The organism is Streptomyces tibetensis (assembly GCF_040647715.1).
Classification (GTDB): Bacteria; Actinomycetota; Actinomycetes; order Streptomycetales; family Streptomycetaceae; genus Streptomyces; species Streptomyces tibetensis_A.
The window spans coordinates 279,504-322,125 of sequence record NZ_JBEZCR010000011.1; the positions used below are offsets into that span (position 1 = coordinate 279,504).

At 71.4% G+C, this 42,622-nt stretch carries 41 protein-coding genes and 2 pseudogenes (1 of these 43 running past the window's edge); 28 read left to right on the forward strand and 15 right to left on the reverse strand.

The window, feature by feature from the left end; genetic code table 11:
• The 7 genes from nadC to AB0B29_RS28560 form a co-directional block, all read left to right on the forward strand.
• Positions 1-239: the 3' end of a carboxylating nicotinate-nucleotide diphosphorylase gene (gene nadC, locus AB0B29_RS28530; protein ID WP_362244320.1), read on the forward strand. Its footprint begins 736 nt before the window's first position; 239 of the gene's 975 nt are visible here — the last part of the coding sequence; its start codon lies off the left edge, out of view; its stop codon occupies positions 237-239.
• 14 nt (positions 240-253) lie between these two features.
• On the forward strand, positions 254-1,051 hold the full coding sequence (locus AB0B29_RS28535) for a type III pantothenate kinase (protein ID WP_362244321.1): 798 nt from the start codon (positions 254-256) through the stop codon (positions 1,049-1,051).
• A gap of 318 nt (positions 1,052-1,369) precedes the next feature.
• On the forward strand, positions 1,370-2,080 hold the full coding sequence (locus AB0B29_RS28540) for a hypothetical protein (RefSeq protein WP_362244322.1): 711 nt from the start codon (positions 1,370-1,372) through the stop codon (positions 2,078-2,080).
• Positions 2,081-2,098: 18 nt separating this feature from the next.
• Positions 2,099-2,287: a hypothetical protein gene (locus tag AB0B29_RS28545; RefSeq protein WP_362244323.1), complete on the forward strand. Its 189-nt coding sequence runs from the start codon at positions 2,099-2,101 to the stop codon at positions 2,285-2,287.
• A gap of 146 nt (positions 2,288-2,433) precedes the next feature.
• Positions 2,434-2,916 (forward strand): BlaI/MecI/CopY family transcriptional regulator, encoded by a 483-nt coding sequence (locus AB0B29_RS28550; RefSeq protein WP_362244324.1) that lies wholly within the window; start codon positions 2,434-2,436, stop codon positions 2,914-2,916.
• A 9-nt stretch (positions 2,917-2,925) separates the two neighbouring features.
• Positions 2,926-3,459 carry an amino-acid N-acetyltransferase gene (locus AB0B29_RS28555; protein ID WP_031111859.1) on the forward strand — a complete coding sequence of 178 codons (534 nt, stop codon included), beginning with the start codon at positions 2,926-2,928 and terminating at the stop codon, positions 3,457-3,459.
• 262 nt (positions 3,460-3,721) lie between these two features.
• Positions 3,722-4,057 (forward strand): histone-like nucleoid-structuring protein Lsr2, encoded by a 336-nt coding sequence (locus AB0B29_RS28560; RefSeq protein WP_352098736.1) that lies wholly within the window; start codon positions 3,722-3,724, stop codon positions 4,055-4,057.
• Positions 4,058-4,066: 9 nt separating this feature from the next.
• Here AB0B29_RS28560 and AB0B29_RS28565 read toward each other — a convergent pair whose 3' ends face one another.
• Complete coding sequence (locus tag AB0B29_RS28565) at positions 4,067-4,762, reverse strand: SCO3374 family protein (RefSeq protein ID WP_362244325.1); 696 nt, start codon at positions 4,760-4,762, stop codon at positions 4,067-4,069.
• A 430-nt stretch (positions 4,763-5,192) separates the two neighbouring features.
• On the opposite strand from AB0B29_RS28565, the gene AB0B29_RS28570 reads away from it, so the two are divergent.
• Positions 5,193-7,718, forward strand: coding sequence for an ATP-dependent Clp protease ATP-binding subunit (locus AB0B29_RS28570; RefSeq protein WP_362244326.1), 2,526 nt, complete (start codon positions 5,193-5,195; stop codon positions 7,716-7,718).
• Between the two features lie 63 nt (positions 7,719-7,781).
• On the opposite strand, the gene AB0B29_RS28575 is transcribed toward AB0B29_RS28570, so the two are convergent.
• Positions 7,782-8,408, reverse strand: coding sequence for an HAD family acid phosphatase (locus AB0B29_RS28575; protein ID WP_362244327.1), 627 nt, complete (start codon positions 8,406-8,408; stop codon positions 7,782-7,784).
• A 440-nt stretch (positions 8,409-8,848) separates the two neighbouring features.
• Between AB0B29_RS28575 and AB0B29_RS28580 the strand changes: the two genes are divergently transcribed.
• A complete protein-coding gene (locus AB0B29_RS28580) occupies positions 8,849-9,562 on the forward strand; it encodes a M23 family metallopeptidase (RefSeq protein ID WP_362244328.1) in 714 nt (237 codons plus the stop codon).
• A 22-nt stretch (positions 9,563-9,584) separates the two neighbouring features.
• Here AB0B29_RS28580 and AB0B29_RS28585 read toward each other — a convergent pair whose 3' ends face one another.
• Positions 9,585-10,169, reverse strand: a complete 585-nt coding sequence (locus AB0B29_RS28585) for a TetR/AcrR family transcriptional regulator (RefSeq protein ID WP_362244329.1) — start codon at positions 10,167-10,169, stop codon at positions 9,585-9,587.
• 135 nt (positions 10,170-10,304) lie between these two features.
• Between AB0B29_RS28585 and AB0B29_RS28590 the strand changes: the two genes are divergently transcribed.
• Both AB0B29_RS28590 and AB0B29_RS28595 read left to right on the forward strand, forming a co-directional pair.
• Positions 10,305-11,888, forward strand: a complete 1,584-nt coding sequence (locus AB0B29_RS28590) for an MDR family MFS transporter (protein WP_362244330.1) — start codon at positions 10,305-10,307, stop codon at positions 11,886-11,888.
• 352 nt (positions 11,889-12,240) lie between these two features.
• Positions 12,241-12,456: pseudogene (locus AB0B29_RS28595) on the forward strand (VOC family protein); the annotation flags it as partial.
• 37 nt (positions 12,457-12,493) lie between these two features.
• Here the strand turns inward: AB0B29_RS28595 and cseC are convergent.
• From cseC to AB0B29_RS28620, 5 genes are all read right to left on the reverse strand, one after another.
• Entirely contained in the window at positions 12,494-13,843 is a 1,350-nt protein-coding gene (gene cseC, locus AB0B29_RS28600) for a two-component system sensor histidine kinase CseC (RefSeq protein ID WP_362244331.1), read from the reverse strand.
• 14 nt (positions 13,844-13,857) lie between these two features.
• On the reverse strand, positions 13,858-14,559 hold the full coding sequence (gene cseB, locus AB0B29_RS28605) for a two-component system response regulator CseB (RefSeq protein WP_362244332.1): 702 nt from the start codon (positions 14,557-14,559) through the stop codon (positions 13,858-13,860).
• A 166-nt stretch (positions 14,560-14,725) separates the two neighbouring features.
• Complete coding sequence (locus AB0B29_RS28610; protein WP_362244333.1) at positions 14,726-15,382, reverse strand: hypothetical protein; 657 nt, start codon at positions 15,380-15,382, stop codon at positions 14,726-14,728.
• Positions 15,370-15,909 (reverse strand): SigE family RNA polymerase sigma factor, encoded by a 540-nt coding sequence (locus AB0B29_RS28615; protein ID WP_030251439.1) that lies wholly within the window; start codon positions 15,907-15,909, stop codon positions 15,370-15,372. The genes AB0B29_RS28610 and AB0B29_RS28615 overlap by 13 nt, the downstream gene beginning before the upstream one ends.
• Positions 15,910-16,194: 285 nt before the next feature.
• Complete coding sequence (locus AB0B29_RS28620; RefSeq protein WP_362244334.1) at positions 16,195-17,163, reverse strand: A/G-specific adenine glycosylase; 969 nt, start codon at positions 17,161-17,163, stop codon at positions 16,195-16,197.
• A 119-nt stretch (positions 17,164-17,282) separates the two neighbouring features.
• On the opposite strand from AB0B29_RS28620, the gene AB0B29_RS28625 reads away from it, so the two are divergent.
• Positions 17,283-18,854 carry a sensor histidine kinase gene (locus tag AB0B29_RS28625; protein ID WP_362244335.1) on the forward strand — a complete coding sequence of 524 codons (1,572 nt, stop codon included), beginning with the start codon at positions 17,283-17,285 and terminating at the stop codon, positions 18,852-18,854.
• Positions 18,855-18,910: 56 nt separating this feature from the next.
• Entirely contained in the window at positions 18,911-19,534 is a 624-nt protein-coding gene (locus tag AB0B29_RS28630; RefSeq protein WP_362244365.1) for a response regulator transcription factor, read from the forward strand.
• A gap of 72 nt (positions 19,535-19,606) precedes the next feature.
• On the opposite strand, the gene AB0B29_RS28635 is transcribed toward AB0B29_RS28630, so the two are convergent.
• Positions 19,607-20,248: a phosphatase PAP2 family protein gene (locus AB0B29_RS28635; protein ID WP_362244336.1), complete on the reverse strand. Its 642-nt coding sequence runs from the start codon at positions 20,246-20,248 to the stop codon at positions 19,607-19,609.
• A gap of 175 nt (positions 20,249-20,423) precedes the next feature.
• Between AB0B29_RS28635 and AB0B29_RS28640 the strand changes: the two genes are divergently transcribed.
• The 3 genes and pseudogenes from AB0B29_RS28640 to AB0B29_RS28645 all read left to right on the forward strand — a co-directional run.
• On the forward strand, positions 20,424-21,296 hold the full coding sequence (locus AB0B29_RS28640) for a hypothetical protein (protein ID WP_362244337.1): 873 nt from the start codon (positions 20,424-20,426) through the stop codon (positions 21,294-21,296).
• A gap of 359 nt (positions 21,297-21,655) precedes the next feature.
• Positions 21,656-21,853, forward strand: a complete 198-nt coding sequence (locus AB0B29_RS37810) for a helix-turn-helix domain-containing protein (RefSeq protein WP_436845899.1) — start codon at positions 21,656-21,658, stop codon at positions 21,851-21,853.
• Positions 21,829-22,404 (forward strand): annotated as a pseudogene (locus AB0B29_RS28645) (RNA-guided endonuclease TnpB family protein); the annotation flags it as partial. The gene AB0B29_RS37810 and the pseudogene AB0B29_RS28645, both read left to right, overlap by 25 nt.
• 59 nt (positions 22,405-22,463) lie before the next feature.
• Here the strand turns inward: AB0B29_RS28645 and disA are convergent.
• The gene (gene disA, locus AB0B29_RS28650) at positions 22,464-23,588 is read right to left on the reverse strand and encodes a DNA integrity scanning diadenylate cyclase DisA (protein ID WP_104783374.1); all 1,125 of its coding nucleotides are present in this window, start codon (positions 23,586-23,588) and stop codon (positions 22,464-22,466) included.
• A gap of 80 nt (positions 23,589-23,668) precedes the next feature.
• A complete protein-coding gene (gene radA, locus AB0B29_RS28655; protein ID WP_234850027.1) occupies positions 23,669-25,078 on the reverse strand; it encodes a DNA repair protein RadA in 1,410 nt (469 codons plus the stop codon).
• Positions 25,079-25,275: 197 nt separating this feature from the next.
• Between radA and AB0B29_RS28660 the strand changes: the two genes are divergently transcribed.
• Positions 25,276-27,000, forward strand: a complete 1,725-nt coding sequence (locus AB0B29_RS28660; protein WP_362244338.1) for a BACON domain-containing protein — start codon at positions 25,276-25,278, stop codon at positions 26,998-27,000.
• A gap of 125 nt (positions 27,001-27,125) precedes the next feature.
• On the opposite strand, the gene AB0B29_RS28665 is transcribed toward AB0B29_RS28660, so the two are convergent.
• Positions 27,126-27,944 carry a hypothetical protein gene (locus tag AB0B29_RS28665; RefSeq protein ID WP_362244339.1) on the reverse strand — a complete coding sequence of 273 codons (819 nt, stop codon included), beginning with the start codon at positions 27,942-27,944 and terminating at the stop codon, positions 27,126-27,128.
• Between the two features lie 83 nt (positions 27,945-28,027).
• Here AB0B29_RS28665 and AB0B29_RS28670 point away from each other — a divergent pair, with 83 nt between their 5' ends.
• The 4 genes from AB0B29_RS28670 to ilvD all read left to right on the forward strand — a co-directional run bounded on the left by AB0B29_RS28670 (position 28,028) and on the right by ilvD (position 32,512).
• Positions 28,028-28,960, forward strand: coding sequence for a Ppx/GppA phosphatase family protein (locus AB0B29_RS28670; protein ID WP_362244340.1), 933 nt, complete (start codon positions 28,028-28,030; stop codon positions 28,958-28,960).
• A 93-nt stretch (positions 28,961-29,053) separates the two neighbouring features.
• Positions 29,054-29,878, forward strand: a complete 825-nt coding sequence (locus AB0B29_RS28675; RefSeq protein WP_351627451.1) for a sugar phosphate isomerase/epimerase family protein — start codon at positions 29,054-29,056, stop codon at positions 29,876-29,878.
• On the forward strand, positions 29,875-30,507 hold the full coding sequence (locus tag AB0B29_RS28680) for a TetR/AcrR family transcriptional regulator (RefSeq protein ID WP_362244341.1): 633 nt from the start codon (positions 29,875-29,877) through the stop codon (positions 30,505-30,507). Before AB0B29_RS28675 ends, AB0B29_RS28680 begins: the two co-directional genes overlap by 4 nt.
• 151 nt (positions 30,508-30,658) lie before the next feature.
• Entirely contained in the window at positions 30,659-32,512 is a 1,854-nt protein-coding gene (ilvD, locus tag AB0B29_RS28685) for a dihydroxy-acid dehydratase (RefSeq protein WP_362244342.1), read from the forward strand.
• Between the two features lie 113 nt (positions 32,513-32,625).
• Here ilvD and AB0B29_RS28690 read toward each other — a convergent pair whose 3' ends face one another.
• Positions 32,626-34,824 (reverse strand): serine/threonine-protein kinase, encoded by a 2,199-nt coding sequence (locus tag AB0B29_RS28690; protein WP_362244343.1) that lies wholly within the window; start codon positions 34,822-34,824, stop codon positions 32,626-32,628.
• 183 nt (positions 34,825-35,007) lie between these two features.
• Between AB0B29_RS28690 and AB0B29_RS28695 the strand changes: the two genes are divergently transcribed.
• Both AB0B29_RS28695 and AB0B29_RS28700 read left to right on the forward strand, forming a co-directional pair.
• Positions 35,008-35,328 carry an SH3 domain-containing protein gene (locus AB0B29_RS28695; protein WP_362244344.1) on the forward strand — a complete coding sequence of 107 codons (321 nt, stop codon included), beginning with the start codon at positions 35,008-35,010 and terminating at the stop codon, positions 35,326-35,328.
• Between the two features lie 41 nt (positions 35,329-35,369).
• Complete coding sequence (locus AB0B29_RS28700) at positions 35,370-35,882, forward strand: EamA/RhaT family transporter (RefSeq protein WP_362244345.1); 513 nt, start codon at positions 35,370-35,372, stop codon at positions 35,880-35,882.
• A 24-nt stretch (positions 35,883-35,906) separates the two neighbouring features.
• On the opposite strand, the gene AB0B29_RS28705 is transcribed toward AB0B29_RS28700, so the two are convergent.
• The gene (locus AB0B29_RS28705) at positions 35,907-36,485 is read right to left on the reverse strand and encodes a TetR/AcrR family transcriptional regulator (protein WP_362244346.1); all 579 of its coding nucleotides are present in this window, start codon (positions 36,483-36,485) and stop codon (positions 35,907-35,909) included.
• Between the two features lie 71 nt (positions 36,486-36,556).
• On the opposite strand from AB0B29_RS28705, the gene AB0B29_RS28710 reads away from it, so the two are divergent.
• The 5 genes from AB0B29_RS28710 (at position 36,557) to proC (ending at position 40,949) form a co-directional block, all read left to right on the forward strand.
• Positions 36,557-37,150, forward strand: coding sequence for a dihydrofolate reductase family protein (locus AB0B29_RS28710; RefSeq protein WP_362244347.1), 594 nt, complete (start codon positions 36,557-36,559; stop codon positions 37,148-37,150).
• 260 nt (positions 37,151-37,410) lie between these two features.
• Entirely contained in the window at positions 37,411-38,331 is a 921-nt protein-coding gene (locus AB0B29_RS28715) for a class I SAM-dependent methyltransferase (protein WP_362244348.1), read from the forward strand.
• Between the two features lie 32 nt (positions 38,332-38,363).
• Entirely contained in the window at positions 38,364-39,230 is an 867-nt protein-coding gene (locus tag AB0B29_RS28720) for an ABC transporter ATP-binding protein (RefSeq protein ID WP_362244349.1), read from the forward strand.
• Entirely contained in the window at positions 39,227-40,033 is an 807-nt protein-coding gene (locus tag AB0B29_RS28725) for an ABC transporter permease (RefSeq protein ID WP_362244350.1), read from the forward strand. Before AB0B29_RS28720 ends, AB0B29_RS28725 begins: the two co-directional genes overlap by 4 nt.
• A 103-nt stretch (positions 40,034-40,136) precedes the next feature.
• A complete protein-coding gene (gene proC, locus AB0B29_RS28730) occupies positions 40,137-40,949 on the forward strand; it encodes a pyrroline-5-carboxylate reductase (protein WP_362244351.1) in 813 nt (270 codons plus the stop codon).
• A 44-nt stretch (positions 40,950-40,993) separates the two neighbouring features.
• Here the strand turns inward: proC and trpS are convergent, their stop codons facing one another.
• Positions 40,994-42,022: a tryptophan--tRNA ligase gene (trpS, locus tag AB0B29_RS28735; RefSeq protein WP_362244352.1), complete on the reverse strand. Its 1,029-nt coding sequence runs from the start codon at positions 42,020-42,022 to the stop codon at positions 40,994-40,996.
• Positions 42,023-42,622: the final 600 nt, after the last annotated feature.

The window sequence follows — 42,622 nt, forward strand, 5'->3', positions numbered from 1 at the left end:
TCCGCGAGGTCCTGGACGCCGGCGCCGACCTGATCCTGCTGGACAACTTCACGCCGGCCGAGTGCGCCGAGGCCGTCGGGATCGTCCAGGGCCGGGCCGCCCTGGAGGCCTCCGGCCGCCTCACGCTCGACAACGCCAAGGCGTACGCGGACACCGGCGTCGACTACCTCGCCGTCGGAGCCCTCACCCACTCCTCGCCGATCCTGGACATCGGCCTGGACCTGCGGCCGGCGGAGTAGGGGCGGTACGGGCCATGCTGCTGACGATCGACGTAGGAAACACCCACACCGTCCTCGGCCTGTTCGACGGCGACGAGATCGTCGAACACTGGCGCATCTCCACGGACGCGCGCCGCACCGCCGACGAACTGGCGGTCCTGCTCCAGGGCCTGATGGGCATGCACCCGCTGCTCGGCGACGAACTGGGCGACGGCATCGACGGCATCGCCATCTGCGCGACCGTACCCTCGGTGCTGCACGAGCTCCGCGAGGTGACCCGCCGCTACTACGGTGACGTGCCCGCGATCCTCGTCGAACCGGGCGTCAAGACGGGCGTCCCGATCCTCACGGACAACCCCAAGGAGGTCGGCGCGGACCGCATCATCAACGCGGTCGCCGCCGTCGAGCTCTACGGCGGCCCGGCCATCGTCGTCGACTTCGGCACGGCGACGACGTTCGACGCGGTGAGCGCGCGCGGCGAGTACGTCGGCGGGGTCATCGCCCCCGGCATCGAGATCTCCGTCGAGGCCCTCGGCGTCCGCGGCGCCCAGCTCCGCAAGATCGAGGTGGCCCGGCCGCGCAGCATCATCGGCAAGAACACGGTCGAGGCGATGCAGTCGGGCATCATCTACGGCTTCGCCGGCCAGGTCGACGGCGTCGTCAACCGCATGGCCCGCGAGCTGTCGGAGGACCCCGACGACGTCACGGTCATCGCGACGGGCGGGCTGGCGCCGATGGTGCTGGGCGAGTCGTCGGTCATCGACGAGCACGAACCGTGGCTGACGCTGATGGGCCTGCGCCTGGTGTACGAGCGCAACGTGTCCCGCATGTGAGCCGCGCCCGGCGTTGCCGCAGGGGTCCGCAACCCGGCGGAACGGGATGCCGCTGCGCCCACCCTCCCCCCTGCTCGGCTTCGCTCGAGCAGGGGGACCCCCCTCGCCCGGCGCGGCCCCGCCCCACCCCCGGCGCCAGGAGAGAACGCCCACCCCCCCCACCCGGCGCCAGGCGAGGACGCGCACCCGCACCCGGCCCTGGCCCCGGCCCACCACCCAACCCGCAGCCGCTGTGCTCACCCCGCCCACCCGAGTGGTCCCCCGCGCCACACCCACCCCCTATGCGCAATTTGTCTGATTAGCGCGTATCGTCGCCGCATGCCCACGCCATACGGATCCCGCGGCGGCATGGCGTTCGGCGTGGAGGAGCTGCGTGTGCTCCGCCGCGCTCTCGCCCTCGCCCTCCACCCCACCCCCGCCTCGGCCGACGACGTCCAGGACTGTCTCCGTCTCGCAGAGTCGCTCGACGAGGCGCTGCGGGAAGGGGCCAGGCTGCGTGCCTTCCTCGTGGCCGACCTGGGCCGGTACCGCGCCGCCCTCCCCGGCACCGCCGCCGGCTACCTCGCGCTCCTGGACGAGGCCCTGGGGACCGGTTACCGCCCCCTCCCCGACGACCTGGCCGCCCTGCACGCCCTGCGCGGCCACCCCGCAGCCGCGGCCCTCCTGGACCGCTGCACGCCCGCCCCCAGGGCAGACGCGCCCGCCCCCATGCCGGCCGCGCCCGCCCCGGCCGCGGCTGTCGTCCCCGGCTCCCGCTCACGCACCCCCTCCCGCTCCCGTCTCCTGGCCATCCCGGGCGGCCGCCGCGCCCCCGAAGACGTTTCCGAAGACGCCGCCGCGGACGGCCCGGAGAAGCAGCCCGAGAAGAAGCCCACGCGCAAGCCGGCACCCCCCAAGCCCGCCCCGGCCCCGACCCCCGGCAGCACCCCGAAGCCCTCCCGCCCGATCCCCACCCCGGGCGAGGTCTTCCCACGCCGCAAGCCGGCCCCGCCGCCACCCGCGAACCCCCAGCAGCTCGCCGCGGGCTGACGTGGCTACCCTGGGTCCATGGACTACGTCTCCGCGCTGCTGCCCCCGGCCGTCATGGCCGTCTTCTTCATCGGCGTGATCCGGGTGATCGTGAAGACCCAGGGCGGCGCCAACAAGGCCAAGGAGGACGCGGCCGTGGACGCCGCCCTCGCGCGCGTGGAGGGCGCCCGCCAGCCCGGCGCGGCCCCTTCGAAGACCGACGCCTGACCCACACCCCCGAGGGCGTACGACTCGGCGGACCCGCACCCCGCGGCGCCCGCACCTTCGAGCCGTACGCCCTTTTTGTTCACGTTCGCCGGTGAAACGCACGTCCGCCACGCCATTACCGGGATCTCCCACTATTGTTCTGAGCTGTGCCTCGCCCATTGGGAGAACTCGAAGACGCGGTCATGTCGCGGGTGTGGAAGTGGAACCGCCCGGTGACCGTTCGAGAAGTCCTGGAAGATCTTCAGAAGGAGCGGTCCATCGCGTACACCACCGTGATGACCGTTTTGGACAATCTCCATCAGAAGGGCTGGGTGCGCCGCGAGGCGGAAGGCCGTGCCTATCGATATGAGGCGGTCTCCACCCGCGCCGCCTACGCAGCCGCCCTGATGAACGACGCCTGGTCGCAGAGCGACAACCCCGCCGCCGCTCTCGTCGCCTTCTTCGGCATGATGAGCGAGGAACAACGGCAGTCTCTCAGTGATGCCGTACGGATCGTGCAGGGACCGGAAACCCAGGAACCGACCGAACCGTCGGAATCCGCGGAACGGGCCGAACGGGCCGAACGGCCGGAACGTGGGGAAGGCCCCGAGGAGAACCCCGCCTCCGCTCAGGGCCCCGGCGGGCGATAGCGTCCCGCCATGTCCGCGAAGAGCCCCGAAGCCACCGCAAAAGCCATCACCGTCCGGCGGGCCCGCACCAGCGATGTCCCGGCCGTGCGCGGCCTCCTCGACGCCTACGTGCGCGGCCGCATCCTGCTCGACAAAGCGACGGTGACGCTTTACGAGGACATCCAGGAGTTCTGGGTCGCGGAACGGGACGACAACGCCGAGGTCGTCGGCTGCGGCGCGCTGCACGTGATGTGGGAAGACCTCGCGGAAGTCCGCACTCTCGCGGTGAAGCCCGGCCTGAAGGGCGCGGGCGTCGGGCACCGGGTGCTGGAGAAGTTGCTGCAGACCGCCCGCTGGCTCGGTGTTCGCCGGGTTTTCTGTCTGACCTTCGAAGTCGACTTCTTCACCAAGCACGGCTTCGTGGAGATCGGTGAGACACCCGTCGACACGGATGTCTACGCGGAGCTGCTGCGTTCCTATGACGAGGGTGTCGCGGAGTTCCTGGGACTCGAACGAGTGAAACCGAACACCTTGGGCAACAGCCGGATGCTTCTGCATCTGTGATCGTCCGGCGCTAGTCGTCGCAAGGGCCGGGCGGGTTCGTCAAGGCATATTCCGCGGGCCGCCCCTGCCCCGGTGCCCTATGTCCGAAACGCGCACGTTTCCGGACCGAGGCCGGGCTGCCGGTCTCCCCCGGGGGTTTGTGTTTTTCCGGCAAAAGCGGTTTGCTTTCCGAGGTACTGCAGTACTGCATATAACAGGGGGACGGCGATACGGCGGACGCCGGCACACCCCGGCCCTGAAGATATCGATGAAAGGAAATCCGGTGGCACAGAAGGTTCAGGTCCTTCTTGTCGACGACCTCGACGGTGGCGAGGCGGACGAGACCGTGACGTTCGCGCTGGACGGCAAGACGTACGAGATCGATCTCACCACCTCCAATGCGGACAAGCTCCGTGGCCTTCTCGAGCCTTACGTGAAGGGCGGTCGTCGTACCGGAGGCCGTGCTTCGGGCGGGCGCGGAAAGACGCGCGCGGCTTCGAGCGGCAGCCAGGACACCGCGGCGATCCGCGCCTGGGCGAAGGAGAACGGCTACGAGGTCAACGACCGCGGCCGTGTTCCCGCGACCATCCGCGAGGCTTACGAGAAGGCCAACGGCTGAACAGCGGCACTACGGACCCTGCACACGCACGGCCGGCGGCTGGGCGCACACGCGCCGCAGCCGGACCCGGTGGCACTGTGTGGCCACCGCGTTCACCAGCCGCACGAGATCGGGGGCGTCCCCAGCGCCCCCCAGCGCCGACAGCGTCGGCAGCGAGGCCTCGACCTCGCATCCCGGCTCGGGGGGCCGCAGCCACACGGCGGCCCCCTGGGAACCGACCCGGCCCCGCGGAGCGGGCGCGACACCGGCCCCGCAGGGCGCCGCGGCGTGCGACGCGCACGCCGACGGCACCGCCCTCTCCCCGTGAGGCTCCGGGAGCGACGGCGCCTCCATGAGGCCGCCCGCGCCGATCGCGACCAGATCCAGCGCCAGGTCCCCCCAGTCCAGCCACTCCAGCAGCCCCGGAAGCTCCTCCGCGCTGCCCGCGGCCACCCAGAGCAGCATCCGGTCACCGCGCAGGGCGACGGGAGAGCCCGGCGCCGCGTGCCGCAGCGCCGCGTGCCCCGCCTCGGCCGGCACGTCCAGGACGTCGTAGCGCACCCCCACCACCAGGCGCAGTGGAACGCCGGGCACCGTGGGCCACCCCAGTTCGTTCTCGTACCACCGCCGGACCTGACCGCTCGCGTCGGCCGGGGCGAGCGGCCGACGGGGGAGCGGAACGAGCGGGGACGAGGATGCGGTCACGGGCTGAGAGGCGCCGAACATGCCACGTGCAACAGCCGGAAGGCCGCGCTGGTTACGCTGGGTCGCAACCCGGATGCCCACGGTCGCGAAACGGGGGCGCGCGGGTGGTGCGGGGAGGCGCAAGGTTGTTCGCCCGTAGCGGAGGGAACGGGGGCGCTCGGCATGGACTTCCGCTCCTCGCGGGTAAGACATCCCTAGTGGGAGGGGGCGACACGCAGAAAAGGACGTCTCACGTTCGCCATCGGCGTACTGGCGAGTGGGGTATCTGCCTGGCCTGCGGGAACATCGTCTCGCACCATCGGGTTGGAGCAGATGTCGGCGTTCGGGGTCAGGAGGCCAAGGACGGTGTCGGCAGTTGGAATGAGCGGTCCCCGCTTGCGGGACTAAGCTGCGGAAGGACAGGGAGGGGAAGTTCCCCCCACTGCCTGACCGCTCTGAGGAGCGATTAACGATGTTCGAGAGGTTCACCGACCGCGCGCGGCGGGTTGTCGTCCTGGCTCAGGAAGAAGCCCGGATGCTCAACCACAACTACATCGGCACTGAGCACATCCTCCTGGGCCTGATCCACGAGGGTGAAGGTGTCGCCGCCAAGGCCCTTGAGAGCCTCGGGATTTCGCTCGAGGCGGTCCGCCAGCAGGTGGAGGAGATCATCGGTCAGGGCCAGCAGGCCCCGTCCGGCCACATCCCCTTCACCCCCCGTGCCAAGAAGGTCCTGGAGCTGTCGCTCCGCGAGGCCCTTCAGCTGGGCCACAACTACATCGGCACGGAGCACATCCTGCTCGGCCTGATCCGCGAGGGGGAGGGCGTCGCCGCCCAGGTCCTCGTGAAGCTGGGCGCAGATCTCAACCGCGTGCGGCAGCAGGTCATCCAGCTGCTCTCCGGTTACCAGGGCAAGGAGACCGCCACCGCCGGCGGTCCTGCCGAGGGCACCCCCTCCACGTCCCTGGTCCTCGACCAGTTCGGCCGGAACCTCACCCAGGCCGCTCGTGAGTCCAAGCTCGACCCGGTCATCGGGCGCGAGAAGGAGATCGAGCGGGTCATGCAGGTGCTGTCCCGCCGTACCAAGAACAACCCGGTGCTGATCGGTGAGCCCGGCGTCGGCAAGACCGCCGTCGTCGAGGGCCTCGCCCAGGCCATCGTCAAGGGCGAGGTGCCCGAGACCCTCAAGGACAAGCACCTCTACACCCTGGACCTCGGCGCCCTGGTCGCCGGCTCCCGCTACCGCGGTGACTTCGAGGAGCGCCTGAAGAAGGTTCTCAAGGAGATCCGCACCCGCGGCGACATCATCCTGTTCATCGACGAGCTGCACACGCTGGTCGGTGCGGGTGCAGCCGAGGGCGCCATCGACGCCGCTTCCATCCTGAAGCCGATGCTGGCCCGCGGTGAGCTCCAGACCATCGGTGCCACCACGCTGGACGAGTACCGCAAGCACCTGGAGAAGGACGCGGCCCTCGAGCGCCGCTTCCAGCCCATCCAGGTCGCCGAGCCGTCCCTGCCGCACACGATCGAGATCCTCAAGGGTCTGCGTGACCGGTACGAGGCCCACCACCGCGTCTCCATCACCGACGAGGCGCTGGTGCAGGCCGCCACCCTGGCCGACCGGTACATCTCGGACCGCTTCCTGCCGGACAAGGCGATCGACCTGATCGACGAGGCCGGTTCCCGGATGCGCATCCGCCGGATGACCGCGCCGCCGGACCTGCGCGAGTTCGACGAGAAGATCGCCGGTGTCCGCCGGGACAAGGAGTCCGCGATCGACTCGCAGGACTTCGAGAAGGCCGCCTCGCTGCGCGACAAGGAGAAGCAGCTCCTCGCCGCCAAGGCCAAGCGGGAGAAGGAGTGGAAGGCCGGCGACATGGACGTCGTCGCCGAGGTCGACGGCGAGCTGATCGCCGAGGTCCTCGCGACCGCCACCGGCATCCCCGTCTTCAAGCTGACCGAGGAGGAGTCCTCGCGCCTGCTGCGCATGGAGGAGGAGCTCCACAAGCGGGTCATCGGCCAGAACGACGCCGTCAAGGCGCTGTCGAAGGCGATCCGCCGTACGCGCGCCGGTCTGAAGGACCCGAAGCGCCCCGGTGGCTCGTTCATCTTCGCCGGCCCATCCGGTGTCGGTAAGACCGAGCTGTCCAAGGCGCTCGCCGAGTTCCTCTTCGGCGACGAGGACGCGCTGATCTCCCTCGACATGTCGGAGTTCAGCGAGAAGCACACGGTCTCGCGGCTCTTCGGTTCGCCCCCCGGCTACGTGGGCTACGAAGAGGGCGGCCAGCTGACCGAGAAGGTGCGGCGCAAGCCGTTCTCGGTGGTCCTGTTCGACGAGGTCGAGAAGGCCCACCCGGACATCTTCAACTCGCTGCTGCAGATCCTGGAGGACGGTCGCCTGACCGACTCCCAGGGCCGGGTCGTGGACTTCAAGAACACGGTCATCATCATGACGACCAACCTCGGCACCCGGGACATCTCCAAGGGCTTCAACCTGGGCTTCGCGGCCCAGGGCGACACGAAGTCCAACTACGAGCGCATGAAGAACAAGGTCTCGGACGAGCTCAAGCAGCACTTCCGGCCCGAGTTCCTCAACCGCGTCGACGACGTGGTCGTCTTCCCGCAGCTCAGCCAGGACGACATCCTCAAGATCGTCGACCTGATGATCGGCAAGGTGGACGAGCGCCTGAAGGACCGGGACATGGGCATCGAGCTCTCCCAGTCCGCCAAGGAGCTGCTGTCCCGGAAGGGCTACGACCCGGTGCTGGGTGCGCGTCCGCTGCGTCGCACCATCCAGCGCGAGATCGAGGACTCGCTGTCGGAGAAGATCCTCTTCGGCGAGCTGCGCCCCGGTCACATCGTGGTCGTCGACACGGAGGGCGAGGGCGAGACCAAGACCTTCACCTTCCGCGGCGAGGAGAAGGCGGCCCTGCCGGACGTCCCGCCGATCGAGCAGGCGGCCGGCGGCTCGGGTCCGAACCTGAGCAAGGACGCGTAAGCGTCACGGCAGAGTGAAAGGGGCCGGTGCTGAAAAGCACCGGCCCCTTTTTCATGCCCTGCGTCAGGACAGCTGCCCGTCGTAGTCCGGCAGCTTGAACGTCCTCTCGGCATGGCCGCCCGAGAGGTCGGTGGCGCTGTTGCCGATGTTCGCGATGATCGTGTAGCCCTTCTTCTCGACGTCGACGCGCTGGGCCGTCTTGTAGTCGGCGACGTTCTTGAAGAGGTCGATGAAGTTGCGGACATAGAGTCCGGAGACCTGGTAGCCGGTCTGCTTCAGGTTGTACTGGGTGAACGAGGCGATGATGTCGGGCCGGGCGGTCACGAAGAACAGGGCGACGCCGCGCTCCTGTGCGTATCTGGCGGCCTCCAGGACCGGCTTGTTGGCCGGTTGCGGATAGGCGAAGCCGAAGTCCGTCTCCAGCGTCGTGTTGTCGATGTCGAAGACGATCGCCTGCTTCTCGCCCGGCTTCTGGGCCGCGATCCGCTGCTTCAGATAGGGCAGCGCCTGGTCCATCACGGCCTGGCAGTCCTTCTGCCAGGTGTTGTAGTCGACGTCCGCGGCGGTGGCGGTGGTCGTGGAGGCCTGTGCGGCGGTCGCGGCGTCGGCCGGTGCGGCCATCGCCACGAGGGCAGCCGCCGAGACGGCGGTCACTGATGCGCGGCGCAACCAGGGGCGTCGGGTCTGCATGTCGTGGGGGTCCTCTCACGTCCGTGACGCTGCCAACATGTCGTGTGCATGCTCGTGCTCGAGGGTGGCGTGAGGGGAACCGTAGGGTTACCGGACGGTAGGCGCATAGAGGCCTGCGCCACATTTTCTGAATGGCCGAAGCGGGCCCCCGGTGACATGGCGCACAGGTGAAATGTCCGTTACTAACCGGATTAGTGGATAACGGACCGGGAGAAAAGGGATTCTCCCCCCGTAGTTCGGGTGGAAGTGCTGCCTAGTGTCCTGATTCGTGCCGAATGGCAGCTGTGTCAAGAGACGTAGAACACTGAACCAAATTACTAACTAGCGTCGTAGATCACGCTTTTGGGCGTTTGTCGGACTTCGGGTTACCAAGGGATGGCCACACGGCGAGCGGTTGTGCGCCGGGTGGTTTTCTCCGTCCCCTGCCATACGAGGTTTCGATGTCCCAGCGCGTCACGTCCCGTTCTTCCCGTACGTCCCAGCTCCGCACCCGTGCGACCGTGCTGGCCGCCGGCCTTGGTGTCTCGGTCGCACTGGGAGCCGGGGTCGCGTCCGCCGCCGACACCACGGCCGCGTCCGGGGCCGCCAGTGCCGTCCAGGCGCAGGCCGCCGCGCAGGCCAAGGTCGCCAAGGCCGAGGCCGCGAAGGCTGAGAAGGCCGCCAAGGCCGCCGCCGCCAAGAAGGCGGCCGAGAAGAAGGCCGCGGCCAAGAAGGCGGCTGCCAAGAAGGCCAAGCCGTCCTGGGTCGACCCGGTGAAGAAGTACACGCTCTCCGCCACCTTCGCCCAGAACGGCGGCATGTGGGCGCACAAGCACAGCGGCCAGGACTTCGCCGTGCCGAGCGGCACCCAGGTCGTCGCCGCCCACGGCGGCACCGTGGTCAAGGCCGGCGGCAACGGTGCCGGTGACGGTCCCGCGTACGGCAACGCCATCGTCATCAGGCACGGCAACGGCACGTACTCCCAGTACGCCCACCTGTCGAAGGTCGAGGTGCGCATCGGCCAGATCGTCAAGACCGGCCAGGAGATAGCCAAGTCCGGCAACACCGGCAACTCCAGCGGCCCGCACCTGCACTTCGAGATCCGTACGACCCCGAACTACGGCTCGGCGGTCGACCCGGTGAAGTTCCTGCGCGCCAAGGGCGTGACGGTCTGACCCGCCTGACGGCGCAGGCCGGCTAGGAGCCCCCGGCTCCCCGGTGGGCCTGGGTCACCAGGTCCGTGGCGACCTCGAGGACGGCTTTGTTCTTCTCCCCGGGGTCGCCTCCCAGGTCCTGGAGCAGGAACATGCCGGCGTGCAGCGTGAAGATCGCGCTGGCGCAGCGGACCTGGTCGACCAGGTCCGCGTCCGGGTCGACGATGATGTCGCGCAGACTGTGGATGCGCGCCTTGAAGGACTCGCCGATCCGCAGGTCCCGCACCGTCGCCTGGTTCTCGTGCATGAAGCGGAACAGCGGCGCCGCCTCGGCGAGCGTGTCGGCGTAGCGGCGGATGATCTCCTGCTTGGTGGCCAGGGTGTGCGGCTGCTGCCGGCCCCACTCGATCAGGTCCTCGATCGGCTGGGTGAGGTCCTCGAAGATGCTGACGAGGATCTCTTCCTTGGTCTTGAAGTGGTAGTAGAGCGCCGCCTTGGTGACCTCCAGGTGCTCCGCGATCTCGCGCAGGGAGGTCTTCTCGTAGCCGTGCTCGGCGAAGAGTTCGAGGGCCACGTCCTGGATGCGCCGGCGGGTGTCCCCGCGGCGCCGCTGCCTGGTGCCGTCCATGGTGTGGCCCATCCTCCTACGCCGCCCGCTTTCCATAAAACTTACTTGACGCCCGGCTAGTTCCGCGGCTAGCTTCCGAGTGTAGTCACTAGCCGGTCGACAAGTAAGTAGCGGTAGCTGGGGGAGTGGGAAGCGATGGCGGACAAGACGGACACACCGGCGGCAGACGCCGAGGAAAAACAGCCCAAGAGCGTACGGGTCGTGCTGCTCGCACTGATGATCGCGATGATGCTCGCGATGCTCGACAACATGATCATCGGCACCGCGATGCCGACGATCGTCGGTGAGCTGGGCGGGCTCGAACACCTCTCCTGGGTCGTCACCGCCTACACCCTCGCGACCGCGGCCTCCACGCCGCTGTGGGGCAAGCTCGGCGACATGTACGGCCGCAAGGGCACGTTCCTGTCGTCCATCGTGATCTTCCTGATCGGCTCCGCGCTCAGCGGCATGGCCCAGAACATGGGCGAGCTGATCGGCTTCCGCGCGGTCCAGGGCCTCGGCGCCGGCGGTCTGATGGTCGGCGTCATGGCGATCATCGGTGACCTGATCCCGCCCCGGGAGCGGGGCAAGTACCAGGGCATGATGGCCGGCGTCATGGCGCTGGCGATGATCGGCGGACCGCTGGTCGGCGGCACGATCACCGACAACTGGGGCTGGCGCTGGGCCTTCTACATCAACCTGCCGCTCGGCGTGGTCGCGCTCATCGCCGTCACCGCCGTGCTGCACCTGCCGAAGAAGCGCTCCAAGGCGCGGATCGACTACCTGGGCGCCGCGCTGCTGACCGTCGGCATCACTGCGATCGTGCTGGTGACGACGTGGGGCGGCACGGAGTACGCGTGGAGCTCCGCGCGGATCATGGAGCTGATCGGCATCGGGGTGGCCGCGCTGGTCGGATTCGTGTTCTGGCAGACCAGGGCCGCGGAGCCGGTGGTGCCGCTGCACATCTTCCGCAGCCTGAACTTCACGCTGATGTCGGTCATCGGCTTCATCACCGGCTTCGTCATGTTCGGTGCCACGCTCTTCCTGCCGCTGTACCAGCAGTCCGTGCAGGGCGCCTCCGCGACCAACTCCGGGCTGCTGCTCCTGCCGATGCTCGGCGCGATGCTGGTGACGTCGATGGTCGCCGGGCGGGTGACCACGAACACCGGCAAGTACAAGGTGTTCCCGGTCCTCGGCAGCGCGCTGATGATCGTCGGCCTCTACCTGCTGTCCACGATGGACACCGGGACGTCCCGTCTGACGTCCGGCGTCTTCATGGCCGTGGTCGGACTGGGCATGGGCTGTCTGATGCAGATCACCATGCTGGTCGCGCAGAACAGCGTGGAGATGAAGGACATGGGCGTCGCGTCCTCCTCCACCACGCTCTTCCGCACCCTCGGCTCCTCCTTCGGCGTCGCGATCATGGGTGCGCTGTTCAACAACCGCGTCCAGGACGTCATGAGCGAGCGGGCCGGTGCGCTGGGCTCCAAGGTGACCGAGCAGTCGGCGCAGCTCGACGCGAAGAGCCTGGAGAAGCTGCCGGTGCTGGTCCGGGAGGCGTACCAGCACGCGGTGTCCGCCGGCACGCACTCGGCGTTCCTGCTCGGGGCCGTGGTGGCGGTGGTCGCCCTCGTGGCGGCCGTGTTCGTGAGGGAGGTGCCGCTGAAGGGAGCGGGACCGAAGCAGGACGGCGAGCCCGGCACCCCGGCGGCGCAGCCGCCCATGGTCGAGGCCGTCTGACCGCACCGCACGAGGCCCCCGGGAGTGTCCGCCCGGGGGCCTCGTCATGCCCGGCCGTGAGATGCGCGGCCGCAGGCGGGGGCCGCTGTCAGACCCCCGTGCCACCATCGACGCCCCGGGGAGCCGCCCCCATACCCGGCTGTTACGCCATGCTCTGGGCCGGCGGCTTCCGCTCCGCACCCGGCGCCGGCAGGCAGCGCCCCTCCGGAGAGCCCGCAGAGCCCGGAGAGCCCGAGCCGGGAGAACCCGGGAAGCCGGGAGAGCCGCAAGAACCCGGAGAGCCCGTGGATTCCGGCGAACCCGCAGCAGTGAAGCAGCGCAATTGACGTCGAGCTGACGCTGATGGTGCCCGGTGACGAAGGGCGCGCTCGGCGCGGGCGTGCTGACCACCGACGACATCCACGGCGACTACAGGAAGCTCAAGGACAAGGGCGTGGAGTTCCTCCAGGAGCCGCAGGAGCGCCCGTACGGCACGGAGGCGCTGTTCCGCGACGACTCCGGTAACTGGTTCTCGTTCACCCAGCCCCGCGAGGGCGGCCTCGACATGGAGCAGGACTGGTCCTGCTGATCCCGCCGGCGCGGCCGGTCCCGAAGGTCTGGAAGGCTTACGCGCCCGGCAGCATCGGATAGCTCCCGGTGTTCGTCGGTGCGTGCTCCGGCAGCCACAGCACGGCGACCGCGCCCTCGGCCGGCAGGTGCTCCGGTGTCCCGGGCGTGCGGACGTTGCGGAAGGTCAGCCGGGCGCCCATCACCCGGGCCTGTCCGGCCGCGATGGTCAGGCCGAGCCCGTGGCCCTGCCCGGCCCGGTCCTTGCTGCCGGTGCGGAAGCGGCTCGGTCCGTCGGCGAGCAGGTCCTCGGGAAAGCCCGGGCCGTGGTCGCGCACCCGGATGACCCGGCCCTCGACGCTGACCTCGATGGGCGGCTTGCCGTGCCGGGCCGCGTTGGCCAGGAGGTTGAACAGCACGCGCTCCAGGCGGCGCGGGTCGGTGGTCACCTCCGACTCGTGCACGACGCGCACCTCGATGGCCCGGTCCTTGGCCGCCACCCGCCGGGCGACGAACTCCCCCAGCATGAGGTCCTGCAGCTCCGCCCGCTCGGAGGCCCCGTCCAGCCGGGCCACCTCCAGCACGTCCTCGACCAGCGTGCGCATGGCCTTCGCCCGGTCCAGCACCAGCTCGGTGGGGCGCCCGGGCGGCAGCAGTTCCGCTGCGGTCAGCAGCCCGGTCACCGGGGTGCGCAGCTCGTGAGCGATGTCGGCGGTGACCCGTCGCTCGGCCTCGATGCGCTGCCGCAGCGCGTCCGCCATGGCGTCCACCGCGCTGGCCAGGTCGTCGGTCTCGTCCCGTACGACCCCGCCCATCGCGTCCCGAACGCGTACGTCCGTCTCGCCGCCGGCGAGCTGGTTCGCCGCGATGGCCGCCTTGCGCAGCCGCCGCGAAAGATGCCCGCCGATGAGCACCCCCAGCGCGCTGCCGCCGAGGACGACCGCGATGGACCCGATGAGCAGGGCTTGGTCGAGGTCCTGGAGGATGTCCGAGCTGCGGTCGGTGAAGCCCGAGTGCAGCGACATCACCTGCCCGTTCTTCAGCGGCACGGCGGCCCATATGTCGGGTACGTCACCCGGCCGGTCCGCCACGTACGTCGCCCGCTGGCCCGCCTCGACCCGCTCCCGCAGCGCGGACGGCAGAGCGGGGTCGTTGATCTTGGTGTTGGGGAAGTTCATCCGCCCGGACAGCTCGAAGTTGCGCTGGGCGATCATGATCCGCTCGTCGGCCAGGTCACGCGCGTTGTCCAGCATCGAGACCCGGGCGGCGTTGTGCACCACGAGGCTCAGCGCGATCGCCACCAGCGCGCCCACCAGGGCGATGGCCGCGCTCAGCTTCCATCTGAGGCCCGTACGGATGCCCGCTCGCTCCAGGCCCGCGGCGACCAGTCGCCGGAAGTGCCCCCTCATACCCCTGCCCCTGCTCAGGCCTTCAACTTGTAGCCGAACCCGCGGACCGTCTCGATCCGGTCCTGGCCGATCTTCTGCCGCAGCCGCTGCACGTGCACGTCGACGACGCGGGTGTCCCCGCCCCAGCCGTAGTCCCACACCCGTTCCAGCAGCTTGTCGCGGGAGAGCACCGTGCCCGGAGCCGAGGAGAACTCCAGCAGCAGCCGCATCTCGGTCGGCGTCAGCGCCACCGGCTGCCCGGCGCGGCGGACCTCCATGCCCTCGGTGTCGACCTCCAGGTCCCCGAAGGCCAGCACCCCGCCGCCGGCCGGGGCCTCCGGCTCCTCGCCCCGGCCCCCGCCGGCGTGCCCGAAGCGGCGCAGCACGGCGCGGATCCGGGCGACCAGGACGGCACCGTCGAACGGCTTGGTCACGTAGTCGTCGGCGCCCGCCTCCAGGCCCAGCACGACGTCGATGGAGTCGGCCCGGGCCGACAGCATGATCACCGGCACGGTCGACTCGTCCCGGATCCGGCGGCACAGGCTGACCCCGTCGAGGCCGGGAACCATGACGTCCAGCAGCGCGATGTCGGGGCGGTCCGCCCGGAACGCCTCCAGACCCGACAGCCCGTCGGGCATGGCGGTGACCACGAAGCCGTCCCGTTCCAGGGCGAGCTGCGTGGCCTCGCGGATGACGTCGTCGTCCTCGACGAACAGGACGTGGGTCTGGTCTGCCATCCCGGTGCTCTCTGTCCTCTGTGATCCGTGGGGTGCCTTCGGCTGCCGCGACACATGTGCGGTGGTCGGAGGTGCGTTCTCCTGCTGGGACGCACGGCTCACGCTATGCGTTCACCGAGGAATCGGTCCGAGTGGCCCGATCGGTTCACGCGGCCCTCCGCCCGCGTCAGCTCGTCGGCGCCGGCGTCGCGCTGTCGCCGGCGACCTTCCCGTAGTCGTTGTGCGTGCGGTACTTCTCGGCGAAGTGGCCGGAGGCCCATCTGTACGTGATCACGTTCTCCCCGGAGGGACTCGACACCGGGTCACCCTTGTCGTACACCTGCTTGGTCACCACCAGGTCGCCGCGGTCGATCTCCGCGTAGACCGGCGGCTCCTCGGACGAGAACACGTTCTCGTACGAGCCGTGCTGCTCGCGGTACACGTAACTGCCGACGCCGACCGCGTCACCGCAGGTCAGCACGTTGACGACGACGTCGTCCGCGGAACCTCCGGTCAGATTGCCGTAGGAGACGTCGACCGGGTACTCGTTCGCCACGCACGGCTTCAGCTCGCGCTTGACCTCGGGCGCGACCTTCGGGTCGTCCTTGACGAGCTTGACCGCGTCCACGGCGTCGGGTGACTTGGACGGTGCGGCGGCGGACGGCGTCGCGGCGGCACCCGCCACCGAGTCGGCGTGCGCCGGGCCCTCGTCACGGGCGCCGGTGCCGCCCGCACCGCACCCGGACACCAAAAGGGCGAGGGCGGTGGGCACGGCCAGGGCCGCGCTCACCGCCTGGATACTGCCCCGGGCCCGTGCAGAACCCGCGCCGGTCAGGCCGCGCACCGCTCCCGCTCCTCACGCTCCAGCGCGCGTGCGTCCAGGTCGCGGGACTCCAGCTCCTCGCGGAGCCGGGCGAGCGCCCGGTGCAGCGTGCTCTTGACCGTTCCGGCCGACATGCCGAGGGCGGCGGCCGTCTCCTCCGTGGACATCTGCTCCCAGTGTCGCAGCACCACGACACTGCGCTGCTTCGGGGCGAGGACCTTCAGGATGTCCATGAGCAGGGCGCGGTCCGCGTGCTGCTCGGTGGCGTCGTCGACCGAGGCGTCCGGGAGCTGCTCGGTCGGGACCTCCTCCAGCTTCCGCGCCCGCCACCACTCCGTGCGGGTGTTGATCATCACCCGGCGCAGGTAGGCGTCGGCCAGCCGCTTGTCCTCGATGGTCTCCCACCGGCCGTACGTCCGTACCAGCGCCGTCTGCAGCAGGTCCTGCGCGTCCGTCGGGTCCGGAACCAGGCGGCGGGCACTGCGCAGCAGCGCGTCCTGCCGGGTGCGGACGTACTCCTCGAACTCGAGCACCTCGCCCTGCGCCATGGTGAACCGCCTCCCGTTTCCCCGTTGCGGGCCGGCTCCCCGCCGCCCGTGTACTGCCCGTGGTCTTCCGTGCTCCCGTGTCTTCCGGGAACGCATCTGAAGGTACGGAGGCGTTGTCACGGCGCTGTCCGAAGCAGCCTGCGGCCAGCGCTCGGCTGTCCGTCGGTTGTGTAACGGAAATCCGAACGGGGTAAAGGGGTGGGGGTGTTGAGGTTGGTTCGGGGTGATTTGTCCACCCCGAGCTCTGTTACGGGCGCTGGTACACGGCTGTGCCCCTCCTGTACGTCAGGCCAGCGGCAGCCGGTACCAACCGTCCGCGAACGGCTCCACCAGGCCGTCGGCGACCAGACCGTCGAGGGCCCGGGCCCGCTGCACCGGCTCGTGCCACACCCGGTCCAGGGCCGCCTGCGGCACGGGCCCGTGGGCCTCCCGCAACACGGCGAGCAGACGCCCGCGCACCTGCCGGTCGGTGCCCGCGTACGTCTGGCCCCGGCGCGGCGGCCCGTCGTGCTCCGGCTTGCCCGTCAGCCGCCACGCGCACTGCGCGGCGATCGGACAGCGGTGACACGACTCGCTCTTCGCCGTGCACACCAGCGCGCCCAGCTCCATGGAGGCGGCCGCCCAGCGGGCGGCGGTCTGCTCGTCCTCGGGCAGCAGCGCGCGGGCCAGCTTGCGCTCGGCGGCCGTGGTGGCGTTCGGCGGGTACTGCACCCCGGTGACCGCGCGGGCGAAGACGCGGCGGACATTGGTGTCCAGCACCGGATGCCGCTGCCCGTAGGCGAAGGAGGCGACGGCGGCGGCCGTGTACTCGCCGATGCCGGGCAACGCCAGCAGCTGCGCGTGGTCGGCCGGTACGTCACCGCCGTGCCGTTCCGTTATGGCGACGGCGGCGCCGTGCAGCCGCAGCGCACGGCGCGGGTAACCGAGCCGCCCCCAGGCGCGAACGGCCTCGCCGGGTGCCTCCTTGGCCAGGTCGGCCGGGCGCGGCCAGCGCTCCAGCCACTGCTCGTAGACGGGCAGAACACGGCTCACCGGGGTCTGCTGCAGCATGAACTCGCTGACCATCACCCCCCACGCCCCGGCCTCGGGGCGCCGCCACGGCAGGTCACGGGCGTGTTCGCCGAACCAGTCGATGACGGGGGAGTGCAGGTTCTCTCCGAGGGCCGGCCCGGAGGGGGCGTCGCCCGAGGAGGTGTCGGAAGGGGCGGGGGAGGCGGCGGCGGTGGGGTGCGGGGGTTTCGTGGGAGCAGTCATGGCCCTTCGATGGTGCCACGCCGAGGCCCCTGTTCGGTTGAACCGCCACCCCTGAAGGAGACAGCTACCTGACGATCGACAGCAGTGCGAGCGGGCCGGGCGCTTGTAGCGTCAGACGCATGCGACGTCCCGGCCCGGCCTCTCTCGCCCGCGGCACCCTCCTCTGGGCCGCCTTCGCCGCCCCGGCGCTCACGGCGGACCGGGTCGGGCTGAACGAGCCGCGGCCGGGTTGGCAGCAGGCGGTCGGTGTGGTCGTGCTGGCCGGGGCAGCCGCCCTGTCCCGGCGGCTGCCACTGGTCGCCTTCGGGTTGGTGGCGACCTTGAGCCTCGCCGCCGCCCCGGCCCTGTTCACCGTCTCCTACGGCCCCGCCCTCGGCGTGTGCGCACTGCTGCTCGGCCTGCGGGCGGGCCGGGCGCGCCCGGCCCTGGCGTGCTTCGCGGCCGTCGGCTGCGCGGGCGCCGTGCGCAGCGCGCTCGTCGGGGTCGACCCGGCCCCCGAGTGCCTCGTCATGGCGGGCACGCTGCTCTTCGGCTGTGTCTTTCCCTGGCTCGGCGGGCGCTACTGGCGGCAGAGCCGTGAGCTGGCCGAGGCGGGGTGGCTCCGCGCCGCCCGCCTGGAGGACGAGGCCGGCTTCGCCGAGGAGCGCGCCCGGCTGCGCGAACGGGCCCGGATCGCCCAGGACATGCACGATTCCCTCGGCCACGAGCTGAGCCTCATCGCCCTGCGCGCGGGTGCCCTCCAGGTCGCCCACGGCCTCGGCGACGAACACCGCGCCGCGGCGGCCGACCTGCGCGCGGCCGCCGCCGACGCCACGGACCGGCTGCACCGCATCATCGGCGTGCTGCGCGAGGACGACGAGCCGGTGCCGTTGACGCCGGCGGGCGAGACTTTGGAGCAACTCGTCGCCCGCGCGGCCGAGTCGGGCCTCCCCGTGCGCTGGGACCCCGCCGCGCACGACCGGCCCGCGAACCCCCAGGGCGTCGCCGAGCGGCTGTTGCACAGGGTGACCCGGGAGGCGCTGACCAACGCGGCACGGCACGCGCCGGGCGCCCCCGTGGTCGTCGCGGTCACCGGACACGCCGGGGGCACCCGCGTCACGATCACCAGCGGCCGGGCGACCCAGGAGGGTTCCCCGCCTTCCGGAGGCGGTACGGGCCTGCTCGGGCTGCGGGCCGCGGTCACCTCGGTCGGCGGGGAGTTCGAGGCGGGCCGTCACGCAGAAGGCTTCCGGGTCCGGGCGTACGTCCCCGCGCAGCGGACCGCCGTCGTGCCCATGCCCCCCGTCCGGGCGCCGTTCACAAAGGTCCGCCGCCGGGTCGCCGTCGGCCTCGGCACCGCGGCCGGTGTGGGCGTCGTGCTCGTCGGTGCCGCCTTCGGCTGGTACGCGTACGCCGAGACGCACTCGGTGCTCGAACCGGCCGCGTTCGCGGAACTGCGCCCGGGTGCGCCCACCGTCGAGGTCGAGCGCGTGCTGCCCGATCGCGATGTGAACGACCCACCCGACGACCGGGCTCCCGTTCCGCCCGCGGGAGCCGAGTGCCGCTACTACCGCGCGAGCGGCGAACTCTTCGTCTCCGTCGACCACTTCAGACTGTGCTTCGAGGCCGGGCGACTGGTCGCCAAGGACGTGGTCCCCGGGGTCGGCCTGTCCGGCGAAGGCCGGGAAGAATACGAGGAGTTCGCACGGTGATCACGGGCAACACGAGCGGGGCACCGATCCGGGTGCTGCTGGCCGACGACGAGGCGATGGTCCGGGCCGGGGTGCGCGCCATCCTGGGCAGTGACGCGGGGACGGAGGTCGTCGCCGAGGCGGGCGACGGGCGCGAGGCGGTCGAGCTGGCCCGCGGACACCGCCCGGACGTCGCTCTGCTGGACATCCGCATGCCCCGCCTGGACGGCCTCGCGGCGGCGGAGGAGATCGTGCGGTCCGTGCCCGGCACGGCCGTCGCGATGCTCACCACCTTCTCGGAGGGCGCCTATGTGACCCGCGCCCTCGGCGGTGGCGCCACCGGCTTCCTGCTGAAGTCCGGGGATCCGTACGAACTCGTGGCGGGAGTGAGGGCAGTGGCCGCGGGCGCCGCGTTCCTCTCTCCCAAGGTGGCCCGGTACGTCATCGACGAGGGTCTCGGTGGCGGTCGTCTCACCCGCGAGGCCCGGGCACGCGCGCGCGTGGCTGTCCTGAGTCCTCGCGAGCGCGAGGTGCTCGGCCTGGTCGGCGCCGGCCTGTCCAACCCGGAGATCGCCGCCCGGCTGCACCTGGTCGAGGGCACGGTGAAGGCCTACGTCAGCGCGGTCCTGGACCGGCTGGACGTCCGCAACCGCGTACAGGCGGCGATCGTGGCGTACGAGGCGGGGCTGGTGGAGCCGTAGACGACCGCGCTTGCGCCAGCGGTTGAGCGGCGCGCGAGCGTCCCGGTCCGGCGGTGCGCCGCGCGTCCCGGCTCACCGGCGCGCGGCCGTCTCGTACCGAGGTACGAGCGCCGGGCCCGGCCCCAGCACCCACCGCACCGCCGGTGCCGACGAGGTGCGCAGTGCCCCGGCCAGCCGCGTCATCGGCTCGGTGGCCGACCGTACGGCGACGAGGGCGACGAGTGCGCCGAGCCCGAGGCCCGCCACGACGTCGTGTGGGTAGTGCACACCGACGAAGACCCTGGAGAGAGCCATGAGCAGGGCGAGCGGGGCGGTCAGCCACAGCAGCGCACGCCGGACCAGGGCCAGCGCGACCGCCGAAGCACCCGCGATCGTGGCGTGGTTGGACGGGAAGGACCAGTCGCCGTGCGGCGGGCATTCGGCCAGCGAAACGGCCGCGTCGGCCACCGCACGGCACGGACGCTCCTCCGTGACAACGGACTTGAGGACCTCACTGCACCCATACGCCACCGCGGTGGCCAGAGGTGCGAGGACCGCTGTCGCGAAGGCGTGGGGACTGTCGCGGCGAGCGCGCCACCAGCAGGCCGCGAACAGCGCGACGAAGACGAGCAGTCCGGCCTCCGTCCATGTCCTGGCCCCGTGTTGTACCCACGACGGGGTGGTGTGGGCGAAGTCGGTGATCTCGCGGTAGAGCGTCGTGTCCTCGAAGGTCATGGTCACGGACCGTAAGCGGAAGGCCTGTTCGGTCACACCCGGCGATCGTCATGCCGCGCACCTGACGAAAGACGGGGGTGGGGACGTGACTTCCGGGATGATGATCCGGAAAAGTTGTCGCTTCGAGCGGCGGGTGGGACGGGTTGACGAGCCGATCTCTCGTAAGGTTTGGGCCGTGGGATCTCTGCGCAATCCGGTCGGTCCGCTTCCCTCCTCCATCTACTGGCGTCGGAGGGTCGTACTGGTGTGTGTGGTCGCCGTGTTGGCGCTGCTGACCACGTGGATCGTGATGATGGGCGGCGGGGGCGGCAAGGACGGTGACGACGGCGCCAACGGCAAGAATCCCGCGCCTTCCATCACGCCCGGGCCGTCGAGTTCGGGTCCGGCGATCAGCCAAGCACCCGGCGGACGGGACGAGTCGGGCGGCGGCGGTTCCGGCGGCCCCGGCGGTTCCGGCGGCTCGTCCTCCGGCTCCGGTGACGGGTCGGGCGACGGCTCGGGGAACGGGTCGGGAGACGGCTCCGGTTCCGGCGGCGGTTCCGGCTCCGGCGGCTCCGAAGGGGCCGACGGCGACGGCGGCTCGGCCGGCGGCGTCACCGCGGGCGGCGTCGGCGCGGGCGACACCCTGCCGTCCGGCTCCACCCTCCCCAACTGCACCGCGAGCGCGGTCAAGTTCAGCCTGCGCAGCCGGCACAACACCTACGACCCCGAGCAGACGCCCACGTTCCTGCTGACCGCACGGAACGTCTCCGGCAGCGACTGCAAGATCGATCTCGGGCCGAAGAACGCGGTGTTCACCATCGCCCCGGCGAGCAGCGACGACGACTACTGGTCCTCCGAGGACTGCCCCAAGGCCGCCGCGCACCAGCTGTACCGGGTCGCCGCCGGCAGCGACATCACCTACACCGTGAAGTGGGACCGCAAGCCGAGCGCCCCCAAGTGCGCCACGCCTCCCGCGGGCTCGGCCGGGGCGGGCACGTACCTGGTGGAAGCCAAGGCCCCGGGCTTCGCGAAGGTCCAGACGTCGTTCGTGCTCTCGGCCGACTAACTCCCCGCCGACTGACTCCCGGGCGGCCGGCCCCCGGCGGCGGAGGCCGGGCAGTCGAGCCGGCGACAGGCGCCGGTCAGGCGAGCAAGAGACCGAAGGAGAGGCCACAGCGGACACGTTCGAGGGCGGCACCCCCGATCTCGGGTACCGTCCTCGGCCGTCAGCACGTGTCCTGCGCGTCGCTCCGGAATTCATTCGCAGTGCTCCGGCCTTCAGGCCGGGGGGTGCAGCGAATCTCGTGGTAGCGACGCGGAGCGTCGCGGTGTCGTTCCGGCGGAGCTGGGCAGGGCACGCCACGATGACATCTCGCGCAAACGTTCTCGACGACAGTGGATGTTCGGGCTTCTAAGGTGATCGTCATGCAACTTCGGTACGCCTTCAGGTTGTACCCCGACACCGTCCAGCAAGCCGCGTTGGCGAAGGCGTTCGGGTGTGCCCGTGTCGTGTTCAACGACGCTGTGCGTGCCCGCGAGGAAGCCCGCAAGGCCGGGGAGCCGGTCCCGACGACCGGTGAGCTGTCGAGGAAGCTGACTTGCGGCGCGCGGAGAAGAAGCTGAAGAAGGCACAGCGGGAGCTGTCGCGTAAGCAGAAGGGATCGAAGAACCGGGCCAGGGCCCGTCTGGCGGTCGCCCGCGCCCACGCCAAGGTCGCCGACGCTCGCTGTGAGTTCCACCACCAGCTCTCCACCAGGCTGGTCTCCGAGAACCAAGGGATCGCCGTGGAAGACCTGTCGGTGGCGGGACTGGGGCGTACCAGGCTGGCCAAGTCCGTGCACGACGCCGGATGGTCCTCGTTCATCGGCATGCTGACGTACAAGGCGGAACGGTACGGGCGCACTCTGGTGAAGGTCGGCCGGTTCGAACCGACCTCCCGGACCTGCCACGCCTGCGGCGTCGTGGACGGGCCCAAACCCCTGAACGTGCGGGAATGGACCTGCAGCGCCTGCGGCACGGTCCACGACCGGGACCGCAACGCCGCGATCAATGTGAAGACGGCCGCCGGACTGGCGGTATCGGCCTGCGGAGCGCCGGTAAGACCGGGAGCGATCTCGGCACAGCGTGAAGAAACAGGAAGCCACGGATTCCCGACCGGGAACCGTGCCGCGTAGCGGCCACGGCAACCGGTAGAGAAGGCCAGAATTCTCGTCCCTTCAGGGCGAGGAGCATGTCAAACGTACCGCTCCAGGATCGACGACTCCGCCAGGCGCGACAGGCCCTCGCGGACACTGCGCGCCCGGGCCTCGCCCACGCCGTCCACCGTCTGCAGGTCGTCGACGCTCGCGGCGAGCAGCTTCTGCAGTCCGCCGAAGTGCTCGACCAGGCGGTCGATGATCGCGCCGGGGAGGCGGGGCACCTTGGCCAGCAGACGGAACCCGCGCGGGGAGACCGCCGAGTCCAGCGTCTCGGGCGCGCCGGTGTAACCCAGCGCCCGGGCCACCGTGGACAGTTCGAGAAGCTCGGCGTGACTGAGGGCGTCGAGTTCGGCGAGGGCCTCGTCGACCGTGCGGGAGCGCTTGGCCGTGGGCTCGGGCACGTAGTCCCGGACGACCAGCTCGCGCTCGGGCTCCACGCCCGCGATCAACTCGTCGAGCTGCAGGGCCAGCAGCCGGCCGTCCGTGCCCAGCTCCACCACGTACTCGGCGATCTCCGTGGCGATGCGGCGGACCATCTCCAGGCGCTGGGCGACCGCCGAGACGTCCCGGACGGTCACCAGGTCCTCGATCTCCAGCGCCGACAGTGTGCCCGCGACCTCGTCGAGGCGCAGCTTGTAGCGCTCCAGGGTCGCGAGGGCCTGGTTGGCGCGGGACAGGATCGCCGCCGAGTCCTCCAGCACGCGGCGCTGGCCGTCGACGTACAGGGCGATCAGCCGCATCGACTGGGAGACGGAGACCACCGGGAAACCGACCTGCTTGCTGACACGGTCCGCGGTGCGGTGCCGGGTGCCCGTCTCCTCCGTGGGGATCGTCGGGTCCGGGACCAGCTGCACGCCGGCGCGCAGGATCTTCGACAGGTCCGAGGACAGCACGATGCCGCCGTCCAGCTTGCACAGCTCGCGCAGACGGGTGGCGGTGAACTCGACGTCCAGGACGAAACCGCCGCTGCACAGCGCCTCGACCGTCTTGTCGGAGCCGAGCACGATGAGCCCGCCGGTGTTGCCGCGGAGTACCCGCTCCAGGCCGTCACGCAGGGCGGTGCCGGGCGCCACGGCGCTCAGGGAGGCACGCATCAGGCCATCGGTACCGGCACTCCCGCCGGACTTTCCGGGAGCCGATGCCCGGTCGTTGGCTGCCACTGCACTCCTCCGGTCGCAGGTTCTGGGCGCCCCCGTGTCGCGCGCTCGGTTCGCACGGACGGGCGAGACCAGGGCAAAGTCTACCGGCGACCCTCCTCGTCCTGTGGGGCCTCTCGGCGACGGGAGCGCGGAAGGACCCGCAGGGCGTCCCCTATGTCCGCGACTTCCAGGACCTTCATGCCCGGCGGGACCTTGCCCGGATCGGCCGGTACCAGGGCATGTGTGAAGCCCAGACGGTGGGCTTCGGCCAGTCTGCGCTGCACGCCAGTGACGCGTCTCACCTCGCCCGCGAGGCCCACTTCCCCGATCGCGACGAGGTTCTTGGGGAGAGGTGTGTCACTCGCGGCGCTCGCCAGGGCGAGGGCGACGGCCAGGTCGGCGGCCGGCTCCGACAGCTTCACACCGCCGACCGTCGCGGAGTAGATGTCCCTTTTGCCCAAGGCGCTGATCCGCCCGCGCTGTTCCAGCACCGCGAGCATCATCGACACGCGGGAGGTCTCCAGGCCCGACGTGGTGCGGCGCGGGGAGGGGATCTGCGAGTCGACCGTGAGCGCCTGGACCTCGGCGACCAGCGGGCGGCGGCCCTCCAGGGTGACGGTCAGGCAGGTGCCCGGGACCGGTTCGGCCCGGCGGGTCAGGAAGAGCCCGCTCGGGTCGGCGAGGCCCGTGATGCCCTCGTCGTGCAGCTCGAAGCAGCCGACCTCGTCGGTGGTGCCGTAGCGGTTCTTGACGCCGCGCACCAGACGCAGGCGGGCGTGCCGGTCGCCCTCGAAGTGCAGGACCACGTCCACCAGGTGTTCCAGCAGGCGCGGGCCCGCGATCGCGCCGTCCTTGGTGACGTGGCCCACCAGCAGCGTGGACATGCCGCGTTCCTTCGAGGCCCGGATGAGGGCGCCCGCGACCTCCCGCACCTGGGCCATGCCACCGGGCGCACCGTCGATCTCGGGGGAGGCCACCGTCTGCACCGAGTCCATGATCAGCAGCGACGGCTTCACGGCGTCCAAGTGGCCCAGAACCGCCGCCAGATCCGTCTCGGCCGCCAGGTACAGGTGGTCGTCGATGGCGCCGATGCGGTCGGCCCGCAGCCGGACCTGGCTCGCCGACTCCTCGCCCGTGACGTACAGCGTGCGGTGCTCGTCGCTCGCGGACTTCGCCGCGACGTCGAGCAGCAGCGTGGACTTGCCGACCCCCGGCTCACCCGCGACCAGCACCACCGCGCCGGGCACCAGCCCGCCGCCGAGCACGCGGTCCAGCTCGGGCACGCCGGTGGGGCGGGCGGTGGCCTGGCGTCCGTCCACCTGGCCGATCGGCAGGGCGGAGGTGGTGACCCGGCCCGGTGTCGTCGTACGCACCGCGGGCGCGCCGTACTCCTCGACCGTCCCCCAGGCCTGGCACTCGGGGCAGCGGCCGAGCCACTTCGCCGTCTGCCAGCCGCACTCCGTGCAGCGGTAGGACGGGCGGTCCTTGGTGGTCTTCGTACGGGCAGCCATGGACGGAACCGTAGCCGCAGGCACTGACATAGCGAGTCCCGGCCGGCGGCGGCCGGCTGCGCGCCAGGGGTCCGCCACCCCGCGCCGGCGGCGGAACAACCGGTTCATGTCCCCGATTGAGGGATCGTTTCACCCGTACGGATTAAATGTGCTCAAGCCGTAGGAAGGTGCCACTCCCGGCCCCCTACGGTCGCCGAATGATGAGCAGTACTCCGGACATCTCGACCCGCTCGACCCGCACGGCCGGCGCGCATCGGGCGCACCGGGAAGCGCGCGACCGCGGAGCGGCGCGCACGCTGGCGCAGCAGCCGCCCGCGCGCTACGAGCCGTACCTGGACGGCCTGTTCACCTACTGCCTGTCGGTGCTGTGTGACCACGAGGCCGCGACCACCGCCCTGGGCGACGTCCTCGCCCTCGCCGAACGCCGCGGCCGGCAGGCCCCCGAGGCACCCGCGGACCGCAGGGCCTGGTTGTACGCGCTGGCCCGCTGGGCGTGCCTGCGCAAGCTGGCCGAGGCCAAGCAGAAACGTCTGAGCAGCCACGCGGCGGGCCGCACCCACCGGCAGCGCGCCGACCGTCCGGCCGCCCCCGCCCCCTCCGAGGAGGTCCAGGAGCAGCGCCGTGACGAACTGGCCCTGCTGGCCTGGCCGGAGGCCGCAGGCACCACCCCGGAGCAGCGCGAGGCGCTCGAACTGGCCGTGCGCCACCACCTCGCCGCCCACGAGGTCGCCGCCGTCCTCGGCATGGACCTGGCCGCCGCCCGCGATCTGCTCGCCTCCGCCGCGTGCGAGGTGGAACGCACGCGTGCCGCCCTCGCCGTGGTCGAGACCGGGGCGTGCCCCAGCGTCGCGCACCTCGTCGGCGACGACCGGCTCGTCCTCGGCACCGCCCTGCGCCGCGAACTCGTGCGGCACGTCGACGACTGCCCCCGCTGCCGCCGCACCGCCGAGCGCGCCATCCCCGGGCGCTGGCCCGGCACCAGCGTCACGCCCGCCGAACTGCCCGTCCTGCCGGCGCCCCGCGCGGCCGTGCACATCGCCATGGCGCACCAGCCGCGCGCGCGGCACGCCGCTCCCCGCTTCGACCGGCGGGGCTTCCCGATGGACCCCAAGGACCACGCCGCCCGAAGAGACCGCCTCCGCGCGCGTGCCGTCACCACGACCGTCGTCGCCACCGTCGTGGCCGCCCCCGTGCTGGCCCTGTGGGCCGCCTACCGGGGCACCCCGATCGGCGAGGGCCAGGACGGCCGCTCGGCCTCCGCGCTCGAGGTGGACGACCCGTTCGGCCTGGACGGTGAGATGGCGGGCGGCGGCTACGAGAACACGGGCAACGCGAGCACCCGCCCCGGCCCCCGCTTCGGCAAGGACGGCAAGACCGACGTCTCCGTGGAAGTCATCGGCGTCGCCGGCGCGGGACGCGAGAGCGCCCTGGAGATCACGGCCGACAACAGCGGCGACACCACCCTGATCACCCTGACCGCGAGCGGCCCGGCACCGGTCCGCTGGTCGGCGTCCACGGGAGCCCCCTGGCTCTACCTCAGCCAGTCCTCGGGAACGCTCCGGCCGGGCGAGTCGTTGACGATCAAGGTGTACGTCGACCACCTGCGGGAGCCCGCCGGCCCCTGGCACGCGCAGGTGGCGGTCGCACCGGGGGGCGCCGTCGTCCACATCGAGGGCTACGGCACCGCGCCCACCCCCTCCGGCCCGGACCCCCGCCCCAGCGACCCGGGCGACCCGGTGCCGACCCACCCCGACCCGACGCCCACGACCTCCGCCCCGGACCCCGACCCGACGCCGACCACCCCGCCCCCGTCGAACGACCCGGACCCCACACCCACGCCGACGCAACCGGACCCGACCGCCCCGGAGGGCTCGACGCCACCGCCCTCGGACAGCGGCGACCCGAGCCCGGTCACGTCATAACCGGTCACGCCCCAGAGCCGGGACGATGCCCGGGACCCGGCCCTCAGGCCCTCGGAGCCGACCGGATGCGCGGGATCTCCGGCCCACAGGCCCTCGGAGCCGGCCGGATGCGCGGGACCCGGCCCTCAGGCCCCAGGGCCGCCCGGACCAGCGGGATCCGCGGGATGCGGTGCCAGCAGCGGCAGCTGCGAGGCCAGCCGCTCCTCGCACAGCTCGACCAGCCGGTCGTAGCCGGCCTTGCCCATCAGCTCGATCAGCTCGGGCCGGTAGGAGACGTACACGGGCTCGCCCGCGCCGTGCGCCGAGGTCGCCGACGTGCACCACCAGTGCAGGTCGTGGCCGCCCGGGCCCCAGCCGCGCCGGTCGTACTCACCGATCGACACCTGCAGCACACGGGTGTCGTCGGGCCGGTCGATCCACTCGTACGTCCGCCGCACCGGCAGCTGCCAGCACACGTCCGGCTTGGTCTCCAGCGGCTCGCGGCCCTCCTTCAGGGCGAGGATGTGCAGGGAGCAGCCCATGCCGCCCTCGAAACCGGGCCGGTTCTGGAAGATGCAGGAGCCCTGGAAGGGCCGCGTCTGCCGCTCGCCGTCCTCGTCTTCGGAGACCCAGCCGTTCCGCGTGCCCTCGGCGTGGTGCTGCCAGATGTCCGGCGTGAGCCTGGCCACATGCTCGGCGACGCGCTTCTCGTCGTCCTCGTCCGAGAAGTGGGCACCCAACGTGCAGCACCCGTCGTCCGCGCGGCCCGCCTGGATGCCCTGGCAGCCGCTGCCGAAGATGCAGTTCCAGCGAGAGGTCAGCCATGTCAGATCGCAGCGGAAGACCTGCTCGTCGTCCGCCGGATCAGGAAACTCCACCCACGCGCGAGCGAAGTCGAGGCCCTTCTCGTCGGAGTCCACGACAGCCGGTGATTTGTCGCGCTTCGCCTTTTTCGTCTTTGGCACGAGTCCAGGGTACGGGCCCCGCCACGGGCCTTGTACCCCCGCCGAGGACGGCGGACGGCCCACAGGGCGCTAGCGTTCCGTACATGAGACTCGGTGTCCTCGACGTGGGATCGAACACGGTGCATCTGCTCGTGGTGGACGCGCACCCCGGCGCGTGCCCGCTTCCCGCGCACTCGCACAAGGCGGAACTGCGCCTCGCCCAGCTCCTCGACGACGACGGCGCGATCGGCCCCCACGGCGTCGACCGGCTGGTCTCGGTGATCAAGGAGGCGCTCCAGGCCGCCGAGGACAAGGGCGTCGAGGAGGTCCTCCCGTTCGCGACCTCCGCCGTACGGGAGGCCCGCAACGCCGACGAGGTCCTGGAGCGCGTGCGCACCGAGACCGGCGTCGAGCTGCAGGTCCTCACCGGCTCCGAGGAGGCCCGGCTGACCTTCCTCGCCGCCCGCCGCTGGTTCGGCTGGTCGGCCGGGAAGCTGCTCGTCCTGGACATCGGCGGCGGCTCCCTCGAGGTCGCCTACGGCATCGACGAGGAGCCCGACGCGGCCGCCTCGCTGCCGCTGGGCGCCGGCCGCCTCACCGCCGGCTGGCTGCCCGGTGATCCGCCCGACCCGGAGGACGTCCGCTCCCTGCGCCGCCACGTCCGCACCGAGATCGCCCGCACCGTCGGCGAGTTCAGCCGCTTCGGCACCCCCGACCACGTCGTCGCCACCTCCAAGACCTTCAAGCAACTGGCCCGCATCGCCGGCGCGGCCCGCTCCGCCGAGGGCCTCTACGTCCAGCGCGAGCTCAAGCGGGAGTCCCTGGAGGGCTGGGTCCCGCGGCTGGCCGCCATGACGGAGCGGGAGCGCGCGGAGCTGCCCGGCGTCTCGGAGGGCAGGGCCGGCCAGCTCCTGGCGGGCGCCCTGGTCGCCGAGGCCGCGCTCGACCTCTTCGGCGTGGAGCGCGTGGAGATATGCCCCTGGGCGCTGCGGGAGGGCGTGATCCTGCGTCGCCTGGACCACATGGAGTCCGAGTAGGGCGAATCCCGGGGGGCCTAACGCTATGGCAAACACCACAACGGCCAGGAGACCCCCCACCCCACCCCGACCACACCCCGTAATCTGTCCTGCATGGCAGAGCCAGCCGTGAAGATCCCGGACGCGAAGGTCGCCCTGTCGACGGCCTCGGTCTACCCGGAGTCGACGGCCACGGCCTTCGAGATCGCCGCGCGCCTCGGCTACGACGGGGTCGAGGTCATGGTCTGGACCGACCCGGTCAGCCAGGACATCGAGGCCCTGCGCAGACTCAGCGACTACCACCAGATCCCGGTCCTGGCCGTGCACGCCCCCTGCCTGCTCATCACGCAGCGCGTCTGGTCCACCGACCCGTGGACCAAGCTCCAGCGGGCCCGTGCGGCGGCCGAGAAGCTCGACGCGAGCACGGTCGTCGTCCACCCCCCGTTCCGCTGGCAGCGTCAGTACGCCCGGGACTTCGTCGCCGGCATCTGGCGCATGGCGAACGAGACGGACGTACGGTTCGCCGTCGAGAACATGTACCCCTGGCGCTACCGCGACCGCGAGATGCTCGCGTACGCCCCCGACTGGGACGTCACCAAGGACGACTACCGCCACTTCACGATCGACCTCAGCCACACCGCGACGGCCCGCTCCGACGCCCTCGACATGGTCGACCGCATGGGGGACCGGCTCGGCCACGTCCACCTCGCCGACGGGCGGGGCTCGGCCAAGGACGAACACCTGGTGCCCGGCCGCGGCACCCAGCCCTGCGCCGAGGTGCTGGAGCGGCTCGCCCTGACCGGCTTCGACGGGCACGTCGTCATCGAGGTCAACACCCGCCGCGCGATGTCCAGCGCCGAGCGCGAGGCCGACCTCGCCGAGGCCCTGGCCTTCACCCGCCTGCACCTGGCCTCGGCGGTCAAGGTGCCCCGGCGATGACCGGCCGGCCCCCGGCGGGCAGCGCGTCCGGCACCACCGCCCGCCGCCGCGGCCGCCCCCCGCGCACGGAGTCCGCCGACACCCGCGACCGGATCCTGACCGCCGCCCGCGACGAGTTCTCCGAGCGCGGCTACGAGAAGACGTCCGTGCGCGGCATCGCCAAGTCCGCCGGGGTCGACTCCGCGCTCGTGCACCACTACTTCGGCACCAAGGAGCAGGTCTTCGAGGCGGCGATCACCCTGTCCTTCGGACCCGCCCTGCAGGCCCCGAAGGCCATCGAGGAGGGCCCGCTCGACGGGGTGGGGGAGCGGCTGGCCCGCTTCTTCTTCGGCATCTGGGAGAACCCGGCGACCCGCCCGCCGCTGCTCGCCATCGTCCGCTCCGCCCTCACCAACGACACCGCGGCCGCCGTCTTCCGGCGGATCATCGCCACCCAGGTGCTGCGCCGCATCGCCGTGCGGCTGGAGCTGCCGGACGCCGAGCTGCGGGCCGAGCTCGCCGCCGCCCAGCTCGTGGGCACCGCGATCCTGCGGTACGTCCTCAGGGTCGAGCCGCTGGCCTCGGCGGACCCGGAGCAGGTCATCGCGCGGCTGGCCCCGGTCGTCCAGGGACACCTGACCGATCCGTAAGGCCTGAGGGCGCTGTCGCGGATGCCGTCGTCCGAGACAGCCGTCCCGCATTCCGGACACTTCGTCCCGCCCACTGGATGACCGGCGTACGCTCGGTAGCAGTCAGAAATCTCCGAACTCTCTGACGCCGTCTTTGAAGGAGCGAGCGACGATGCCCGAGCTGAGGTCCCGCACAGTCACCCACGGCCGCAACATGGCGGGCGCCCGCGCCCTGATGCGCGCCTCCGGTGTACCGGGCGGCGACATCGGCCGCAAGCCGATCATCGCGGTCGCCAACAGCTTCACCGAGTTCGTGCCGGGGCACACGCACCTGGCGCCGGTCGGCCGGATCGTCAGCGAGGCGGTCGTCGCCGCCGGCGGCATCCCGCGCGAGTTCAACACCATCGCCGTCGACGACGGCATCGCGATGGGCCACGGCGGCATGCTCTACTCGCTGCCCTCCCGCGACCTGATCGCGGACAGTGTGGAGTACATGGTCGAGGCGCACTGCGCCGACGCCCTGATCTGCATCTCCAACTGCGACAAGATCACCCCGGGCATGCTGAACGCCGCCCTGCGGCTGAACATCCCGACGGTCTTCGTCTCCGGCGGCCCCATGGAGTCCGGCCGCGCCACCCTCGTCGACGGCACGGTCCGCACCCTCGACCTGGTCGACGCGATCTCCGACGCCGTGAACGACAAGATCTCGGACGAGGACATCCTCCGTATCGAGGAGAACGCCTGCCCGACCTGCGGCTCCTGTTCCGGCATGTTCACCGCCAACTCGATGAACTGCCTGACCGAGGCCATCGGCCTGTCCCTCCCGGGCAACGGCTCGGTCCTCGCCACGCACACGGCCCGCAAGCAGCTGTACGTCGACGCGGCGAACACGGTCATGGACATCACCCGCCGCTACTACGAGCAGGACGACGAGACGGTCCTGCCCCGCAGCGTGGCGTCCTTCGCGGCCTTCGAGAACGCCATGGCCCTCGACATCGCCATGGGCGGCTCCACCAACACGATCCTGCACCTGCTGGCCGCAGCCCAGGAGGCCGGTGTCTCCTTCGGCCTGGACGAGATCAACGAGGTCTCGCGCCGGGTCCCCTGCCTCGCCAAGGTCGCCCCGAACGTCGCGAAGAACCGCACGTACTACATGGAGGACGTGCACCGCGCCGGCGGCATCCCCGCCCTGCTCGGCGAGCTGCACCGCGCGGGCCTGCTCAACGAGGACGTGCACTCGGTCCACAGCCCCTCCCTCGCGGACTGGCTGAAGACCTGGGACGTCCGCGGCGGCTCCCCCTCCCCGAAGGCCGTGGAACTGTGGCACGCGGCCCCCGGCTGCGTCCGCTCCGCCGAGGCCTTCTCCCAGTCCGAACGCTGGGAGGCGCTCGACGAGGACGCCGAGGGCGGCTGCATCCGCTCCGCCGAGCACGCCTACTCCAAGGACGGCGGCCTCGCGGTCCTCAAGGGCAACCTGGCGGTCGACGGCTGCGTCGTGAAGACGGCCGGCGTCGACGAGTCCATCTGGACCTTCGAGGGCCCGGCGGTCGTCTGCGAGTCGCAGGAGGAGGCCGTCCAGAAGATCCTCACCCAGCAGGTCAAGGACGGCGACGTCGTCGTCATCCGCTACGAGGGCCCCAAGGGCGGCCCCGGCATGCAGGAGATGCTCTACCCGACCTCGTACCTGAAGGGCCGGGGCCTGGGGAAGACCTGCGCGCTGGTCACGGACGGCCGCTTCTCCGGCGGCACCTCCGGCCTCTCCATCGGCCACGCCTCGCCCGAGGCGGCCGCGGGCGGCACCATCGCCCTGGTGGAGGACGGCGACCGCATCCGCATCGACATCCCGAACCGCTCCATCGAACTGCTGGTGGACGACGCCGAACTGACCCGCCGCGAACAGGCGCTGAACGGCGTGTACGCCCCGAAGAACCGCGACCGCAAGGTCTCGGCGGCACTGCGCGCCTACGCGGCGATGGCGACCAGCGCGGACAAGGGCGCGGTGCGGGACGTGTCGAAACTGGGCTGACCCACCGCCGACTGACGCCGAGGGCCGCCTCCCGCTTGCCGGAGGCGGCTCTCGTGCGTGCGCGCTGCGTGCCGGGGGCGGCTCTCGTGCGTGGTGCTTGGTGGGCCCGCCGGCTACCAGGCCGCCGGGTCGTCCCCGTTCACGGCGAAGACCGTCCCGTCCTGCGCACCGCCGTAGACCCGGTCGCCCACGACCACGGGTTCGGGCAGCGCGGCCGGAATCCGGTCCGACCGGTCGCCCAGCCGGGGGGACGTCTGCCCGGCGACCTTCCCGCGCCGCGCGTCGACGGCGAGCAGCCGCCCGTCCGACGTCGTCACGTACACGTACCGGTCACCGGCGACCGGCGTGGAGCCTCGCATCGTTCCCGTCTCCAGATCCCACACCTGCGCACGCGCCTCGAGATCGACGGCCACCAACGACCCCCCGGTCCCCATGAGATAGGCCAGGTTCCCGCGCACGGCGCCATGGGCCTGCTGGAGGGGGACGGCGAGGGGCACCCGTCGGGTCTCACCCGTCTTCGGGGTGTAGCGGACCACGGCCCGCGCATCGCCGTACACCGCGTCGAGGGACAGGAGGAACACCGAACCGTCCGTCGCGTCGAAGGGCGTCAGCGTCCCGTCGAGCCGGACGTCCGAGCGCACGTCGCCCGTCTGCGGGTCGACCACGGTGAGCCGGGTGCTCCGCCCGTCCTCCGACGCGCCGGCGAGGTACGCCAGCGGATCACCGCCGAACGTGGCGAAGTACGGCATCTCATGGCCGGGGATCCGGTGGCTCCAGCGCACGTCACCGGAGGCGCCGTCCACACCGGTGACCTTTCCGTCGGCACCCGTGACCAGGAGCATGCCGCCGGCGTGCACCGCACTTGCGGCGCCGGGTGTGTCCCGCTGCCAGCGCACCTCGCCCGAGGCCGGATCGAGTGCCTCCAGGTGACGCGCCTGGTCCGGCGAGGGCTGTACGAGTCCACCGACCGGCACCGGCGGCTCCCCCCGGGGCCCCTTGCCGACGGGGTGCCGCCACAGCAGGTGCCCGTCGGACGGATCCAGGGCGAAGACCAGTCCGGACCTGGCACAGAGCAGCCGTCCCGCCCCGTGGGAGCACAGGGGTGCGCTGTCCCCGGCCGCCGGTGTGGTCTGCCACCCGCTGAACGCGGCGGACGTGGTCCGCGGGGAGGCGGGCCGTGGTGGGCCGCCGTCATCGTCGAGCAACGGGAGCGAGGCCAGGGCGCCGACGACGGCCAGGCCGAACGCCCCGGTTGCCAGGGCCGCCCGCCTGCCGAGCCGCAGCCCCCTGCCACGACCGGCTGGCCCCGCACGACCTGCCGGCACGGCACGATCGGCCTCCATCGCAAGACCGGCTTGCAGCGCGCGATCGGCCGCCACCGCGCGACCGGCCTCCCCCTCATGGACGGGGCTCCCGGCGGGCGACCGCAGACCTTCGGTGTCCCAGGTCCGCTGGGCCGGTATGAACGTCTGCGTGTCGTACGAGGCGGCCACCGACCGCAGCTCCCGCATCAGTTCGTCAGGCGTCGGCCGCTCCTCCGGCTCCTTCGCGAGACACCGCAGCACCAGCGGCGCCACCTCGTCCGGCACACCGGTCAGGTCGGGCTCGTCGTGCACCACCTGGTACGCCACGATGTACGGGCTGTCGGAGTCGAACGGCCCCTGCCCCGTGGCCGCGTGCACCATCACCGACCCCAGCGCGAAGATGTCGGCGGCCGGACCCACCTCGCGCGGGCGCCGGAACTGCTCGGGCGCCATGAAGGGCGGCGTGCCGATCAACCTGCCGGTCTCGGTGCGCAGTTCACTGTCCACCGGCCGTGAGATGCCGAAGTCGATGACCTTCGGTCCGTCGTCGGCGAGCAGGACGTTGCTCGGTTTCAGATCCCGGTGGACGACCCCGGCGCGGTGGATGTCCCGCAGTGCCTCCGCCAGCCCCGCCATCAGACGCCGCAGTTGGGCCGGCTCCATGGGGCCGTTCCGCTTGACGTGGTCGGACAGGGTCGGGCCCGGGATGAACAGCGTGGCCATCCAGGGCCGTCCACCGTCCGGGTCGGCGTCGACGACGGGCGCCGTGAAGGCGCCGCTCACCCTGCGCGCCGCCGCCACCTCCTGCCGGAAACGCCCCCTGAAGTCGGGGTCCTTGGCGAACTGGGCGTGCACGACCTTCACCGCGAGCTTCATCCCGGAGGTACTCCGGGCCAGATGCACGACACCCATCCCGCCCGAGCCCAGACGGGACTCCAGACGGTAGTGGCCGGCGTATTCGGGAAGTTCCGCTTCCGCGCCCGCTCCGGCATTGCGCTGTGGCGCCATGGAACCACCCCCGTGCTGTCCGTCCGCGCGCGCGACGCACGGAGCCTAGTCGAAGACTCGTACGGGACAGAGGCGGCTTGCTAGCCTCCACGCACGAGTTGCGCACATGTGTCTCATGGTGTGACTCGGGGGAATCAACAGCACCCCATGGCGTCGGCCACGGGGCTCAACGGGGGAGAACACATGTCTGTCGACCATGTCGAGGAACTCGAGGGAGCAAGCGAGGGCGAGACGGCCACCATGGCGGCGTCGGGCCTGCGCTCGTACGCCGTCGCCCCGGGCGTCCGCCTGAACGTCCGCAGCGGACCCGGCACCGGCTACGGCATCGTCCGCGTCCTGCCCGAGGGAGCCAGGGTCACCATCTTCTGCCAGCGCCCCGGCACCACGGTGGCGGGCCCGTACGGCAGCTCGAACATCTGGGACAACATCGACGACGGCGAGTACGTCGCGGACGCCTACGTGAACACCGGCAGCGACGGCTACGTCCGCCCGCGCTGCTCCTAGCCCGCACAGAGCCCGCGGCCGGCAAGGGTGATAATCGTCCCGTGAGTGCAGAAGACAGCACCCGTGTCACCCCCGCGGGCTCCAGTGCCGACGCCCCCGGCCCCCGCCCCGAGCCCCTGCGCTTCTTCGGCACGGCCTGGCTGAACCACGACGACGGCTACACGCCCCGTCGTATCGCGGTCGCCGTCGGCTCCCTCGCCATCGCGGCCCTCTCCTGCCTCGTCCTCCGCCTCGCCTACCAGGGCCTGCAGATCGCCGCGATCGGCGGCTTCGTCACGGTCCTCATGGTCGCGATGTTCGCGATCTGCAGCGCGATGGCCTTCCGCCACACCTGGGCCGGCTTCACCAGCCGCCCCGACCCCGAGCGCCAGGCTTCCCTGCGCGGCCTCCTGACCGTCGGCTTCGTCGGCTCCCTCCTCGCCTACTTCCTCCGCTCCCTCACCGAGGCGCCCGGCGAGAAGCTCCACCGCCAGGAGTACGAAGAGGCGCGCAAGCAGTACGAGAAGCGCACGACCCGCCGCTCGGGCAACCCGAAGAACCGCCGCCGCGCGTAGCCGCCACCAGCGAGGCCCTGCCGTCTACCGCTCCGCCACGATGCGCTCGACCGCCGCCGTCACCAGCTCTTCTCGCTCCGCCTCGGTGAAGACGTCCGGCAGCGTGAGCTGCTCGACGATCAGCCAGTTCAGGGTCAGCATGAGCAGCTTGACGGCCATGGCGTCGCCGGGGAGGCCGGAGGCCTCGTGGTACGCGACGTTGGCATCGACATCCGCGCGGACCCGCTCGGTGAGGACCTTGCGCAGCTCGGGACGGCGCGTGGCCTCGAGGCGCAGCTCGAGCAGGGCGAGGTACCCGGTGCGGAACCCGGCGACGCGGCCGACGAGCTCCCGCATCAGCACCACGTAGGCCTCCCGGTCGTGGCCGGCCTCCCGCTGGCGGGCGATGGTCGCGTCGTCGGGCTGGAGCCGCTCGTAGACCCGGGCGCCGGCCTGGGTGAGGAGGTCGTCCCGGTTGGCGAAGTAGTTGGACGCGGTCCCTGCCGGCACGGCGGCCTCGGCGTCCACCGCCCGGAACGTCAGACCCCGTGCACCCTCTCTGGCCAGCACCTCGATCGCCGCGTCGACGAGCGCGGCACGCCGCTGGTCGTTCCGTCGCACCATTGACACCACTCCAGATGTAGTACTACTTTCAAACCACTTCAAGGAGAGTACTACGTATGGAGTTATCAGGGATGCGAAAGCTCGTGTACTACATCGCCGTCACGCTCGACGGCCGCATCGCCGGCCCCGACGGCGAGTACGACTTCTTCCCCGCCGGCGACGAACGGCAGAGCACCGCCTACAGCGCCTGGGTCAACACCCTGTACCCCGAGACGGTCCCGACCGCCTACCGCGCCGCCGTCGGCCTCGCCGACACCCCCAACCGGTACTTCGACACCGTCGTCATGGGCTTCGGCACCTACCGCGCTCCCTTCGAACACGGGGTCACCAGCCCTTACGCGCACCTGCGCCAGTACGTGGTGTCCAGCACGCTCCGACCCGACGCCGACCCGGCCGTCACCGTCGTCCCGGGCGACCCGCTCGGCCTCGTCCGCGCACTCAAGCAGGAGGAGGACTCCGGTCTGAACGTGTGGCTCTGCGGCGGCGGCAAGCTCGCGGGCGCCGTCCTTCCCGAGATCGACGAACTGGTCGTCAAGAACTACCCGGTGGTCGCCGGCGCCGGAGTACCGGCGTTCGACGGCGCCTTCGACCCCACCGTCTTCGACGTCGCCGAGCGTACTGCCTTCCCCAACGGCGTCACCCTCACCCGCCTCGTCCGCCGCTAGCCCCCCTGCGCTCTCGCCGCTGCTCGCAGGGGCTCCCTGCGGCGCCGCCCGCCCTGTCCTTCGGCCGAGCGACGGGCTTCGCGGTCACGGCCCGGTGTGGGGCGTCGGCGATCCCCGTTCCCCGGCCGAACAGCCCTACCGTTCGGCCCACTTCGGCATCCGCTCCGGCAACGGCGCCTCGCCCGACGGGACCCGCCCGGCCCCGCCGATCTCACCGAAATCTCACCGCACCTCACCCCGCCCCCGGCCACCATGGCCGTATGACCACACCTCCCTCCGCCCACCACCCCACCGGAGCCCACCCCACCCCCGAAGCCCCTGACGACACCCCCCAGCCCCCTGACGACACCCCCGAACCCCCCGGCGAGCACTCCATCCCCGCACCCGCCCGAACCGCCCGAGCCCACTCCTTCAACGCCGCCGCGGCCCAGTACGCGGCCAACCGCCCCTCCTACCCCCCGGCCCTCTTCGACGCGATGGAAGACCTGACCGGCCGCCCCCTTGCCGGCACCCGCGTCGCGGATATCGGCGCCGGGACCGGCATCGCCACCGCCCTCCTGCACGCGAGGGGCGCGAACGTCATCGCCGTGGAACCCGGCGACGGCATGGCGGCCCAGTTCCGCCGCACCCTCCCGGGCATCCCGATCGTCCGCGGCACGGGCGACGACCTCCCCCTCGCCGACGACTCCGTCGACCTCGTCACCTACGCCCAGGCCTGGCACTGGACCGACCCCGCCCGCGCCGTCCCGGAAGCCCTGCGCGTCCTGCGCCCCGGCGGCGCCCTCGCCCTGTGGTGGAACACCGACGCCCTCGACGTCCCCTGGATCGCCGAGGCCGCCGCCCGCACCGAGCGCCACTTCGGCATCGACGTCTCCGCCGAGAAGCGCAACGTCAACGCCCGCGCCGCCGACCCCACCGGCCTCCTTGACTTCACCCGCCGGACGGTCCGCTGGAGCCGCCGCGTCCCGGTCGACACCCACCTCGCCAACATCGGCAGCCACTCGGTCTTCCTCGTGCACGACCCGGAGAGCACCGCGTCGTTCCTGGCCGAGGAACGCGAACACCTCCTGCGCACCTTCCCGGACGGTTTCGTGGAGGAGGTCTACGAGGTCGTCCTCTTCCTCGCCGGGACCCGGCCTGACGCGCACCCGCCCGCGAAGGCAGCACCACGGGCGGCTTGACGCGCCCGATCCCCGGGAGCATTATTCATCGCATGATGAATAATGCTCCCGGCTCACCACGCCCGGGCCCCGCCCCCGACCGTGCCCCGACACCGGCCACGCCGACCGACCACACCCCAGCCGTCCACGCCGAGAACCTCACCGTCGTCCGCGGCCCCCGCACGGTCCTGCGCAACCTCGGCTTCACCGTCCCCCGAGGCCAGATCACCGGCCTCCTCGGCCCCTCCGGCTGCGGCAAGTCGACCCTCATGCGCGCCCTCGTCGGCACCCAGGCCAAGGTCACCGGCACCCTCGACGTCCTCGGCCACCCCGCCGGCCACCCCGCCCTGCGCACCCGCATCGGCTACGTCACCCAGGCCGCGTCCGTCTACGACGACCTGACGGTCCGGCAGAACCTGGACTACTTCGCCGCGATCCTCGACCCCGGCCGGGCAGCGGCCGACCGCCGCGCCGAAGACGTCGCCCGCGCCATAGCCGACGTCGACCTCACCACCCACGCCGACTCCCTCGCCGGCAAGCTCTCCGGCGGCCAGCGCAACCGCGTCTCCCTCGCCGTCGCCCTCCTCGGCGCGCCCGAACTCCTGGTCCTCGACGAACCGACCGTCGGCCTCGACCCGGTCCTGCGCCGCGACCTGTGGCACCTCTTCCACGACATCGCGACCGGCCGCGGCGCCACCCTCCTCGTCTCCTCCCACGTCATGGACGAAGCCGAACGCTGCCACCGCCTCCTCCTCATGCGCGACGGCGAACTCCTCGCCGGGAGCACCTCCCGCCAGGCCGCGGGAGACACCCCCGACGCCCTGCGCACCCGCACCGGCGCCGACACGGTCGAGGAGGCCTTCCTGCAGCTGGTGGACGAAGCGAAGGCAGCAGCCCGCACGAAGGAGACGACCCGATGACCACCCCGACGACCCAGACCGCTCCGGCGACCCCGGCCACCAGGCCGCCCGCCCCACCCCGGGCCCTCAACGCCTCCCGCACCACCGCCACCGCCGCCCGGGTCCTGCGCCAGCTCACCCACGACCCCCGCACCATCGCGCTGCTGGTCCTCATCCCGTGCGTGATGCTGTTCCTGCTGCGCTACGTCTTCGACGGCAGCCCCCGCACCTTCGACAGCATCGGCGCGTCCCTCCTCGGCATCTTCCCGCTCATCACGATGTTCCTGGTGACGTCCATCGCCACCCTGCGCGAACGCACCTCCGGCACCCTCGAACGCCTCCTCGCCATGCCGCTGGGCAAGGGCGACCTCATCGCCGGCTACGCCCTCGCCTTCGGCGCGCTGGCGATCATCCAGTCCGCCCTGGCCACGGCCCTCGCCGTCTGGTTCCTCGGCCTCGACGTCACCGGCAGCCCCTGGCTCCTCCTCCTGGTGGCCCTCCTCGACGCCCTCCTCGGCACGGCCCTCGGCCTCTTCGTCTCGGCCTTCGCCGCCTCCGAGTTCCAGGCGGTCCAGTTCATGCCGGCCGTGATCTTCCCGCAGCTCCTCCTGTGCGGCCTGTTCACCCCGCGCGACACCATGCACCCGGCCCTGGAAGCCCTCTCCGACGTACTCCCCATGTCGTACGCCGTCGACGGCATGAACGAGGTCCTGCGCCACACCGACATGACCGCCACCTTCGTCCGGGACACCCTGATCGTCGCGGGCTGCGCCCTCCTGGTCCTGACCCTGGGCGCCGCCACCCTGAGGCGCCGGACCGCGTAGCCGCCCGACGAGACATCCCGCCCAGCGGACACCCGAGCCGTCCCCCACTCCCCGGTGCGAGGATGGACCCCGGACGACGCACCCTTCGGAGGCACCCCGCGCCATGACCCAGAAAGTCGCAGTCCTCGGCACCGGCAAGATCGGCGAAGCCCTGCTCAGCGGAATGATCCGCGCCGGCTGGACCCCGTCCGACCTCCTGGTCACCGCGCGCCGCCGGGAACGAGCGGAAGAACTCCGCACCCGCTACGGCGTCACCCCGGTCACCAACGCCGAAGCCGCCAAGACCGCCGACACCCTGATCCTCACGGTCAAGCCGCAGGACATGGGGACCCTCCTCGACGAGCTCGCCCCGCACGTCCCCGCCGACCGCCTGGTCATCAGCGGCGCCGCCGGCATCCCGACGGCCTACTTCGAGGAGCGCCTCGCTCCCGACACCCCGGTCGTTCGCGTCATGACGAACACGCCCGCCCTCGTCGACGAGGCGATGTCCGTCATCTCCGCGGGCACCCACGCCACCGCCGACCACCTCACCCACACCGAGGAGATCTTCGGCGCCGTCGGCAAGACGCTCCGCGTCCCCGAGTCCCAGCAGGACGCCTGCACCGCCCTTTCCGGCTCCGGCCCGGCCTACTTCTTCTACCTGGTCGAAGCCATGACCGACGCCGGCATCCTCCTCGGCCTGCCCCGCGACAAGGCCCACGACCTGATCGTCCAGTCCGCCATCGGCGCCGCGACGATGCTCCGCGACAGCGGCGAACACCCCGTCAAGCTCCGCGAGAACGTCACGTCCCCCGCCGGCACGACGATCAACGCCATCCGCGAACTCGAGAACCACGGCGTACGGGCCGCCCTCATCGCCGCTCTCGAAGCCGCCCGCGACCGCAGCCGCGCCTTGGCCTCCGGCAACAACAGCTGAGCACTGGGGGCGGGCCCGCAACCCGCCCCCACAGCGGCGTCACCTCACACCGCCACCACGGCCCCGGCCGCCTCCGTCACGGCCGGCAGCAACCCGATCGCGCGGTACGCGGCATCCACCGTCGGCCGGGCCATCCCCCGAGCCCGCGCCGCCCCGTCCCGCAGCACGCCCTCCACATGACCGGGATCGGCACACAGCTCCTTGTGCCGCTTCTGCAACGGCCGCAGCACCTCGACCACAGCCTCGGCGGTGTCCTTCTTCAAGGCCCCGTACGACTCGTACGCACCACTCAACCGCTCCGGCTCCCCACCCGTGCACGCCGCGAGGATCTCCAGCAGATTCGCCAGCCCCGGCCGGGCCTCCCGGTCGTACACGACCTCCCGCCCGCTGTCGGTCACGGCCCGCATCACCTTCTTGCGCACCACGTCGGGCTCGTCCAGCAGATAGACGATCCCCGGCCCCACGTCGTCACTCTTGCCCATCTTGGACGCCGGGTCCTGCAGGTTCATCACCCGCGCCGCCACCTCCGGCCGCGTGGCCCGGGGCACCACGAACGTGTGCCCGTACCGCTGGTTGAACCGCACGGCGATGTCCCGAGCCAGCTCCACATGCTGGCGCTGATCGTCCCCGACCGGCACCGCGTCGGCCCCGTACGCCAGGATGTCCGCCGCCATCAGCACGGGATACGTCAGCAGCGACAGCCGCACGCTCCCACCCCGCCGCTGCTCCCGCGCGGCCTTCTCCTTGTACTGGATCATCCGCCGCATCTCACCGTCGGTGGCCACGCACTCCAGCACGTACGACAGCCGGGCGTGCTCGTCCACATGGCTCTGCACGAACACCGTGCACAGCCCCGGATCCAGCCCGGCCGCCAGCAGCAAGGTCGCGCACTGCCTACTCAGCCTGCGCACCCGCGCGGGATCGTGGTCCACGGTCAGCGCATGCAGGTCGACGACACAGAACAAGGCCTCCGCCTCGTGCTGGTCCACGGCAGCCCACCGCCGCATGGCCCCCAGATAGTTCCCCAGCGTCAGATGCCCCGTCGGCTTGACCCCGCTGAAGACCCGTGTCATCTCTCCTCCACCTCCCGGTCGGGACCACCGCCCCGGGCGGCCGCCCCTCCGCGGTTCCAAGAGGGAGAAACGAAAACGGCCGCCGAAGCGGCGGCCGTTGAGTGCATACGTGAGCACGGCCGCCCTCAGGCGGCCCACCACAGCTGGGTGCACGTACGCGTCGTCATGCAGCCCAGGCTACGCCCCGGGAGAGCTGTCCGCCCCTGGTTTGACACGCCCTACCCCCATCCGTAGTGTTCTCCGAGTTGCCCGACGTGAGCGCCGACTCCGGTCGGTCCCCGGGCAGCCACTCCGCAGGTACTCACCACTTTTCGATGTGCAGAACATCTGTCGTCGCTTCATTGGTATGTGTATTTGCGGAATGAGGAATCCACGTTCGAAAGGACGCGGCCCCCGATTCGCTCGGGAGCCGGGGAATCCGCTAAAGTCTCACTCGTCGGAACGGCCCAACAGCCGCAAAGACAAACCCCGCTGACCGGGGATCAGGCCCGAAAGGATCTGATAGAGTCGGAACCGCCGGAAAGGGAAACGCGGAAGCGGGAACCTGGAAAGCACCGAGGAAATCGGATCGGAAAGATCTGATAGAGTCGGAAACGCAAG

Coding starts and splice junctions, on each gene's coding strand:
- AB0B29_RS28535 (WP_362244321.1), top strand. CDS start 254: ATGCTGCTGACGATCGACGTAGGAAACACCCACACCGTCCTCGGCCTG.
- AB0B29_RS28540 (WP_362244322.1), top strand. CDS start 1,370: ATGCCCACGCCATACGGATCCCGCGGCGGCATGGCGTTCGGCGTGGAG.
- AB0B29_RS28545 (WP_362244323.1), top strand. CDS start 2,099: ATGGACTACGTCTCCGCGCTGCTGCCCCCGGCCGTCATGGCCGTCTTC.
- AB0B29_RS28555 (WP_031111859.1), top strand. CDS start 2,926: ATGTCCGCGAAGAGCCCCGAAGCCACCGCAAAAGCCATCACCGTCCGG.
- AB0B29_RS28565 (WP_362244325.1), bottom strand. CDS start 4,762: ATGTTCGGCGCCTCTCAGCCCGTGACCGCATCCTCGTCCCCGCTCGTT.
- AB0B29_RS28570 (WP_362244326.1), top strand. CDS start 5,193: ATGTTCGAGAGGTTCACCGACCGCGCGCGGCGGGTTGTCGTCCTGGCT.
- AB0B29_RS28575 (WP_362244327.1), bottom strand. CDS start 8,408: ATGCAGACCCGACGCCCCTGGTTGCGCCGCGCATCAGTGACCGCCGTC.
- AB0B29_RS28580 (WP_362244328.1), top strand. CDS start 8,849: ATGTCCCAGCGCGTCACGTCCCGTTCTTCCCGTACGTCCCAGCTCCGC.
- AB0B29_RS28585 (WP_362244329.1), bottom strand. CDS start 10,169: ATGGACGGCACCAGGCAGCGGCGCCGCGGGGACACCCGCCGGCGCATC.
- AB0B29_RS28590 (WP_362244330.1), top strand. CDS start 10,305: ATGGCGGACAAGACGGACACACCGGCGGCAGACGCCGAGGAAAAACAG.
- cseC (WP_362244331.1), bottom strand. CDS start 13,843: ATGAGGGGGCACTTCCGGCGACTGGTCGCCGCGGGCCTGGAGCGAGCG.
- cseB (WP_362244332.1), bottom strand. CDS start 14,559: ATGGCAGACCAGACCCACGTCCTGTTCGTCGAGGACGACGACGTCATC.
- AB0B29_RS28615 (WP_030251439.1), bottom strand. CDS start 15,909: ATGGCGCAGGGCGAGGTGCTCGAGTTCGAGGAGTACGTCCGCACCCGG.
- AB0B29_RS28620 (WP_362244334.1), bottom strand. CDS start 17,163: ATGACTGCTCCCACGAAACCCCCGCACCCCACCGCCGCCGCCTCCCCC.
- AB0B29_RS28625 (WP_362244335.1), top strand. CDS start 17,283: ATGCGACGTCCCGGCCCGGCCTCTCTCGCCCGCGGCACCCTCCTCTGG.
- AB0B29_RS28630 (WP_362244365.1), top strand. CDS start 18,911: ATGGTCCGGGCCGGGGTGCGCGCCATCCTGGGCAGTGACGCGGGGACG.
- AB0B29_RS28635 (WP_362244336.1), bottom strand. CDS start 20,248: ATGACCTTCGAGGACACGACGCTCTACCGCGAGATCACCGACTTCGCC.
- AB0B29_RS37810 (WP_436845899.1), top strand. CDS start 21,656: ATGCAACTTCGGTACGCCTTCAGGTTGTACCCCGACACCGTCCAGCAA.
- radA (WP_234850027.1), bottom strand. CDS start 25,078: ATGGCTGCCCGTACGAAGACCACCAAGGACCGCCCGTCCTACCGCTGC.
- AB0B29_RS28660 (WP_362244338.1), top strand. CDS start 25,276: ATGATGAGCAGTACTCCGGACATCTCGACCCGCTCGACCCGCACGGCC.
- AB0B29_RS28670 (WP_362244340.1), top strand. CDS start 28,028: ATGAGACTCGGTGTCCTCGACGTGGGATCGAACACGGTGCATCTGCTC.
- AB0B29_RS28675 (WP_351627451.1), top strand. CDS start 29,054: ATGGCAGAGCCAGCCGTGAAGATCCCGGACGCGAAGGTCGCCCTGTCG.
- AB0B29_RS28680 (WP_362244341.1), top strand. CDS start 29,875: ATGACCGGCCGGCCCCCGGCGGGCAGCGCGTCCGGCACCACCGCCCGC.
- ilvD (WP_362244342.1), top strand. CDS start 30,659: ATGCCCGAGCTGAGGTCCCGCACAGTCACCCACGGCCGCAACATGGCG.
- AB0B29_RS28690 (WP_362244343.1), bottom strand. CDS start 34,824: ATGGCGCCACAGCGCAATGCCGGAGCGGGCGCGGAAGCGGAACTTCCC.
- AB0B29_RS28695 (WP_362244344.1), top strand. CDS start 35,008: ATGTCTGTCGACCATGTCGAGGAACTCGAGGGAGCAAGCGAGGGCGAG.
- AB0B29_RS28705 (WP_362244346.1), bottom strand. CDS start 36,485: ATGGTGCGACGGAACGACCAGCGGCGTGCCGCGCTCGTCGACGCGGCG.
- AB0B29_RS28710 (WP_362244347.1), top strand. CDS start 36,557: ATGCGAAAGCTCGTGTACTACATCGCCGTCACGCTCGACGGCCGCATC.
- AB0B29_RS28715 (WP_362244348.1), top strand. CDS start 37,411: ATGACCACACCTCCCTCCGCCCACCACCCCACCGGAGCCCACCCCACC.
- AB0B29_RS28720 (WP_362244349.1), top strand. CDS start 38,364: ATGATGAATAATGCTCCCGGCTCACCACGCCCGGGCCCCGCCCCCGAC.
- AB0B29_RS28725 (WP_362244350.1), top strand. CDS start 39,227: ATGACCACCCCGACGACCCAGACCGCTCCGGCGACCCCGGCCACCAGG.
- proC (WP_362244351.1), top strand. CDS start 40,137: ATGACCCAGAAAGTCGCAGTCCTCGGCACCGGCAAGATCGGCGAAGCC.
- trpS (WP_362244352.1), bottom strand. CDS start 42,022: ATGACACGGGTCTTCAGCGGGGTCAAGCCGACGGGGCATCTGACGCTG.